Here is a 57671-nt window from a genome sequence, read left to right on the forward strand (position 1 = left end):
AACCGTGAAAAATCTCCGATTGACTTGCCTATCATCCGCTATGCAACAGTCGTATTAGGATTGGCAGAAGCGCTGAACGAACAAGGCAAGACTGCTGAAGCCATCGAACAAGTAAATCTTGTACGTGAACGTGCCGGTGTAGCCCTTTTGAACAGCAATGCTGCAACACAGGTTAGCGGGCAAGACAATATGCGCACTCGTATCCAGAACGAATATCGTTGGGAAACTGCCGGTGAAGGTGTTTCCTTCTATGAAGAAATTCGTTGGAAAACCTGGAAAGAAAGCAAGTTCAATAACGCTGACGGTACTGCCGGTATGAAAGACGTTTGGGGTGTTATAACTTACAACTGGACATGGGGTGGAGACCAATACTATGTATGGCCGATACCTAAACATGAAACAGATATGAACACAAGCCTGACACAGAATCAGGGCTGGTAATAGTCCAGTCTTTTCAAGGTAAAAAGTATTGTTGAATAATAAGCCGTTTCAAAGTCATATTTGAGACGGCTTTTTTATACATATCCGAAAATAGGCTGTTTTTCAGCCTTTATGGAAAATATATACATGTTTTAAGGACAAAAATAGAGTATTGCCACTATTCTTTTTTCGCACTTTTGCAGTGTGATAAATATCTTAATCTATATACCGATGAAGAAACTAACTCTATTACTACTTGCATTATTATGTGTTACACTCACATACGCATACACGGAACGCGACCTGCTCCAAAAGCAAGCCGACATCAACCGGTTAAAAGAAATACTGGTATTAGACCGCCAATGGGTGACTTATCCCGATTACAATGACCGTGACGGTTGGGACCGTTTTTTGGGAACATTCAAAGACGAATATATCCGCCGTGGAGAAAAACGACTAAATTATCAGTGGCAAGTAGTAAAAGCCACCGATTACCTTGCTTTCGAACGCACTGGTAACCGTCAAGTGATGGAAAACCCCTTCGGTGCCAACAACAGCGCCATTGCCGACCTTCTTATGGCTGAGTTGGCAGAAGGTAAAGGACGATTTATCGACCAACTCATCAACGGAGTATTCAATGCTTGCGAGATGACTTCATGGGCATTGGCCGCACACATCATCTTACAGCCCACTCATCGTGCATTGCCCGCATACGACTATCCTGTCATCGACCTTACTGCCGGTGACTTGGGAGGGCTCCTCGCATGGACTTACCATTTTATGCGCCCATCATTTGACAAGGTAGACCCTGAAATCTCACGCCGCCTGCGTCATGAGCTTCAAACCCGCATTCTCGACCCATATATGAACAATGATTCTTTCTGGTGGATGGGCCGCAACTACAACGGACGTATGCTCAACAACTGGAATCCATGGTGCAACAGCAATGCCTTGATGTGCTTCATGCTTCTTGAAGACGACCGTGACACACTGGCCAAGGGCGTCTATCTGACAATGGAATCAGTAGATAAATTCCTCAATTATATCAAAGCGGACGGAGCTTGCGAAGAAGGACCTTCCTACTGGGGACACGCAGCCGGAAAGACGCTGGATTATCTCGAACTTCTTTCGGATATTACAGGCGGGAAGGTAAATATCTTCAATGAACCGATGATTAAAAACATGGGTGAGTATATCTCACGTTCTTATATAGGTAACGGATGGGTAGTGAACTTTGCCGATGCATCGGCACGCGGAGAAGGCAACTCATACCTTATCTACCGTTTCGGCAAGGCTGTAAACAGTGATGAACTGAAAGGTTTCGCTGCCTTGATGCATCAACTGAAATCTTCGCCCAACAACGGACGCGATATCTTCCGCACCCTTGCTTCCATCGCTATCGACAAAGAGCTGCAGCAAACAGAGCCCCGCCATGAGAACCGTCCTTTTACCTGGTATCCCGAAACGGAGTTCTGCTACCTCTCTACCAAAGAAGGATTGTTCCTGGCAGCAAAAGGAGGATATAATGACGAAAGCCATAATCACAACGATGCCGGAACCTGCTCGGTATGGATGAACCAAACACCGATTTTGATAGATGCCGGTGTCGGCACTTACACCCGCCAGACATTCAGCAGCGAGCGTTATACCATCTGGACCATGCAGAGCAACTATCACAACCTCCCGATGATAAACGGTGTGCCCGAAAAATATGGGAAACAATACAAAGCCACCGAAGTAAAAGCCGGGAAGAACAGCTTCGAAGCCAATATAGCCACTGCTTATCCCGAAGAAGCCAAAGTGAAGAGATGGATACGCTCATACCATGTAAAAGGCAAACAAGCCCGTATCAACGACTCCTTCGAACTGGAAGAAGCGACAGCTCCCAATATAGTCAACTTTATGACTTGGGGCGAAATAGACCATTCGGAAAAAGGGAAAGTAATCATTCACGTCAACAATGTAAAAGCAGCATTGCTCTATGATGCCGCCTTGTTTGAACTGACCGTAGAACCCAAAAAGCTGGATGACATCAGACTGTCCAAGATATGGGGAAACACCATCTACCGTCTGTCATTCAAAGCCAAACAACAAATCAATAAAGGGAACTATTCATTTACTATAAAAAAACTATAATATGAAATTAAGAACCTCAATTCTTTTGGGATGTGCAGCTCTGTTCACTGCAACCTCATGTACTACAGCACCCGCCAAAAAATCTTGGTCGGAACAAGTTATCGAAAACGCACGCGCTCAGATTGGTCTGGAGATAGATACAATCGAAGCCAGTGGGAAATGCCTCAACCCTGTTACCCTTAACAGCAAGGGAGGAGTATATTATTGCGGTCCGGCAGACTGGCGCAGCGGATTCTTCCCCGGCAGTGTATGGTATCTGTATGAACTGACTGGCGACCAGACTTTGCTTCCTTTGGCACAGAAATATACGGAAGCCATCAGCGAAGCACAACACCTCACTTGGCACCACGATATAGGTTTCATTATCAATTGCAGCTTCGGTAACGGTCTGCGCATCAATCAGAACCCTGAATACAAAGATGTAATGATACAGGCAGCCAAATCACTTTGCACTCGTTTCCGCGAGAAACCGCAAGTCATCCAGAGCTGGGACGTGAAAGGCAACAGCTGGCAGTCACAACGCGGATGGGAATGTCCGGTGATTATCGACAATATGATGAACCTTGAATTATTGTTTGAAGCCACCAAACTTTCAGGCGACTCTACTTTCTACAATGTAGCCGTGGCACACGCTGACCGCACTCTTCAAGAACACTTCCGTCCCGACGGCAGTTGCTACCATGTCATCGATTACAGCATAGAAGACGGAACAGTGCGTCACCGCCAAACTGCACAAGGTTATGCCGACGAATCAGCATGGGCAAGAGGACAAGCATGGGCCATCTATGGTTACACAGTATGTTTCCGCGAAACCAAAGACCGCAAATATCTGGATCAGGCACTTAAGACTTTCGAATTTATGAAGAATCACAAGAATATGCCCGCCGACCTTGTTCCTTATTGGGACTTGGATGCTCCCAACATCCCGAACGAACCGCGTGACGCTTCTTCTGCTTCCGTTATTGCCTCTGCCTTGTACGAAATCTGTACATATCCCGTAGAGAACCCGCAATCTTATAAAGAATATGCCGACAAGATAATGGAATCACTTGCTACAGCAGACTATACCGCACCTCTGGGCGAAAACGGACGCTTCCTGTTGATGCACAGTGTGGGAAGTATTCCTCACAACAGCGAAATCGATGTACCGTTGAACTATGCCGACTACTATTATCTGGAAGCATTGAAACGTAAAGTTGACCTTGAGAAATAAGAACCATAAAAAATAAATATAATGAAGAAATTCTTAATTCTAGCTTTCTTACTGTTGGGATGCTTTTCAATGGCAAGCTATGCTGCAAAACCCAAAGCAAAACATGTAGTCTACATCGGTCTTGACGGTTGGGGAGCATACAGTATGCCCAAAGCCAATATGCCAACCGTTAAATCACTGATGGAATCGGGATGCTATACCATGCAGAAAAGAACGGTACTCCCTTCATCGAGCGCAGTAAACTGGGCATCTATGTTCATGGGAGCCGGTCCCGAAGTTCACGGATATACAGAATGGGGGTCACGTACACCCGAACTGCCTTCACGCGTTATCGTGAAGAATAACATCTTCCCCACTATCTTCCAAATCTACCGTGACGCCAATCCAAAGGCCGAAATAGGAGTATTGAGCGAGTGGGCAGGTATCCAATTCCTGGTTGACACACTTTCTACCAACTATCATGCCGTAGCGCCGGACTATAACAAATTCCCGACCGCATTGTGCGAAATGGCCGAGAAATACATCAAAGAGAGCAAACCGTCATTGGTAGCCATCTGCTTTGACAATCCCGACCACGTAGGACACAAGGAAGGTCATGACACCCCGGCTTATTACAGCAAACTAGAAGAACTGGACGGTTACATTGCCCGTATCGTGACAGCCGTAAAAGAAGCAGGTATGTATGACGACACTATCTTTATCGTTACTTCAGACCACGGAGGCATCAAGAAAGGTCATGGCGGAAAAACAATGGCCGAGATGCAGACTCCTTTTATTATCACAGGAAAGAACATAAAAAAAACAGGAGAATTCCAAGAAAGCATGGTGCAATATGACGTCGCTGCTACCATGGCATACATTTTCGGATTAGAACAGCCACAAGTATGGACAGGACGCGCCATGAAACAAGTATTTAAATAAGACTCCACATGAAACTACGATTAATTACTTTAGCATTAATATCTGTTTTCTTCCTGACAGCAACGTCTGCCAAAAAGAAAACTCCGGCACCGACCAACGATCGCCAGCAATGGGTGGAATTATGCTACCGCATAGCCGCTCCAGTACTTGAAAACATGAGTAAGGGTGAACTTCAGAAAAATATGCAACTCGAGCTCAGCCCCACTTGGGACGGACGCGACAAGCGTGTGGCCTATATGGAAACTTTCGGCCGACTGATGGCCGGCATTTCACCTTGGCTGGCACTGCCGGACGATGATACCGAAGAAGGAAAGATGCGTAAGCAGATACGCGAATGGGCAGTACTCTCATACAAGAATGCCGTAGACCCCGACAGCCCCGACTTCTTATTGTGGGAAACCAAGTCAACACAACGATTGGTAGACGCTGCCTATATAGCAGAAAGTTTCCTGCGTGCACCCGAAGCCACTTGGCAATTGTTGGACGAAACAACTCAAAAACGCTATATCGAACGTTTCCAGCGTTTGAAAATCGTACGTCCGGCATATAACAACTGGTTATTGTTCCGTGGCTTGATTGAAGCATTCCTGATGTCGGTAGGCGAAGATGCCGACCAATATGTATTGACAGTTGCTTCCAACAAGATTAACGAATGGTATTTAAGCGACGGCTGGTACTCAGACGGTGCCGAGTTCTCGCTCGACTATTACAATGCCTACGTTATTCACCCCATGTATATTGAGATGCTGGAAGTACTGAACAAACATCGTTTCTGGACTCCTATCAGCACCAAACTGGCCATCAAACGTATGCAACGTTTCAATGTGTTTATGGAGCGTCTTATTTCTCCCGAAGGCACTTATCCCGCATTCGGCCGTTCAGTGGTTTACCGTATGGGAGCTTTCCAAACACTTGCCATGGCAGCATGGAAATACGGACTGCCCGAAGGATTGAGTAACGGCCAGGTGCGCAGTGCATTGACTGCCGTAATGAACAACATGTTCAAAGTGGAAGGTAATTTCAACGAAAAAGGATTCCTGCAATTGGGATTTGCCGGTCATCAGCCTGACCTTTCCAATTATTACACTAACAATGGCAGCTTGTATATGACCTCTCTGGTATTCATGCCACTAGGTCTGCCAGCCGACCATCCGTTCTGGAAAGATGCTGCCGAACCTTGGACTTCACAAAAGGCATGGAGTGGACAACCCTTCCCCATCGATGGACATCATTCACTCAGAACCGAATAAAGATTGACTTTAACATAATATTGTTTTAACATAGCGCTCCTCATTGTTTGTGAAAATAGTGAGGAGTTTTTTTATGTCCCTCAGCCACGGATAGAATAAAGGTTCTCCGTTGTAGAACCTTTTAGGCGAACCTTAGCTGAGATTTACAATTGTTCAATCTCTTCTATCGACAGTTCTGTATATTTGGCTATCGTAGAAAAGGGGATTCCGTCACTCTTCATTTTGCGGGCCGTTTCCGTCTGGGTCTTTTTCATCCCTTCTTCCAATCCTTTTTCTAGTCCTTCTTTCATTCCTTTTTCCATCCCTTCTTTCATTCCTTCTTCTGTAGCTTCCCTACGAATGTCTTCTTCCACTATCCGGCTTACCCGATAGCGGTCCACCGCCTTGTCATAAGCTATTCTGTTTTCTTCCGATAAATTGGCAACAGCGGCCAATTGGTCCAAGTACTTAAACACTTGTTCCTTCAGTGCATCCGGCATTCTGTTCCAGTCATTCATATTCTTCAATGCATACATTAGTTTATCATACAATGTCTCACATTCAGCAAGTTCCTTATTGAAATAAGGGAATTGCAGATAAATTTGTCGTAGATGGGGGTTGACCACCCGTCCCGTATCCCTGTCGGCGAGCACTATATCCGTACGGAATTTCTTATCCAGTCCGTCCTCCTTGAAATTCATCAGGAAGATGCCGTATACGGTACTCAGTCTATAACGGGAGCCATACGGGACACTACCTTCACATACCATGCCGTCCGTATCCTTCTCAATGGGTATCTTTATTGTATCGGGAGGCGGAAGCTCGGTCAGCCTGCCCACGGCACGGCATACATAATACAATGTACGGTCCAAAAAATGGCTGTGCCAGCGATTCTGCATCTCCACAATGATATACTCGCCACTGTCCGTGCGACAATAGAGGTCGTAAATGATACCTTTGTCATGCACATTGTCCGCATGGTCTTCCTTGTCAAGGAAACAAAGGTCCTCTATATGATGTTCGCCCGCAAGCAACTCATTCAGCAGGGTGATGAGCAGCCCTTTACTGGCAGGTTGCCCGAAGATGACCTTGAACCCTAGGTCAGTAAAGGGATTGACGAATCGTGACATACTCATTTTTTATTTGAAATCAAAAGTACGCATACTTTCGGGAACACCCAAAAGAATACATACTTTATTTTTCCAATATTGAGATTCCGGCAGCTCCGACAAGCGGTTCTTAGAATAATGACAAAGATTGCTCCCTTTTGGCTAAAAAGTCTTGGTCTTATTGAAAAAGCCTTAGTTCTTTTTCGGAAACTCTTTGGTCTTTTCCAAATACCTCAAGATCTCTCCATTATGATACGTTGACATCCGTTAAGATTGATGCTACTGAAGTAAAAGCTGGATACAGCAACACTGATGCTTCCAAAGGAACTGTTGTTGCTCCGACAGGAACAGTAACCACCAAAGATGCAAAAGGCGTAAGTGTTACCGACATGAAGAGCGGTGAGAAGGGTACATTGGTAGTAACCTTCACTGATAAGAATGGCGTAGTAACAACATCCACTATCGACTATCAGTATAACTAATAACAATCGCATCTGACTAACCCTCAGAACGGTTTAGACTAAATAAAGGGGTTGTCAAAACGTGGATAATGCTGTCGTTTCGTTCGTAGGGGCGAGGTTCGCTCGCCCGAAAACAGTTTACTTTGTGTCTTCGGGCAGGCAAACCCTGCCCCTACAGCTGACGATTGGATAGGCTGGTTTAGTTTTGACACTCCCTTTTTTTTTGGGGGGGCACACATTGTTCTCTTGGGGATTAAATATCATATCACAAACAAAGGGAAGCATAAGCCGTTTCTTAGGGTCAGCCAAGGCCTTTTGAACGGAAGATTATTACAGTCTCCGTCAATGGACTGTACAATCCACTGTAGCAGACTGTACGGTCCACTGCAACGGACTATACAGTCCACTGCCGGAGTCTGTAGTAATCCGACGGACAGATGGGCATAACCGAAAGGACGAAAACGCTTAGTCCGACTAATGAAACGGCTTAGGGAATTCTAAACGCACGCAGGGTTTGAAAACCGGAGGAGACAACATCCGGTGACAGGTGTTTGATGGAGATGTTAAGTCTTCAAGAATAATGCCTAGCTCCCTTTTTTACTCGAACAGAACTGCCGAAAGAGAAATGCAAACCCCTACCGGCTGAACAATGGGAAGACAACGTTGGACAAATCCAAGGCATGTCAGAGGGAACAAAGCTCAGCAACACTGTATAGAGGCTCACCTCCATGAGGGTGTATCGAAACTCTCATAAACTAACAGTCGAGGATGTGTCAAAATAAAAATGACCCTTCCGAAAGAAGATGTGTCAAAACGCCCTTTTTATTGAAATCACCCTCGCTACAACTACCTGTGGCGAGGGTGACTAGAGCCGTATCGAACTCTGTTTCGAGTAATGATACGGCTCTTTCTCTTGCTTTTTTAGGATGCTCAAGTGTCAGATTAAAAGTTCTTCTTTGGTTTAATCCTGTTTTGACACCCTCAATTTCGATAAAAGGGAAGTTTTGATACATCCCCATTCTGCGGATGGTAACAGAAAAGCATGGAGGAAAGCTGAAAAGAATGTATTATTGCGGCTGATACACCTGCAAAGGCAGTTCTCCTTTCAATGCCCCTAAAGCATTGAATGCCAACGAACCCATTTCATCCTCTCCCGGAATCAATACAACAGGTGCCAGATAATCTATCTGTTCACGAAGGACACCTACACAATAATCGCTATGGGCTATTCCGCCTGTCAGAATAATGGCATCCACTTTCCCGCGAAGAGAAACGTACATCGCCCCTACTTGCTTGGCAACCGTATAAAGCATGGCATCCAGCACTCCTTTATAGGGCTCCTCGCCTGTTTCGGCTTTATGGGCAATAGAAGCGACATCATTTGTTCCGAGATGGGCTATCAGGCCGCCCTTGCCGTTCAGCATCTTCTTCACCTGACGCAACGTATATTTCCCGCTGAAACACAGTTCGGCAAACTGGTCGGCAGGAATAGTGCCTGCACGTTCCGGGCTGAAAGGACCTTCACCGTTCAAGGCATTGTTTACATCAATCACTCTGCCTTTACAGTGAGCACCTACCGAGATGCCGCCTCCCAAATGAACTACAATCAGATTCAATTCTTCATAATGCTTTCCGATGGAAGCGGCATATTTGCGGGAAACTGCCTTACTGTTTAATGCATGGAAAATAGAGATGTGTTCTATCTCGGGGATACCGGTATAGCGTGCCGCCGGCTGCAGTTCATCCACCACTTCCGGGTCGGCAATATAAGCGGGACAACCACATTTCTTCGCCATTTCATCGGCAATTAAAGCCCCCAAATTACAAGCATGCTCCATGCGTGCATGAAGCAAATCGTATTTCATCTGTTCGTTAATGGCATACACTCCGCCCGGAGTCGGTTTCAGCAAGCCGCCTCTGGCAATCACTGCATCAAACTCAATAGGGATGCCGGCCTCAGCCAACAATCGGAATATAAAATCCCTGCGATACTCATATTGCTCATTCACATGATGAAAATGCTGCAAGTCTTCTGAGGAATGGTGGGCACCTGCCGCCCATATCACTTTCTCATCTTCAAAGAGAGCCAACTTCGTGGAAGTAGAGCCCGGGTTAATGACAAATATCTTCATATAACTTTAAGGTTTTATCCGGCCACGCAAGCCAATGCTAAACTGTAATATTTCGAGTTACCTGAGTCGGCGCGTGAAGGGACAACTACCGGAGCAATGGTTCCGCGCAGCATACCGGCCATATTAGCATCACCGAACAGGGAGACTGTTTTATAGAATGTATTGCCTGATTCGATATTGGGGAATATCAACAGGTCAGCATGTCCCACTACCGGCGAACTGATGCCTTTTACCTCACCGCTATGAGCATCACAAGCTGTCTTTACATCCATCGGGCCATCCAAAAACATGGAACCGTAAGCACCGGATGCCGCACGTTCCTTTAAAGTAGCATAGTCAAGGGTATGGGGAAACTTTTCATTTATCTTTTCTGTGCAATGAATCAGCGCCACACGCGGTTCGGCAATTCCCAGACGACGGCAAACTTCCAAATCGTATTTCAGCATGGCCTCAAACTGGGCCAATGTAGGGCGGGGGATTACTGCCGCATCCGAGAAGAACAATAATTTATTGTAAGTAGGTATCTGAGCCACTGTAATATGACTCAAGACATTTCCTTGGGGAAGCAAGCCATGCTCCTTATTAAGAACCGCACGCAACAGATTGTCGGTATTGATTATTCCTTTCATCAGCACATCGGCATGTCCTTCTCTGACCAATGCCACGCCTTCCTGGGCTGCCTTGTCGGGACTTGTCGCCTCATAGACTTTTACATGCTCCGGATACTGCAACCGGATATATTCGGCATTCAATAAATGGGGAGTATCAGCCACCAACAGGAAATCGGCGAACCCTTCGTGCAAACTGCGGATGATAACATACTCCGTATGCGGGTCGTTAGGGCAAACCACTGCAACTCGTTTACGCTCTTTCTGCGCACGTAAACGGCTGATTAATCGGGCAAAGTCCTGTATAGGTTCCATAATCATCAGATTTTTAGCAAATATGAAAAATAAATCTGGATTTATCCCTATCTTTGCTTAGTTTCTATGAATAATTTAACTTATGAAAACTTTTCAAACATTTGACATTTCAGCAGAGTACGATGATATACACCGCACATTCCCCTGCTACAAGAAAGCACCTGTTATCGGCTTGACCGGAAACTTTCGGGATGGGGAGTGCACTTTGGCAGAAGGATATTTTACTTCCATTCTGAAAGCAGGAGGAGTCCCCTTTATCATTCCTTCATTCGATGACACTAACAGTTTGATTAATGCGCTTGAGTCATTGGACGGAATCCTGCTGACAGGAGGCGCGGACATCAATCCACTCTTCATGGGCGAAGAGCCGGTAAAGGAACTCCACAGTATTAACCCGCACCGCGACAGACAGGAACTCTTATTGACAAAGTTGGCGGCCGACAGGCAAATCCCGATATTAGGTATTTGCCGTGGCATACAGATAATGAATGCCGCCCTCGGAGGAAGCCTGTATCAAGATATCCACTCACAAATGGAAGGAACGCGCATAAAACACGACCAGGATTTAGAAAGAAGTTATGCATCACATTCGGTTCAGATAGAAAAAGACTCATTACTGCATCATTTATTTAAAAAGGATGCCTTGCCGGTGAACTCTTTCCATCATCAGGCCGTAAAAGAGGTCGCACCGGGTTTCCGTGTGTGCGCCCGGGCTGCCGACGGAGTTATAGAAGCAATGGAGTCTGCTGAATATAAATCAATGTTGGGCGTGCAATGGCATCCCGAGTGTTTCATCTTACGAGGTGACGAATGCATGATGCCACTCTTTAACTGGCTGATAAAGGAAGCCGCTTCTTTTCAGGAAGCCAAACGTCTGCACAGCCGTATGATTACACTCGATTCGCATTGCGACACTCCGATGTTCTTTGACCGGGGTATTGATTTTGCTTCCCGTGACAAGAAGATATTAGTAGACTTGCACAAAATGACGGAAGGAAGACTGGATGCCACAATCATGGTAGCCTATCTGAAGCAGTTGGAACGTACCGACGAGGCTTTGCTGGCAGCTACCGCCAAAGCCGACCGTATTCTGAACGAAATAGAAGAGATGGTTGCCAAAAACTGTACAGCTGTTGATTTGGCTTATACGCCGAACGATTTATTGCGGTTGAAAATGGCAGGAAAGAAAGCCATCATGCTGGGAATAGAGAATGGTTATGCCGTTGGCAAGGATATAAGTAATGTGGAGCGTTTCCGAAACCGCGGAGTGGTGTATATGACGCTCTGCCACAATGGAAATAATGACATCTGCGGTTCGGCGCGCGATAATGCCGAAGGACTGGGAGTCAGTGCTTTCGGAGAAGACGTAATTAAAGAGATGAACCGTGTAGGCATGATGGTAGATATCTCGCATGCCGGAGAAAAAAGTTTTTATGATGCGTTGGAAATCAGCACACAGCCGATTGTCGCCTCCCATTCTTCTGCACGTGCATTGTGCGACCATCCGCGTGACTTGACAGATGCCCAACTGAAAGCTCTCGCTGCCAAAGGAGGGGTAGCCCAAGTGACACTATACGACGGTTTTCTGCGGAAAGAAGGCCATGCAACCATTAAAGACGCCATCAATCATCTGAACCACATGGTGAACATTATGGGAATAGAATATGTGGGTATCGGTACCGACTTTGACGGTGACGGAGGCATCATCGGTTGTGCTTCTGCATCGGAGCTCATCAACTTCACCCGCCAATTATTGTTAGAAAGATATAGCGAAGAAAGTATCCGGCTCATCTGGGGAGGAAACTTCCTGCGGGTAATGGAAGAAGTACAAAGAAAATAATGTAACTTTGCAGCCGGACAAAGTGGAAGATTTAAAAGAGAAATATATGAAGAATAAGAACATTTTAACCATCCTGTTCCTGATGCTCATACTGACCGTCGTTTCTTGCGGAAACAGCAATAAGAAAAGTGACCGGATAGATGCCGTGGAGAAAGAAGTAATCAAAGCACCCGATTTTAATGCAGACAGTGCTTATGCATACGTTCAGACACAAGCGGACTTCGGTCCGAGAGTACCGAATACAAAGGCACACGAAGAATGTGGAGAGTTTTTGGCTCAACAGCTGGAGAAGTTTGGAGCCAAGGTTTACAATCAGCGCGCAGACCTTATTGCCTGGGACGGAACCATACTGAAAGCACGGAATATCATCGGAGCCTATAAACCCGAAAGCAAAAAACGCATCATGCTTTGCGCACATTGGGACAGCCGGCCGTATGCCGACAATGACCCCGACCCAAAGAATCATCACACGCATATCCTCGGAGTAAATGACGGCGCAAGCGGTGTAGGTGTATTGCTGGAAATCGCCCGTCAAATTCAACAGAAAGAACCGACACTGGGTGTCGATATCATATTCTTTGATGCGGAAGACTACGGAACGCCGGAGTTTTATACAGGACAGCCCAAACAGGACACATGGTGTCTGGGCTCACAATTCTGGGCACGTACCCCCCACGTACAGAATTACAACGCCCGTTACGGCATTTTGCTCGATATGGTAGGCGGCAAAGATGCAACCTTCTATTATGAAGGCTATTCCTCGGAAACGGCACGTTCCGAAATGAAAAAAATTTGGAAAAAGGCACATGAACTGGGCTATGGCAAGTATTTCGTGAAAGCAGACGGCATTCCTGTAACCGACGATCACTTGTATGTAAACAAATTGGCACGCATCCCATGTGTAGACATCATCAATTATGATGCCAATAACGAGCGTTCTTCTTTCGGCTCTACCTGGCACACAATAAACGATACAATGGATAATATAGACCGCAATACGCTGAAGGCTGTCGGTCAAACTGTGATGGATGTAGTTTATAACGAGAAATAAAATTCAAGACAATGAAAACAATAAATGAACTTCAAGATGAGGTTATAGAGGAATTCAGTGATTTTGACGACTGGATGGACAAATACCAATTATTGATTGATTTGGGAAACGAGCAAGAACCACTCGACCCTCAATATAAAACGGAACAAAACCTGATTGACGGTTGCCAAAGCCGTGTATGGTTACAGGCTGACCTGACAGACGGCAAGGTGATTTTTCAAGCAGAAAGCGATGCATTAATCGTAAAAGGCATCATCGCATTGCTCATAAAAGTCGTATCAGGACACACCCCCGACGAAATATTAAACAGCGATTTCTACTTTATAGAGAAAATCGGTCTGAAAGAACATTTGTCACCCACACGTAGCAATGGCTTGCTGGCTATGGTAAAGCAGATGCGTATGTATGCCCTGGCATTCAAAACAAAGATGGAAGGCTAAAACCGTTTGAACGGTAAACTACCAACGGATTCACTCCATTTATTTCAGGTACAGACTTCACGGACAAACGCGGATTTCTTTTACCCTATAGATTCCGTGTTGTTCGTGCCTGAAATCAACTCTCGCGGCCTGCACGTATTTAATTCACTTTTCTACCCCTTATCAAGACCTTTTGTCCATCCGACAAGGTAGTGGCAAAGATATAATCTTCCCCACCCTCTTTCAGCTTCAACCTTTTCCGCAGTTCGGCTACCGAAGAAGGAAAATTGCGGACAGTAAGATTGGCCTTTTCAAGATTCTGCAAAAAGCCTTTCAGTTCCTTCTTGCCAAAGCCTGTCACCGACTCTACCTTGAACTTTCTTCCGGGAAAGTCAGCCACAAAAGAGGAAGAGGTATATAAATGACTATTCACATGCAACTTCTTTACAGGATATGCCTGAGTCAAAGAACGGAAAGCTCCGGCTTTCAGGATAGACGCATTCGGTTCATATAAATATGTTTCCACTTGCCCGGCCAAAGGACACGACGATAACTTCTCCTGTTCTTGAGTAAACACATAATGCTGGCTCTCCCCTGCTTGTGTACTCAGTTCACAATGAATAAGAAGATTCGATGAAATGGGGCTTTTTTGCAATAGAAGAAGCAGTTCCTTACACTCATTGTTCACAGATACAATATGTACCTCACTAACTGTTTTCAACTCTTTCAGAGCTAAAGACAAGTCCAGCATCGGTGACAGTTTTACCATTACCTTATCGGCTTTCTCAACCAGCAATGACTCCAATGCGCTAATATCCGGCTCACAATCCGAAATAGCAACCGTCTTACCTCCATGCCCGTCCCGACGGGCAGGATCCAGAAATAGACAGTCTACATGAGACATATTACGCAGGTAGTCCACCCCATCCATATGATGAATACGGATATGTTCCAGACCCAATAAAGGGAAGTTATGTGCAGCCAGCGCACATAATTCATCCTGACGCTCCACATAATCGGCATGTGTAAAGCGGCGGGAAATAAAAGCACAGTCAATTCCAAAACCACCGGTCAAATCAGCAAAAGACTCCCCTTCCACCAGATTGGCCTTATACTTTGCCGTCAACTCGGACGAGCACTGTTCCATTGACAAATGTCGGGGATAAAGCAATCCGGACAATGCATACCACGAAGGCACCTTCTGCTCCGCTATTTGTCGTCCGGATATCTGTGTCACAGCCCATGCCATATCCACACCCGGATATTTCTTCCCCTGCAAGGCAAGAGCCCGGACATCATCATGACTATGTTCCTCGATGAAACGGAGGGTTTCTACCGATAAATTCATGTTATATCTTGTTTGTTATAATACGGATTTCAACAAGCCGGGAATTTCAATCTTGCAACATTCCATTTCGGCCAGTACCTTCCGTCCTTCGGCCGTCAATGAAAAATACATCTGCCGTCTGTCATTACTCCCCAAATTACGTTCTATATAGCCCTTGTCTTCCACTGTCCTGATTACTTTGGAAGTATTCGAATGAGTCAGGTTCAGTTGCTCTGCTATCTCTCCCGAGGACAATCGCTCATACCGCGAAAGACAACACAGCAACATTCCCTCATTCAGACAAAGGTGATGCGTCTTTTCAAATCGTGCTTCAAACAATGCAATAGCCCGATAGAGGTCTCTGATTTTACATAATGTATCCATATCTTATTCTTTTGAACAGCTATTGCACAAAAATACTTATTTTTTCAATAGAAACTCATCAATAGCCTTCTTAAAAGCTTCTTTGGGAAGAGCTCCCTGTGCCATTTCCGGCTTTCCGCTCATCGGTATAAACAGGATGGAAGGGATGCTGCGAATACCGAAAGCACTCGCCAATTCAGCTTCTTTATCCGTATCTACCTTATAAATGACAATCTGTCCGTCATACTCTTTTGCAAGCTCGTCCAAAATAGGAGCTACCATTTTACATGGACCGCACCAAGTAGCATAAAAGTCGACAATCGCTGGTTTGTCACCTTCATATTTCCATTCATCGGGATTTTTCTCAAAGTTATATACCTTTTCCAAAAATTCCGCTTTCGTCAAGTGAATGACTTTAGCTTTAGATTCTTCTGTAGCAGTCACCCGATCTGAATTAGCATTACTATTTGTTCTTCCGCATGCCGCTGTCGACATCAGTACAATTCCCAATAAAAACAATGTGATTCTTCTCATAATTATTTCTCCTTCTTTACTTGTTTATCCGCTTTAAATGAACTTAATACCAATCCTCCCATAGCGGCTCCCCAAATGGAGCTATTAATGGGAGAAGACGTTATAGGGCAACTTCCTGTGGAGCATCCCACAAAATGCCAGTACAAGAAGCCGCCCAAGGCTCCCGATACAATGCCGGCAATCGTCCACCCATACCCCTTAAAAAACTCTTTCATCATAATCTTTACTTTTAATATTAAACTAAGTACCTATACCATAGATTATTTCCAATGGAAACTTTTCCAAAAGTATTTCTTGGTTTCCTATAAAACAAATTTCCTTGGGAAAATATTAAAATAATAACTTTCCTTCACTATTCCGGTCATTGTTTCGCCCATTCCAGCACCGTCGGGCTTTGCACATCTACTCCGAATGCAGCTGCCTTTTTCAGAATATTACGGGCTAACTCAGGCTTCTTCTCTTCAGGGGCATAACGAAAATAAGCCTCGGCAGCTCTGACATGAGCCGCATCGGGCATGGGGTAAGCTCTTTCTTCGGGCAAGCCAAAGTCAGAATCACTTAATTCTTTGCGTTCTTCGGTATCCAATCTATCGGACCCTGCCATTTCTCTTCTTTCCATATTGATAATAAATGAATGGTTTAAACAGATAACAGATGACAAAGCCCGAAAGATGGATAGAAAGAAGTTAATCTTACTCAATATTTCATCCGACAGAGACTCAACCTACTATATATTTAGAACTCCTGCCTGTCAATTTACGAATCAAGTTGACCAGTAGCCACGATACGCCAAATGCCACCATAGCTGCTGCCGGAATCTGAATACAAATAGGCACCCCGATGGTACGCATCAAAAGGACACCGGGACCGGTGAAGAAAAAATGAACCATATATACCCCGAATCCGCAGATTGTTAAATTAGCCAACAACTTCTGAACAAATTCCGAGCGCACATTTACTTTCTTAGCCAATAAAAAGAAAGGTATCGTCATCATAACTACATTCAAAGAGTTGTAAGTAAAGAACAGTTCAAGCAGTTCATCGCTATATTCAGGCAAAGAAGTCACATGGCGGAAACCGAAGAAAGTCACCGCAAATCCGACCAAGAACATGGGAATTCCGAAAGCCAGGATTCTGCCCAACGACCAGTCTTTATTGCGCAAATAGTGCCCCAACAATAAATATCCGTTGAAACCGGCAAAATAATAAAGCATGCCGAATGAGTTCCATGAACAGCTACCCCATAGATAAGGCGAAACATATTCATAATAATAAGGTAACAAAGTGGTAATCCCCCAAGCGGCCAAAAACCATAATTGAGCTTTCTCTGATGCTTTCTCCACCCATGCAGAAAAAATGGGTAAGTAAAGATACAGCCCTATCAACAAATAGATATACCACATGTGTACATCTAAAAGAGAAAAGTTCAACGGAATCTCTGCAATATTCTTCAATGAGACGCTCAAAGCCTGACGAGTAGCCTCTTCGCCCGAATAAGGAAAGAAATTGAGAATCACTTCCGGTTTGAATCCCAACAAACCGGTAATCCAGGGAAACAGATTATAAAGTACAGACCAAATGAGAAACGGCCAAAATACACGACTAATCCTTTTCTTATAAAAAACTGACGCTTCCCCCCGCACCGGCAACAGTAAAGCCCCTGTTATCATGACGAACAAAGGAACACAAGGACGGAGAAAGGCTCCGTAAGCCGCTCCCCAAAACTTTATTTGTTCAAGCTCGGCAGAAGGTTCGCCCGAATAAAAATTAAATGGGTCTGCACAATGACAGCAAACCACTGTAAACATTGCCACGAAACGGACAACATCCAACCAAACTACACGATTCTTAGCAGTAGATAATGTACTAGTGTTATTCATAGATGAAAATTTTATTGAAGCCGTAAAGGTATATCTTTTTTAAAGATGTTCCATGACTTTACAACAAAAAAGAAGAGGATGTTCTCACGAACACCCCCCTCGATAATCTAAATCACTATCTTAATGTGTGAAGAGAGCCTCTTATTCTTCAGCAGCTTCGGGATCCATCACAGAAACCGAATAAAATTTAAATTCGGACATTGTCCAGAAAATGCTGCCCGTGTTAGTAGCATTAACGACCAGTCGGATTTGACTGAACGGCTGTGGCGCTTCATAAATCTCGGAAGTAAATGTACCCGTAGAAGTAACCGGAAGTCCGTCTGCCTCTTTGGTAAATTTACGGATAAGAAACCAGTTGGTACCATCCGTGCTACCCATCAAGTCAAAGTCCGTCGGCTTGTTATTACCGTTATTACGAGGTGCATAATAAAACTTATAGGAGCCTGTTATTTCTTCTTTCAAATTAACCTGCAGCCAGTGGGGAGCCGGTATACTGACACTCCATGCTGTATGGAAGAAAGTACCGGTATTGCCATCCAGCAAATTAGCAATAGGTCCTTCACTCGGTTCCTGTGCATTCGTGCTCAGGTCAGCGGCAGTCAAAGCTATCGGTGTGCTCACAAAAGTAGGCAATGCCGGTTCCGAAACCTTGGAAATAGTTTGAACCGCACTTTTATCACCTGTAGGGCTAACCGTTTGTACCGAGAACTGATACTCACCATATTTCTCGCGAGTATCCGGTATTTCAATACTGTCTGCATAAATGCTGGCAGTGCGTACAGCATCTTTTTTCAGCAAGTGGTCATAATAGCTCACTTCAATATAACGGATACTTGCATCTTCAGGAGTATCCCAGCGAAGCACAATGCGTCCGGAAGTACTTTCTGCTGTCAAGTTCGTAATTTCGGCCGGTGTAATCCCATCTTCATCACTGCTGCAGCTGATGTTCACCAAGGCAACTCCAACCAGGAGCAATCCGGCATAATATTTGAATGTATTCTTCATCTTTATTCTATTTTGATTAATAACCAGGATTTTGAACCAGATTCATGTTACGGTTGATATCTGTTAAAGGAATAGGCATCAAGTATTGGGTCGGACTTTCAAACTTACGCTCAAAGGTCACTTCAGTTTCTTGTGCAAACTCGTCTATGGTCTTGCCTGCAATATTCATCCCCTTAGCCTTTACACCAAAATATTCTTCGGCCTGCTTCCAACGGCGCAAGTCCCAAAAAGTCTGGTTTTCCAGATAGAACTCAATGGTGCGTTCCTGACGGACAATCTCACGCAGCTTGGCCTGGTCTAATGTAGCAATGCCATTCCATGATGTTTCTACCGTGGGGATACCGGCGCGGGTACGCACTTTGTCCAAGTAAGTCTTTGCAGTATTTAAATCATTACACTCCACACAAGCCTCGGCATATCCCAAATACAGTTCTGCCAAACGAATGACAGGCCATGGATAGAACGGCGGATAATATAAAGAGGTACGCACGTTGTAACCGGGAACCACTCCCTTTTTGTTCAGATAGCCGGTAGGTGAATAGTTATTAGTACGCAGACTGCTTCCTGCCGGCTGACGAGAAGTATTGCCGCCTATCACAAAGTCGCATACTAATTTTCCTTGAGAGTCATCACTGTATTTATTATAGCTCTCATCATTCTGATAAGCCCCATTACCATCTGACGCACTCATGATTTCAAAGAATCCTCCTTGGAAAGCAACCCATGAATAAAAACGAGGTTCACGATTCAAGTTAAAGCGGATGGTCTTTGCATCCGGCTCACCGATAGCCGCATTTTCTTCACCCAAAGCAGTCACTTCATACATACCGTTGCCTTTCGGGAACTCGGGGTCCTGGTCAATAGGAAGTCCGTTCTTGGTATAGAAACGCTTCAACATGGCAAGAGTCGGAGACACACCATTGTAAGCAGATCCGTTACAGAATGGAAGAGACTTGTTTTGGACACTATAGGCACCTTCCGAACGGCAATCAGCCCAGATTACTTCTTTATTGGCAGGTTCAATAATAGTATAGCGCAATCTGTGTTGCACAGGGTCGACAGGTTCTGCATTGTCATATCCGTCCAACATATAATCTGTACTGGTATAAAGACTGTGTCCAGCTCCTTCTGCCGCACGAATCGCTTCTTCATAAGCCACCTTAGCCTTCTGCCATTTCTCTGCACTATATGCTTGAGGCATCAATGCCGCTCCGTCTTTATTGACAAAGTTGGAATAGAATTCGCTGTTTCCGTTAAACAAGGGGGAAGCGGCATAAAGCAGCATTCGTGCCTTTAGTGCCTTGGCAGCCACACTTGTAGCCAATCCGTAGTTCTCATTGATACGGGTTGCAGGCAGTTCGGCAGCAGCCTCATCAAACATCTGGCAAACATAATCCACACATTCATCATAAGGCGAACGTGCTGCATATTGGTCTGCAGGAGTAGTAAGTGACGGTTCTTCCTTCACCAGAATAACCGGTCCATAGTTACGTACCAGCAAGAAATGATAATAAGCTATCAAGAACTTAGCCTGGGCAATATAGTCCGCCTTAATAGAAGGCTCCAATGCAGGAACCATATCAATATTGTTCAGCAAGATATAGCATTGCTTGATACCTTGGAACAAAGAGTTCCAGTACGAGATAACCGGATTAGAGGCTGAATAGTTACCTTTAGGAAAGGCAGCAAATGTTTCATGCTCAAAAGCCGTTACCACTTCATCAGAAGTAAAGAGGTCCAATGAGCCCGTACCGCTTCTCGGATTAGGAATATATGCATAGCACGAATAAACAAAACGTTTTGCAGCATCTTTGTCTTCAAATGCATCTTTTTCCGTCGCCTTTTCGTCAGGAACAACATCCAAGTAATTGCAAGAAGACAATATGCCCAAAAGCAGACAAACCGCTACAATAAATATTTGATTAAACTTTTTCATATCTGTTCGTTTTTGGATTATTTAAATGACAACTGTAAACCAAGATTAAAGGTACGCTGAGTCGGGTAGCTCAAACCTTTACCGCCACCCATTTCAGGGTCCCAAAGATCGAAAGGAGAGAAAGTGAGCAAGTTAGCTCCACTTACATAGAAACGAACTTTCTTCCAAGTATAACCTATTTCTGCATTTTTCAGTTTCAGGAAAGCACCATTGCGCAACCAATAATCTGATGATTGAGTATTGTGATTGTTATCATTCTTAGTCAAACGCGGATAAGCGGCATTAGGATTCTGATTAGTTGGTGACCAATAGTCATCAGAAATCCATGACAATACATTACGGTTATACTGAGTACCGAACGGGGCAAAACCAGACATCATCAACGAAGTATTGGCTACGCCTTGGAAGAAGAAAGAGAAATCCCAGTTTTTATAAGAAATGGACGGACCAAAACCATACACAATTTCAGGCACAGTAGGATAACCCATGGCTACACGGTCGTCGCTCGTGATTTTTCCATCATAGTTACCGTCTCTGTCGGGCTGGTCTACATATTTAATATCACCCGGAGCGATAGCGATATTACCCAATGTAGAAGTTGCACTATTAGCGATATCAGCCTGGTCAATATAAAGGCCGTCGGTTACATAACCGTAGATGGTATTCAGCTTCTTGCCGATATTAGACAGAGAGGGACGCACACCGGGAGCCTCGTCATATTCCAAAATCTCATTGCGTGCAAAAGTAAATGTTCCTTTAAACTGAATAGCAAGGTCTTTATTGATTTGCTTTCCATAATCAAGCGAGAGGTCGAAACCATAGTTCTTCACTTTAGCCAAGTTACCATAAACGGCTGTGCTGGCTGTACCAAGGTAGTTAGGAATAGAATAGCGCTGCTGGAATATATCACGACGGATTTCGCGGAAAGCATCCACAGTAACATTAACGGAATTGAACAACTGCATATCAAGACCCACGTTCAACTTCTCACCCACTTCCCATGTCAAGTCGTTGTTCTGATAACGGGTATATACAGGACCCTTTAAAGAAACCTGCTGCTTGTCACCTGTAGTAAATCCTGCATTATCACTTTGAAGCGTGATATCGGACATATATATGAAACGGATAAGGCCACCAGAAGAATCGAGCAATTGGTCATTACCTACCAAACCGTAAGAAGCACGCAGTTTCAAGCTGGAAACAACATCTTTCAGAGGTTCGAAGAAACTTTCCTGACTTACATTCCAACCTACAGCCACAGAGGGGAAGAAGCCCCATTTATGTCCTTTGGCAAAGTTTTCGGAACCATTATAACCGGCATTTACTTCCAACATATAACGATTGGCATAATCATAAGAAAGACGACCTGCAAAGCCCATCTTACGTCGGGGAAGTGAGGCCACCAAACCGCTAGGAGCATTATTATCGTATTGGTCAATATTCCAAAGAAGCATACCGCTCACATTGTGGTCACCAAATTTATTCATATAATCCACATAAGACTGGAAATAAATACGGCGGTCACCCGAAACGCTCGAAGTTGTACTCAATACCGGCTTGCTTGGGTTGGAAGAACCAAACGGAGATATGTTCAGATTATAAGTACCGTCAGCATTCTGAGTATAGCCGGTCAATGTATAACGGTTAATGCCTTGCGAACGGCTGGTAGTGGTTTTATTATAGTTCTTATAAGAGAACAAAGCCTTAAAGCGAAGCCCCTTCAACAGAAAATCCAACTTTTGTTCAAAGTCAATATTAGCCATTACCGTACTTTCAAAAATATCAGTATAGCCGTTGGTCAAGCTGGCCATCGGGTTGACTGCACCCTGGTCGTTACCGCCGGCATACGCTCCCCAATAAATCCAGTTGTTCACACCGTCTGCCGGATAAGCGATAGGGAAGTCGACCGGATTAGAGTTCATTACAGCCCCATACAAATCGCCTACAGAAGTGTTAGGTTGTGTCAAGTCATTCAACTGCACATTCAGGTGCAAAGAAATGGTTGAAGTCTTAGACATGTGGAAATCAATATTGTTCTGGAAAGTGTACTTCATCAAATCAATATTATTCTTGTAGGAGAAATACTTGGATGCTTCATTTTTAAGCATACCGGTTTCATGATTGGCTCCCACATTCATGAAGTAAGTAATCTTCTTCGTACCTCCACGGATATTGAAGTTGGCTTTTTGGTTGAATGCCAAATCCTTGAACAAAGCACCATACCAATCCACATTAGGCCAAATATAAGGATTCACCCCATTGCGGGTATTCTCTATTTGCTCGTTAGTGTAGAGAATATTACCTGTCCCTTCATTGGTCACAGCTTCATTATACAGTTCCATGTAGCGGTATCCGTCTACAAAGCTAGGCACTTTTGTAGGTTGCGTAATATTTGTTTCCACACGCACACCGATGATGGGTTTCTCAAGGTCGGCACCGCTTTTGGTTGTAACAATCATTACACCGTTAGCTCCACGTGTACCATACATGGCAGTGGCAGTAGCATCTTTCAAAATAGAGAACCCTTCTATAATTTCAGGATCCAACGCATCCAAGTCCGACGAACTTACTTCCACTCCATCCAAAATAATAAGCGGAGAAGTCATACCACTCAAAGTAGAAATACCACGAATGTAGAAATCAGAGCCATTGCTGCCTGGCTGTCCGCTGCGCTGATAGGCGATAACCCCCGAAAGACGTCCGGCGAAAGAGTTAGAAAGATTAGCCGACGGCACTTTCAAGTCATTGGGACGTACTGTCTGGATAGAACCCACAATAGACTCTTTCTTCTGTCCGGTTCCGAAAGCCGTAACCACAACCTCTCCCAAGGTCTCGCTATCCTCCTTCATTTTAATCCTCAAGCTCTTTTGGTTTCCCACTTTTACTTCTTGAGTTTTATAACCGATATAAGACAAAATTAAAATGTCTTTCTCAGACGCATTTATGACAAACTTACCGTCATAATCGGTAATTGCCCCTAAAGTAGAATTTCCCTTAATTCGGACATTAACACCGATAATAGGCTCGCCTGTTTCATCTACTACAACTCCCTCCACCTTACGATTTTGCAGAACGATAGTTGATTCATCTGTAACAGGAATGCCGGATGCATCAATTCCCGAAAAAAAGGAGCATAGCAAAACTGTCAATAGAAACGTTTTTTTCATAATACTCTCTAATTTTATGTTAATAAATAAGCAATGTCATTTATTTCCCATAAAAACGGCTAACACATCATTTGTCGAATCAGTTTATGCTCATATTTTAACTCTACCTTAAGTTAATTTTTTAACTTAAACTTGATGTTATAACCTATATTCTTAGTTCCTGTAGAACTAAGAAACGTAGATATACGATATTATAAATTGACTGATTTATGATATATTGAAATAATACATATTGATTCATTCTACCTCTATTCTACCTATATATAGTATGACAATGAGCGATAAAAGAAGAAAAGAACGTTTCATTTGCATAAAAACAACCTGTTTGGCATTCTACTTTTTATATAATTAGTTCTTTTTTTATAAAAAAATTCCTCCCACTCCTTTTATATCTTAAAAAAATTATATATTTGCACCCATTATATAAAGCCATAAGATATTCTTAGTTCTACAGGAACTTTATATGACTGCATAAACTCCCCTACCCAGCGTAGTTTCAAGCTAACCCTTAATGTATAAAATAGAAAAAGAGTAGAAACACTGATACATAACATGAGGGAATAATAGCTGTCATCTCTAAGCATATCAACCTGAGTGCCGTTTATCGCCGGTTCCATGGTAAAAGCATCTTTAGGCCATCCCATTATACGAATGCTATCATTTACCGCAGCAAACGAGTCTACTACAAAAAGAAATATAAATATATTCAGAGCCTGTTTAAAAATGATTGAAATCTTTTTATTATAAAGTTTCCATATCAGCCGAATCATTTCTTTTTTGAAGTGACCAAACTAAAAAATGTATCGGGCTGATTTAATGGAAACAGAGTGGCAATATATAACAAAAACATTTCTTCCCTCCTCCTTTCATTGACCACTGAAACGCCCTGTTGATGAAGGTTCCGGTAGTGAAGGGACATCCCATCACTGCCCTTTCAGCCTCCTTTCATTCGTAAAACTTCTTTCAGCTTTAATTTTTTCTATAACGCTTTCATTTACGGTAGGGGCGGACCCATGTGTCCGCCCAATGGCTTAAAGCAGACTGTTCTCGGGCAGACACACGGGTCTGCCCCTACAGAAAACGGTAGTCTAAAAAGATGTGTAGAAAGTACACAAGGGAATTGCTGAAGGCAAATTGTGAAGGGACTCGGAAAGCGCAGCTGAAGGGAGGATGAGGGGATGTGCTGTCATTCTTAACCGACTGATTGTCAGTATGCATTAACTCAAATGTAAGGATGAAGGGAGAAGAAGGAATGACCAACTTAATGAGGGGATGACCAGCTTAGCGAGGAAATGATGCTATCTGCCCCTACGTGAAAAAGATACCGAGGTTTATTAAAAAGATACCGAGCTTTCTTAAAAACATCAAGGTCTTTTTGCGCCATCGGTCACACGTAGGCACGCATCGGTCTACACATACGGTGGCATAAGCCCACACGTACGTACGCATAAGCCTGCACGTATATATGCAAATATACTGGGATAAATATACTTAATAGTACCAAATCCGCAATTCTCGCTATCGGAAAGAAAATAGCATACAAATTATAGTTGCTAATTTCGTAACTAACGATATAAAAGTTTGCCTTATCGCTTCAATGATAGAGCAGATATGAAAACAAATACCAAGCCACCGAGAAACGAAAATTAATATAAATTACTATTTGTACGTGCTTGGTAGAAAAAAAGTAGCACTCAATTCCATTTCTTTTCTGATAAAGTAGCCCTGTTTTATACACAGAGTTTATTGACAGGATAAATCAGGTAGAAAATATATTATCAAGAAAAATACTAAATTCTAATAATCAGTTCAAAAAGGAATATTCCTATCTTATAAGATACACTTCACAGGTTCTAAAACGCATCGCAAAGTATCAAAAGAACTTAGCTATGAATAAAGACATTAAATATTGCATTAAAGATTTGTTTTCCTACATAAAGGTAAGTCTTTATTGGTGGTTTATATCCACCACAATCTTATCATTTCTTCTATACTACAATGATTTATATCATGGGTTTATTCATGCGGGAAAGATTTTGTTTATAGGATATTTACTTTTCCATCTAATCCTTGTAGTGCTTGTACCTATGTGTCTTATTGCTTTAGACAAAATTATAAGCTCTTTTATTGATAATTGATTTATACCTCCTTTTACGAGCACATTGTTCCATATATTTATCGAGACAATTATTAAAAATAAAGGTAAAGAAATATAATATGAAAAAGAGTAAAAAAATTCTTTTTGAATTACCAATAAAGCCAAGAATTCTGATAAATACAAATGCAAAAAATCCCAGTGGAATACTTTCAAATGACATAATAGTGATTATTCTTTTAAAAATAGTTCTATTCATCGTGTCGACTCCCTTTTCGTTTTCCAAATTAAATTTTCTTCTTTTTACTTTTGAAAAATGGCTAAGAATGCAAAGATACATCCAACCTACTTTGGCAAATGCCATAGCATAACATTCCGCAATAAGCATTGTGTAAGGTAAGTTATCTAAGTATAGACATATATTGTTTTGAACCCAATAAAATAAAACTGCACTTATAATTGTTGTAGGAATAAAATATTTTATAGGTTGTCCCAACTCTGTTGCACTTAAAATATTATCAAATAGTTCCATAGCTAAGTTCTTTTGATACTTTTAAATTGTTAATTAATATTACGCAAAGGTAAGTAATATCAGACAATAATGAAAGGAAAAATCGAATTTATTAGGATTTTAGTTCTTGTTTATAATTTAATATATCTATATTTGCAATAAATATAATCTGTTTGAATTGGATTATTAAATTAATGGGAGTGACACGATATTATATCTGTCGAAATTTGGAGAATTAAAACATGAAACCAGTTTTATCATTTCGGTTATTTCATGAATTAATTTTCTAAAGTCCAACAGTAAAAAATCGCAGTTCCCGCGCTCCTTATATACAAACCGGCTTTTGGGGAACAAAGCCGCCAAAACTTAACACTATGGAACTAACATTACCCGGTTCACTGTCGAGAACCCTCTTTCTTGGAGCAATCTGCTCTTGTCTGTTATTCACTTCTTGTTCGGAAGATGATCCTGTGAAATCTTACTCTAATTACCGGATTACGGTCGATGCTGTTTCGCCTGTATCATTTACCGCATTGGGAGAAATCAAAACCATCGCTGTTTCTGCCAGCAAAGAAATCTATTGGGACGGTAAACCATCCGGAGAAAAGGAGCCCGCAAAGGTTACGGCAAGCGTGGAAGGAGAGCAGTTTATTGTTGAATCATTAGAAACTGAGGCGGGTTTGCAGTTGAAAATTACCGCTAGGGAAAATAAAACTGAGCAAATGCAAAAGGGCAAGGTTATACTGGCTATAGAAGATGATTCCGTTACCGAAATTCAGACTTTGGAACTTAACCAGGATGCTGCCACCATGGAATACGGGGCATACGAGATTACTTTTGATTACGAACAGGCATCATTGGATTACAATGGCGGGGCCGGTAGGGTAGCTTTCACATGCCAACGCGAGATGATAGTGAACGGCAACCCGAAGGGAAAGGTACCTTATTCACTGAATGGTGTAAAGTATGAAGCCTGCCAGTTTAATGACATTACCTATCAGATAATTAAAGATGGAAAGGAAACTGGGAAATATATGCTGGAATACAATCAACCGCAAGCTGTATCCTTGCATGAAGTGAATAATATTTTTACACTGATTGAAGGATCCGGAAAGGAGGAAAAAGAATTGGCTTCATTCAGCATTCTATTAGCCGCCAACCCTAACGGTGAAGATCTATGGTTCGTGACCGAGAAATTGACGGGTATCTATCAGGGAGAATAATGGGATGAAAAAGCTAATGATACTGCTGTGTGCCGTTTTGGGCATACAAGTCATCCATGCCGGTGACATAGTGGATCCGGAAGGTTTGGCAAAGGTGAAAATCATCAATTATGTGAATGACCCATATTGGGAGAACTGGGGAGGGAAAGCCACTTTTATGCTATCAGGAGATGTCATGGTTTCGGGACATGGATTTGTTTATGAGGGACAAATAAATACCCCGGAAATCAACGGGACCAATGTACAGATTCGTATAGGCCTTTATCAGAACCGAATACTCAAGCAATTGTCTTCAATTAAGAATATGAAAGTAGCCCGAAATAAATTCAATTCATTCGTGTTGCCTTTTATGGTAAAAGTTCCCGGTGGTGATTATGATTTGAGGACTTTGATCAAGTTCCCGGAAGAGGACACCTGGAAAGTAATTATGTCGGAGGACCATGGAATAAATGTCACTTACCAACGTTTCACAGTTTATGACCGGCCTAGAGCGCCCTTCTGTAAATATTTTGCAGCTGATTGGGAATTGCCTGGCGATGTGGGCAATGACGCAGGTTCAATACCTGAAGTTATACCGGGTGAGTTGTTTACGATGACTGCCAAATTCAATAATCCGTCCGGTTATAAATTAAAGGGGAAAATAAAAGTGGTATTCGAAAGAAATTACAAATGCTTCTTGAGGTATGAAAACAGCAGCGTAATCCCGGAAGACAAGGACATGCGTATTGACATATCTGAACCAATTCCCCTTGAAATGGAACCCGGTACCAAGGCACAGTTTGAGATTCCCTGTATGTTTAAGGAATACATAAATGTGGGCGATACCTGGACGCCGTCCTGCTATCTTTATTTCCAAAGTGAAGGGAGTACCAGTTGGGAACTGATACCGCCTGATACAAGTAGCTATTTTGAAGAAAACTCGCACATGAGCACTACTTGCCTTGGCATCAATCGTAGGAAAGTTTTCTTGGGAAAAGGAGAACTGTCTGACACAGACTTGTCCCATGACATTAAAATAATCTACCACGCCAATGGAGACCAATCAGTCTTTGAATATCGCGATGGCTACCTGGAGATTGAAGGGGTAGACTCGGATACTTATGTTTTTACCAGTAGTTCGTGCCCGGATATAGATCCTACGGACATAACCGGAATCCGGGGCGGTAAAACTATCCGGATAAGCATTTCAAAAAGTAAAGGCGGTTACTTTGTATGCTTCAGGGGAAAAATAAACCGCAATGTAAAACTATATTTCTAAATAAGCCATGAAACAAACAACAATATTATTGGCACTCGTATTGTGCCTTTACGGTTGTAGCGAAAAGGAAGACGCGCAATCGGAAATAAGCTATCTGAAAATCAAGACCAAAGTGGAATCGAGGAGCGTATCCGATTTTGTAGGGAATGAAGTCATGAAACTATGGATAACCAAAGGAAGCCTTACTGACGCACCTTATGGTGGAGATACCGAAACGACCGCTTCTTACGGGGAAAACGAGTGGCAGCTAAAAGACCAAATTCAATTGACTGAAGATCCTGCATACGTCTATGCCTGCTATCCTTCTTACGGAGAAATGGAAAACGGGAAATACAGAATAGACAATCGCGGGCATGACTATTTGTACGCAGGAGGCGGTAACATCGCCACACAGACCAAGCCCAATGTTGTCCTGACCATGAAACATGCGATGACATGTATTGGTGTCAATGTAAAGAAAGGCAATTATCAAGGGAGCGGTAATTTTACGGCATTGAGAGTCAGAAAGGCCGCATGGAGCTATGATGAATGGGAAGGATACCATGGCTATGGCTACTTGGATCCGGCTACGGGAGATTTGGAATACAACAATGAAGACCGGTGGGATACTTGGTTTAATTGTGAGAAGCAATTCGAGATGAAAGTCAATACTGACGGCTGGGACGATGGCAGCGTGCCAAGTGTTGCGCCTTTCCCATTCCTTGCTTATGAGAACGCAGTTCAAGTGCATTATACAATAGACAACCGCGATTACGAATTTGATTTGCCGGCAAATATGCGGTTTGAGAAGGGAAAGAAGTATATATTCGATATTACCATGAACCAGGTGGATGTTATTTCGGTCCGTTGCGTCGACTGGGAAACAAGCCACATTGAGACGGGGGAAATAAAAATCTACCCGGGAGGTTTGAAATATCAGGAAAAGGTATCGGCCGGGAATTTGACGGTAACCATCCCCGACCTTGGCAATATTGATGGCACCGTGGACTGGGGAGACGGTAATAAGGAGACATATCAATCCGGATTGGCTCATACCTATGCTACTGCGGGGACCTATAACATCACCATCACTACATGGTCTGAATATCCAGTCGCAAGTTTATCCATAGCCAACAGGAACTTCATCAATTTCAGAGGCATGAATTAGACAGGTAAGCTTTAATATGATGAAAGTTGTCTTATAAGAATTAATTGTATAATAAGAAGAGGGGAGGTTTTAGCAATACAAAATCATCCCTCTTTTTGTATTCAACCTTTTGATAAAGTGACAAAATCATGGCGTTTTTTCAAGAAGGTGATGTGTATTTCTACTACACGATTGACGGGCACAGGTGTGTGTTTGACCTTTCTGTAATGAAATTTAAGAAGGAGAAAATATATATTCGATGCCAACTAAATGTCGTTGATCCATAACTGTTCGTTGTGTGGATTGGGAGACAAACTATGTGGACATGGGGAAACTCAAGTCCGAGCTGGGGGACTGAAATACCAGGAAAGCGTTTCAAACAAAAATCTGACGGTAGCCATACCTGATATGGGTATAGTCTGGAGTCATTGAATATGGTGACGGAAATCAGGATAAATATCAATCAGAAATTATCCTTACCTATGCGGTTGCAGGTGTTTATATCATTTTTATTCGCACAAATAATTCCACAAAAAAATTCCCTATCTTTGGCCAACCGAAAAGAGATTGATTTTAGAGAATTTTGCCGGAAATCTAACTTTGTGATAATATTCATAAAGGCATAAGTAAAGAGGGTATTATTTGTATAAAGACAATTAGTAAGAATCTGATTAACATATTTAATTAATATAGTTAAGATGAAAGGTGCTAAAAAAAGCTGATTTTGCATACTCATGTAAAATCAGCTTTTTGTATTGATAATCAATCTATTGATAAAAGGCGGTACTATTAAGTATATTTATCCCAATATACTAAAAATCTTATTCACAATGAAACATTCTCCATTGTGATTTGCTTTGAACAAGAATAATCACTAATTTTGTGTTATTCTAAAACAGGGAGTTATGTCAAGAGATGTGGTAAAACAAGAACTATTGGCGAAACTGAAACAAGAACACTGCTTTTAGTCGTACAATGAAAACTCAATCAAGGATATTCCAGATGATATGCTGATTGAGAAAACCTTGTTACATCTTGACTTGGAAGAAATAAACCAACTGTTTCTAATTTATCCTTTCAAGAAAATCAAGCAGGTGTGGCTGAATTATCTTGTTCCCCAAGCGGAATATCTCTACACGTTGAATCGTTTCTTCGCATGGTATTATTTCAAGGCAAAGAAGCCAGATGCTTATATAAAGTCTATGGCTACCCGCCACCTTAATAAAATGTTTGCATGAAAGGTTTAGCTCCACACACGCTGCAAGTTTTTTTGAAGCTGTCTCTAAATTGGACTGTATCAAACCCTATCTTTTGGTAGGTGGCACAGCTTTGTCATTGCAAATGGGAACTCGACAAAGTGAGGACTTGGACTTTATTTCAAAAATCCAAAGAGAAGAAGTCCTAATAAAAAAACCTCATAAACACTTGTTTATGAGGCAATTTTTTGTGGACCAGCCTGGGCTTGAACCAGGGATCTCCAGATTATGAGAACGATAAAATGATATTTTGTGACAGCCAACAATTTTAGCCTTTATTGAATATCAAATAATTATATAGGTTGCTACTCTCTATGAAACTCACTAAATCTCCCTAACTGAAACCGTTTGTTTACGCATTGTTTACGCAGAATTGCATGAAAAGGATACCGATATTAAGCCTATTTGGAGTAATACCAAGTACCTTCTTTTGTTTTGCATAAGGTATAATGCTGTCGCAAATTATTTGTGTTTTGCGACAAAATGAGCCACAGTTTAAAACAACCTCAACCAGTGCATGTTTATACCAAACCTATACACTCTGAGTCTATTTAAGACCAAGTTGTAGTTCTAATCTTTTTATATGTTCGTTTACTCTGTGTTTTCTCGTTTCTTCCGGAACAAATTTTTTGCAATAAACTTTCATGTTACCACAGACAGAAAAACAAACAAATGAAATAAAGAGAGTTATTGGTTTTACCAACTCTTGATTTTCTTCATAAACAGCTCTTTTCGTTGCATGTGACAACTCTCCGCGATAGCAATATATTATATCAATAAGAGAATCAAAGTTTAGTTCTTTGTGCTTATCTGTACATATCTGTTGTATCTTTAAATACAAATTATAGTTTTGTTCCTTAATCATATTTATTGTTGATAATACGGCATATTTAAGCATGTCTGATTTTCTGAAATTCTTTTTTTGCTCTGCTGAAAATTTACCCTCTGCAAAGCAATATTCTAAAATCATATAAAAATGAATATAGGCAGAGATATAATCAAGTTTGTCTAAATAACTATTAGCTTCTCTAAAGAAATTATATGGCACTTTAGCTTCTGGTATAAATGTTTTGTCAAGCATTAGTCTTGAGAAATTGTCACTAGTAATTAATGCCTTTCTCTGTTTGCTTAATGATTTCCTCATAGAAAACAATACCTCATTTTTAGCCTTGTCTATCCATAATAAATCTAAGTATTCATTATAATAGACTTTCATTACGCCATGCTGAAATCCACCATAAACTTCTATATTACGAAATATATCAAGCATCCTACTGTCAAGGTATTTGTCAATATTCATAGTAAATGATGCTTTTTCTCCATTTCTAGACAATTCGACTAAATCAGAGTGCTCAATGCTAATCTTTTTGGAAACAGATAACATGTACGTTCCATTTTCGATGTACATTTTTATTTTATATAAACAATATAATATCTGTACCGGCTCTTTCAGTACAAAGTTTCCATCAATAACCGTTTTGGCTGTAAATATAATATTCATATAATCTGTCTGATTCAAATAATCACGCGTAAAGTTAGCAACTTTATTGTCATATAATAACAAAAATGAAAATTAATCATTATTTTTGTAGTCAAAAGGTGTAATAATGGAAGATGTAAATCGAATAAAACTCGTTTTAGTTGAGAAAAAACGTACTAGTAAATGGCTCTCAGAACAAATGGGAGTTAACCCATCTACTGTGTCAAAATGGTGCACAAATACATCACAGCCAGATATAACTAGTTTGCTAAAGATAGCAGACTTATTGGAAGTAGACATTAAGGAACTGATAGTTCGTGAGTATAAAGCCTATTTACTATCGCAAACATGACACCAAACAGCGCGTACATTGTGTTCGTGAACTGCATTTACCTTTGCAAAAATATTAAGATATGCCGACAAATAAGAATGCTTTGACAAGATACAAGTATCTTGATGAAATGCTGTCAGATAGACATCATTTCTATGATATTCACGACCTCACAAAAAAATGCAATGAGAAACTTATTGATGCAGGATTCCCTGAAGTATCTCAGCGTTGCATTGAAAAGGATATAAACTATTTGGAGTATGATCCATTTTATGCTGAAATAGAACGCTATAGGGTTAATGGTCATCGGTGTATAAGGTATAAGAACCCTTCTTTTACTATCTTCAGAAAGGAACTGAGTGAGGAAGAAAGCAACCTGATATTGGAGGTGCTTAACACAATAGGACAATTTGATGGTTTGGCTCATTTTGAATGGCTTGACCGTTTCAAAATCGGACTTGGTCTGAAAAAACGTCCTCGGATCATTAGCTTTAGTAATAACCCTTACCTGCAAAATTCCAACTTGTTAGGTGTATTGTTCGACAATATTTCAAACCAAGTTGTCATTAAATTGGGGTATCACACTTTTACAGATAAAGAAACTAGAGAAATCATTTTCCATCCTTATTTGCTTAAACAATATAATAATAGGTGGTACTTGATTGGCGCGGCTGATGATGATGGCAAAATCCTCAATTTCGCCCTCGACAGAATTGATGCTGTGACTGCTCTTCCTGAAGTGAAATACAAACCATGTAACGAAGACCTGGCTGACCGTTTCGAAGATATTATTGGAGTAACCCTATATGAAGACCGGGATGTTGAACATATCCTTTTCTGGGTGAGTAATCGTTCTAAGGACTATGTTGGAACCAAGCCGATTCACGGGTCACAATGCCAATATAAAAGTGAAAAAGATGACGAATTCCGTAAGCAATATCCATCTCTTAATGAGGGTGCATTCTTCTCTATAGATTGCATTCCGAACTATGAGTTAATACGTGAACTTTGTTCCTTTGGTAAAGAACTTATCGTGTTGTTGCCTTCATCCATCCAAGACGATATTTTTAATCATATTAAATCAATGCTTGATAGTTATTCTGGTGTACGAACATAGGGTTCGTTATGCCAATTTACCTTTGCAGCAGAAATAATAAAAACAAGCGTTATGAACACTCAGAATCCCAACAGCATTTTTGTTTTCGACATGGACAATACATTAATCAAAACGGATAAAGCTAACAACCTCGCCTATTCCGAGGCAATAAGTTCAGTACTGGGTGTAAATTATAATATTGAAAATGAGAAGAGATTTACGAGGAACGAACTAAAGGAGTTATTTCCCCAATTGACACAAACTCAAATTAATGAAATAATTGATTATAAAGAAAAGTGCTTTGAATCGTACCTCACTGAGACAGAGCTGAACAGTAATCTACTCAGCATCTTGAAAAGTCTCCATCAAGAAGGACATCATACAATTCTATTAACTAATTGTCGTTCTAGCAGGGCAATTAGCCTATGTAACTTCTACAATCTCACGAAGTATTTTGTTCAGCGTTTTTTTTACGAAGATTGTATTGACAACAAATACACTCTTCTTAAATCTCTGGGGTACGACTTGCAGAACGTCGTTTTATATGAAAACGACGAGGCTTCTTCCTCAGAGGCAGTTACTAACGGAATTAATTTAGATAAAATCATCAAAGTAGAATTTTGAAAAGTATGGAACAGTTTGTAATTCAGTCAAGAGCCAGTTTTTGTCGTAAAAGAGAAGGTGGTCTCGAGAAAGCCCTCAAGCAAGATATAATCGCTTTTTATCACAATGATTATCAAGGTGGTGGTAACTGGCGCGTGTCTGGCACCATTGAAAATCTTATCTGCACTTTTAAGAATGATGTCACGACATATTCACAGCAAACTCTGAATAATGCGATAAACAAACTTACTCAAATTTTGAAAGTCGACTTGCCTGAGATTCTGCGTCTTAGTGGAAAACAAAATCTTCGTGTTTGTGTCATTCCTAGATCAAAACGAGAAAATTCGTATCGCTGTAATCAACTATACTTAAGAGCCACAATCCAATTTGTGACACAACAATTGAATGGTTTTATAGATGGTACACATGATATTATTAGACACACTGATACCGCCACAACGCATTTGGCTCGTAGTGGTCATGGAGGTTCAGGCGAATTGCCTTATGTTGGTATAACAAAAGATACGTGTAATATTTCGGATGATGTAATCGGGCAAGATATATTGCTAATTGACGATCTTTACACTAAGACCGTTAACATTGACGAGGATTGTATTCAAGCCCTATTGGACAAAGGTGCAAAAAGTGTCATTTTCTATTCTATTGGCAAAACGTTATCAAGATATTAAACAAAGCTCTGTATATGAAATACTCGGAAAATGCATTAAACATTCTAACTGTTCGTACCTTTCCTCAAAAGGGGCCTGCGTGGATAGATAAAAAAATACGTGGAAACGAAGACTTATCTATTTTATATCACCTTTTAGAGACTCATGAATACGAGTTTATGAAAAAGCGGGAAAGAATAGAATCTGTCATCAACCAACTTGAAAATTGTACAGATGGTCTTGTCGCAATCGGTGATGCTAATTTCCCTTCTTTGCGCGGAAGCGTGAAACCAGCAGACAAGCCTTTTGCACTTTTCTATAAAGGTGATATAAGCTTGCTAAGCAAAGATAATTTGAACATTGCTGTTATAGGAGTCCTCAATCCTGATGAAAAGATTGAACTGACTGAGAGAATGGTTACGTCAGAAATTATAAAACACAACGCAACAATAGTGAGTGGCCTCGCTCTTGGTTGTGACTCTATTGCTCATAAAACAGCTTTGGAGAAAGGTGCCAAAACTATCGCCATTCTACCTAGCACTCTTGACAGTATCTTACCTAAGGAGAATGTAGAACTTGCTGAAAAAATTGTCGAAGCAGGAGGATTGCTTATCAGTGAATACTACGAAGCTCCCAAAAGTAGAAATGACATGGTGAGCAGATTTGTTGTTCGAGACAGGCTACAAGCTTTATTCTCTGATGCCGTACTCTTATCTGCAAGCTATGCTCCCAATAACTTAGGAAATGATTGTGGTTCGAGACATGCCATGGAAAAGGCTAAATCCTATGGTATCAAACGTGGCGTTATCTATAATGACAGCAAGCATCACAATATTGCAATGTATGATTTGAATCGTCAAATACTTGCTGAAGACAGAAGTGTAATACGCATTGACTCTGCTAATATGAGTGAGGCTGTTCTTCGGCTAGTTACTAAAACGAACAAACATATTTTATTTTAAGACCAAAATGGGATTTAATTTAAGTGCGGATTTCTATGCGTGTCGGATTGTTATTTGCTATTCCGAATTTGTGATTCAAAATGATAAAGGATTAGATTTCTTAGGATATTTTGTAAATAACGAGTAATATGAACATAGGCTTCGTGAATATTTAGTACTTTTGTAAACCAAAAAATAAGCGATCTTTGATAGGTTTGGTGAGCCAAAATGTTATTTGACTTTTTGTCCGGCGTGGTGCAAACCCTATTTTCGCAAGAGAATAGATTCGCTGGATATCTCTTCGCTTGACGGGGAGACGATAATGTTAGTACGTTAACGTGATAACACTTTATACGATGTACTTTCTATTTTTTTTGTTTTTATGTTTTATGACTTTATATATTTATATTGTCTATTATTTTTTTTACATAAAGAAAAGACGTTTTGGTAAATCATTCCTCAGAGATCGCTTTTATATAAATTGAGAACAAGAATGGATAAGAAACAAATAGTAAAACAGGTATCTCAAATCAAATCAAAAGAAGATTTGTTGAATCTCCTCAATTGTATCAAAAGAGACGAGCTTGAGGAGATGGGATTTGATGCTTCTAAGTTTCATCCATTCACAATTAGGCACCTTAACTATTATTGCAATCCAAATAATGTTTTCCATCGATACCGTCAGTTTCATATCAAAAAAAAATCTGGTGGAACCAGAGTAATTACGGCCCCGAGAAACCGCAGCTTTATGATGATGTTGCAAGCTGTAAATGAAATTCTGAAAGCCCTATACTCTCCTTCCGATTATGCTATGGGATTTACTGAAGGCAGATCAGTAGTTACTAATGCCACCATTCATAAAGGTCAAAACTATGTTTTCAATATTGACCTGAAAGATTTTTTCCCTAGTGTTGAACAATTTCGTGTATGGAAAAGGATCCAATTAAAACCATTTAATTTCCCCAAGCAAATAGCTAATATTGTTGCGGGGCTTTGTTTTATGCGTCAAGTAAGAAACGTTATTGACGAAACTAAGGAGCATGATAATGACAAAAAATTCAAATATGTTTTGCCACAAGGTTCTCCTGTCTCTCCAATTATTACTAATATGGTATGTGATACATTGGATCGCCGTTTAGCGGGATTGGCGCGTAGGTTTGGGCTTCACTATTCACGATATGCCGATGACATTACTTTTAGCTCAATGCATTATGTATATGCCCCTAATGGTAAATTTCATACAGAACTGTACCGCCTGATTACAGAACAAGGATTTATCATAAATAAAGACAAAACACGCCTTCAAAAACTTGGATCACGCCAAGAGGTAACAGGCATTATTATCAGTCAAAAGCTTAATGTTACTAAAAAGTATGTAAGAGATATTCGTAATATTCTTTATATTTGGGACAGATATGGATATACGACAGCAATATCCAAGTTTCTTCCTAAATATAAGGCTGCCAAAGGACATGTCAAAAAGGGAAACCCGGATTTGCAGAATGTTATTGATGGAAAACTCATGTATCTGAAAATGGTGAAAGGTGATGAAGATTCTGTATATGTGAAACTTTATACGAAATTTCAGGAGTTAGTCAATAGAGATTCTAGTTCGGATAAAACCAATTCTTATGGTATTACCTACATTGAGTCTTTACCTTTTCTGAAATTTGAGAAAGATAAAAATACAATTATCACTATCCATCACAAGGATTGTAATAAGCGATATGCTACGTTCAAAATAGGAGAAACAACCCAGATAGTATCAATAAATAAAAGTGTAACACCTGATGATGAACAGCAAAAAGAGAAGCTGGCTATCTCTTATTGTAGGGATTCTAAAGGAGAACGATTTTGGCTCATACATTTAGTTGATAAAATGACTGAATTCAAGCCAAAACCTGTTGATATTGATGAATTGAATAATGATTTAGACTTACTATTAAGCATTTGATATGGATGATAAGTTGATGTCCACGATTGACAAAATAGCAAGATTGACTCAGCAAAATACTGAGTTTGATATGGAATTGCGAAAGCGACTGAATGTTGCTTCCGCAAATTCTGTTTTGTCAGACGATGAACGTATAAACGATATTTACGAGTACTGCATTGAGGACATCATAAAGAAGCAAGCTACAGAATTTTATGCAGACTTCCCTTTACAGACTATAAAAGATCGTTTGATTGGAGATTATACCCGTATGGAGTCATTCAGAAGAAAAGATAATTTCGAAGACTTTTGTTTGTCACTGTATCAACAGATAGAGTGTATGACTAATAAATTGTGCGAGAATAAAGATCTGTCTGATATTACAGAAATAATGTGGGGGCATCCTGCATATCTGAAGATAGAAAAAGGCAAAGATACATCCATTTATAACAGAGGTGGTGACTATACAATTGCAAGCTTATTGTTCCCAGGTAATAACAAACAATCAGGAAATACTAATGCTTTTGTGAAATCAAGAATATCATTGCAAACTCAATATGCAATGGACAAGATACGTACTATTGTATATTTCTTGGGTTATAAAGCAATGATGAAGAGCGGTGATTATGACTCGTTTGTTGAAATCACGTCGCTGCTAAATGATATTTATCAATGTCGCAACATGAATCACCGCGGAAACTCTCAAAACCAATGGGAAAAAGAAACCTTTGACAGAATATTCCCTTTGAAATCACTCTATTATTTTAAATTTCTAGGGGTGTTGGCGCAATATGTTGAATATATAAAAGAGGGGTGGGGGGTATATCCCAGAATTAAAAAAATATAGCAAAAGCATTGAGAAACAGAATATTTCTGCTCCCCAACCCAAAGTGTTAGGTAAAATAGAATTGAAAGATGATGGGAGAAAGCATTTTAAATAATCTTTAATTTGAGCCTTATCTGTATGAAAAAAATATCGTAATTTCAATCTTCTAATGGTAGGGATTTTTTATAATGTTTTTGGCAGTAATGAAGAATTTCACCAGGAAGTTTTTGAGTATCTTATTATATTCCTATGTAGAAATATTTTTAAATTATGTTGTCATAGTATAGACTATAAGGTTGATAAAAAAAAAGATATTTTTATTTCCCCTTTTTGTTGTAATATTATTTCAATGCATTGTTTTTCTACTATATTTCCTATCATCCACAATAGGAGGTTTATTCATATTTAGAGAGAATTTAACTTGCTAGCAAATTGCTAAGAAGTCATTTAGCACACATAACCTATTGAAAGTTAAATAATATCATTTTGTATTTAACTTGCTGGTAATTTGCTGGTTAGTTAAACAGAGACAGAAAGCCGTCCGCATTGTATGGTATCGCATATGAACTTCATATGGAGCAATATGCTATCAGCCCTAATACCACCGTATAAACAAACAAAAATATCACCAATACTTTCATCCAGAAATCAGAGAACCAAACGCCTTCATTTCGCCTAAGGATTTTGCGCATACTAGATTCATGGTTCGTTAACATTTTCGTTTGTTCGGAACGATGATTTTCCAATACGGTTTTCCATGTCCCGATAGCTTGGTTTAAGAGTTGTTGAAGTTGGGCAAGATGTTCGGAGCTTATGGTTGCCTTGAACTGTGTATCTCGTTCTGTTTTTACAATCGCATTGCAAATGCCGTTGATGATATTGCCAGAACTATCAATAGCAGTTTTCAATATCATTGCAGCATCACGCTCTGCTTTAATAGCGTCTTGAAGGTCTTGGTGAATCTTCAACAATGCCTCTTTTGCTTCACGCACTTCCGCAAGTCGCTTGTCGGCATCCTGCTTTTCGGCCTCTATCTCATGGTTGATTTCAGCCTTCTTAAACATGTCATCAACGTCTATTGATGGAGCGATTTTTGATTTTCCAATTCCCATGATTCTTGTCTTTAATGATAGTATTTATCTGTGGAGTCCTCTTCTGCGTTTGCACATGCTGTTTGCCATTCTTGCACAGCGGCGTGCCCATTCTAGTTCATCCTCGTCTTTGTCTCTTCCCCAGCCGTTTGTGTCAGAACCGCCTCCGCCACTTGAAGCAGCCATACTTGTGGCAGCATCCAAATACCCTGCAAAGAGTAAAAGAGCCGTGTGCTGTATCTCTTCGATTTTAGCCAATGGATGGGCTTCCTCCAAAGAACAATCTTGTCGGATGATATTATCTGCGACTTCGGGTATCTCCACATGATATCTGTGATATTCATCTGTCGCTATATCGTAGTGCTTTATAACTAGCTGTGAAATAGGAATAAAATCTGCTGTCCGTGTTTGGCAAGAATTAGTTTTTGCCGGTTCGGATTTCCTTTCCTGTGGATGTAGTTTTGCCCAAGTAGCCTCAATCTTTGATGGAGTAAGGTTTCGTCCGATACCCAACACGGATGACTTATAAGTGGAGTTACCCCGTTTGATGGAATAGCCGTAAACGCCGCCATCGTCTTTTTCTTGCAGGTGTACCTTATAGCCTCGCTTAACCAGTTCTGTTTCATACTTCTGCCAACTGAACTCCTTTATTGCGCGAAGTATTTCCATGCAACAGTCAGATATTTCCTGTTTGTGACGTATGCTGATTTCTTCCGACTGTACCCATCCCCGTCTCTCGTTAATGATGTTCGCAGCCATGACAGCCCTTTCGCCAATCTTATGACTGTCGTTAATTTTGCCATCCATGTCCACACGGTTGGCATCAATATGCAGATGGAGAATACCACTTTTGGAATCACGATGTAGGGCTGCTATGTGTTGTGAACCTTTGAGATTGGTCTGCTTTGAGAATGCCTGTTTGGTCTTTTTGGAAAGGTCTATAGAGTCAAACACACGAATGAACTCATCTGCCAAACGTGTCCAGTCGTCCATCGCCCAGTCACAACTTTCTTCCTCAGATGGGGAAATCTCGATTCTTATCACATTTCTGCCAAGAGGCCTGCCCTTATTGATTTTTTCAGCAAACAGTTTCTGCACAAGCATCATCCGTCCGTACATTGCTTCCGGTGAAATATCATCGGGTAACAGATTGAACTTGACAATATCCGCTTTCTCCTTGTTGATGGAGTATCTTATGGCATTTGCGCCATGCGATATGGTACTGGCTTTTGCTATCATAGCGAGTAAGGAACTTTATTCGGTAAGATAATTCTCTATTTGGCTCCAGCGGTTGATGAGTTGTGTGGCGGCTCTCATCCATTGCTCCACAAACCGGGTATCGCTAAAATAGATTGCCCGCCTATCTGCTTGGATGGACTTCACAGCTGCCGCAATACGGATAAGGTCGCCCCTCGCATCTGTCAGACTGCACAGAGCTTCCACTTCACGCTCAGTCAACCGTTGCCGTGGGTGTTGCCCCAAGGCAGTACGACGCACATAGTCGCTCATGGACAGGCCGCAGGTTTTGGCAAGTTCAGTCGCTTGGATATATTCTTGTTCGGTCACTCTGGCTTCAAGCCGTAGGGTACGCCTTGTAACTTTCTTGTCGTTTTCTTCATCGACTTCTTTATCACTATTCTTTTTCTTCTTCATGCTCTGTTATGCTATGGGTGAAACATCAATTCAAAAAGGGTCAGCACGGTGGGAGCTTGCGACTGCCGGAATACGCCTATGTAGTACGAATAAGCGAAGCGAATTTGTGCGACATAGGAACTTCTTGTAATACTACATACAACAACTTCGGACACACCGTCTCTCTGATAATGGTTATTTGGGACAATTCTCTGAAATATCTTTGTCAGATTCTTCCTCTGCCGCAGACTGTGAACAAACTGAAACAGAAGGGAAAGAAGAAGGGGAAAACAGTTCACTTTCTTCTGATATAACAGGCATATTCTCTCTTTCACTTTGTCGGTCTTTTAGCCGGACATGAAATGGGTTATCAATACGGTTACTGTCCAACATCCATGCCGATATGCATTTCAGCGTGTGAACGCTTGTTCGGTTGTTCTGCGCGGATGAGATAATTCTCAACTGGTTCATCTTGTCAAGTACACGGGATATGGTCTTTTTGTCATAATCCAACTTGCTGGACAATTCCACTTCCGATAGAATGGATTGCCCGACTTGTAAGGTTGTGGAGAAACCTTTCATGGTATAATCTTTTTCTTCCAACACAGCCGCTTCAATAAGTCGGTGAAATATCTTCATACGGTCAATGCCATATTTGCTTCCTGCCAGATATGCAAGTTGATCTGACGAAAGCACTATGCAATAATTCAAGTCTGCTTTCATTGTCTGTATAATTTGAGATAGTTTATAACTGGTGCAGCCAAAAGAGAAAATCAGCGGTGTATGCAGTATCCTCTCTCCGGCATATAATACACCTTGTCGTATGCGATGTGGTCAAGTACGTTTTGCAACCTGTCCAGTTGTTGACTGTCCAACACACGAATAGCGGCAATGGTGATGTTCTGTGAAGCGATACGGCGGTGTTCGCAATTCCTTTCTGACATATTGCCGTCCCCATCAGCATGAACGCTCTGCAAGTAATCGTTCACGGCTTCGGTCTGTTCTTTACTCGGATATGCGGCCGGGTAACGGTCTTGAACATACGCAACCATGTGGCTGACCGCATTTGCCAGCAGTGGTTCACGTTCTTGTAGTTGTTCGATAAGTTCTTCCTTGTTCATGTTTTCAATTATTTTGTCCCATGTCCCAAGCATATTCTGTAACATTCTCTTTTCTCTGTTTTTTGTTTTTATTCTTTTTCAAAGGAAAGAGGGACAAAGGGACATGATATTTTTTTTCCCATATTTTGATATTTAAAATGGTAAATCCGGCTCATTGGGTAATGCAGTATAAACTTCTTCGCTCGGTGTGCCCACCCTCACCCAAGGATGCTTTGTCCGTCCTGTCTTGTCACAATAGGCAGGATGCAGACCTTTTACTCTCTCCTGCTCACTCCGTTTCCAATTAGGAATCATGTACATCAAGCGGTTGATATATTGTGAGGTATATTTGGACGGATTACGTCTGACTAAATCATTAGGCATTTCCTCAATAATTTGCCGGGCACAAACCATGTTGAGTGAGGTCATTGTTGAGTTTGGCTCTGAATATGCCTCTTTTTGATAAGCCAATCGGGTAGGAATAGCCCAACTTACATACTGTATGGGTATCTCACGTTCCAAATACATTTCCAAATCTTCCATGATGGGGTCAACAAGGATACTGGAATGTTGTACCTGTACTTCGTTGGCTTTAATCTCCATGTCTGGTGACAAGTAGAGTTTCATTCCTTGCCGGTAATAGGCGTATGCTTCTGCCCAAAGTTGAGGAACAGCACGTTGTAAAATATCCAACCATTCAGATACATGACCATTGCCTTTGACCGGGATTATCCACCAACGGCGATTCCCATTGTCCCCTTGCAGGAAATTTGTCTCATTGGTCGTAGCCGCAAAGACATTGTGCCGCATAAATTCCACTACTTTATGCCCGTATGCAGGACGCATATAGTCGCTGCAACGGCTCAGAAAAGCCTTGGCCGCCTCTGCGTCATTCGCTCGTTTCAAACCATTCAACTCGCTGATTTCAATAATCCACCCATTGGTGATGGTTTCTACTTTCTCCTTATCGCCACTGGCGAAAGAGAATGAATCATTGAACCATTTCCCGCTAATGGCCTTGAAAAAGGAACTTTTCCCGATACCCTGTGAGCCAGGCAAAGTCAGTACGTTGTCAAACTTGCAACCGGGACAGAACACTCTGGCTACAGCCGCTACGAACCATAGCGTTGTCTGCTCCTTGACAAGCGGCGTGTCCTCTGCTCCCAAATAATCAATGAGGGTTGTGGATATGCGAGGCTGTCCGTCCCATGTTTCTTGTGTGATGAATTCCTGCACAGGATTGAAACTTCGTTCGGAAGAAGTGGTCTTCAGTATCTCAAATACCTTATTCTGTGTAAGACGCAACCTATATGTCCTTTCCAAATAGTCTTGTATCTTTCCTGCTGATTCCTCATCAATTTTGTTGCCATTGACATACGAGACAAAGGGCAAAAGCATATGTCATCTTGACAGAAGGTATCGTACCTTATCTGACTAAGATTCTCATCCAATGTGAAAATAAGTCGGAGGTTTGCGATAGAACGAACTGGATTCCCGTAGCTATCTGTTGCCAAGTCTTTTTTCCAATTATCATCCATACCATCATTCTTTAATGTGGATTCCACCTGATTCCTTTGCCAAAGACAGCGCAAGGTCTGCGTCCACCACAATCTTTCGCCCTATCTGTGTGATAGCCTTGTCTATGATACCGCTCTTCTTAATACGGTTGGCCGTAGGTACACTGCACCCGAACACGCGGGCGATACCCTCTATACCATAGTAATTACCTTTGGGTGCCACTTGGGAAGTGACCACTTCTGTACTCTCCATACTTTTGGTGATGAGAAAGCAAAGCTCCTCACCCGTCATCATGGCGATGGGCTTTTGAAGTAGTTGGGTAAAATTAAGTTTTTCTTCCATACCTTTACTTGTTTGGTTATTAAATACTTTAAGCCTCGGTGCAACTCTGTGAAACCGATTTCACAAGCAAAGGTAGTGTATGAAGTTCTGTGTGTTGGTCGGTTTATTTATACCTTAATTTAACCGACCATATTACAACAGTTGTTCGCAGAAAAAACGGATAGCTGGATTTCCCGACTACCCGTTATTGATAAAATAATCCGTCCATCGGTCTATTATTCGTTTCGCCTTAGTGTAACTGCTTCCCCTTTGGCGCGAGTTTAATGACATATCCTTGATTTCACCATACCGCTTCTGTGGTATGTCGTGTCCGTAATGCCGTTGTGAGAACTGTTCTATGGCACGATGGAACGTCATGTATCTTGTAGATGCTTTCATCCTGCCTGCCTTTACCAAAGATTTCAACAGGTAGGCAAGGCTTATGTCTTCTGTGTTCTCTTCAATAAACAAGCGGATGCCTTGCGTGATGCGTTCCTTGTCGCCCACAAGAATATCATCCAATGATTGTATCATCTTTCTATTCCCCCGTTTGCCTTTTACTTTCCGCAAGACAAACATCACTTCTTTCCAAATCTCTGGATTACAGCCTTCTGCCGTATCTTCCCATCCGGCTTTATTTTCTGTCCCTATTTCGATACTTTGAGTTACAAGAGTTGCAACACATGATTTTATTAGGACCATGTCGCCATGATTAACTTCTTCGCTACTCAATAGACGGTCAAGTAACTTAGCCATACGTGAAAGACCATGGTCAAATATCACGAAATAGTACATGCAATAAGCCAATGCCTCCTTTTTCTCTATCACATAATCATACAGGTTAGCCATAAATTCACCAACAAACACGGCATGGGACAGGAAAATGATTTGGGAAATGTACATCAGGAACTGGTATACCATCTTTCTTTCCAACTTGCTCAACAGATAGCATCCTTTGCTGTTTTTCATAAGTGCATCCAACTGCCCAGTCAAATAGACTCTTGTTTCCTGTGGCAGATGATTCCAAATTTCAATCGGTGTTTCGGAACGAACCATCAATAAATCCGATTTCGCGGATGCAAGTAACTCTACTGCGCCTGTTTTTATATTGATACCTATCCACAGTCGTTTGTTAGTGATACATTGTGCTATAATGTCTGTGTATTTGCCAGCCCATTGTTGATTGACCATGTTCTGTACATCTTTACCATTTATGAAATCAGAGAGCCAGTTATACAGCATCAAGGCTTCAGGTGGTGTACAATTCCGCATCATCTGGTACATATCCATCAAAACGGATAAGTTCCCTTTGCTTACATCTTCCATACGTTTACAAAAATAGACATACAACTCTTCATTGGCTGATTTCCAAGCACGAATAGCCATATCAGCGCAATCCTTTTTTTGCAAATAGTCTTTTATTTTCTCTATGAAATTTATCATATTCAAGGTCGTGTTATGTTCGTGTAAACAACTTGGTTAATTCCTCAGTGGACATATTCGTCAGTTTCTCCAATAACAAATCTCTTTCAGAGGTCTTTGTCAAATTCAGCAGTTTCGAGTTATTCTCCATTTGGATTTCAAGAGGGTAATGCTCAATATAGATTTGAGTAATGGCATGATCAGAAGTTGAATGTCCCATGCTTTCAGAGATATAATCCATATCTACTCCGGCATTATGCAGATTAGTAGCAAACGAGTGTCGGCACCATGTGCCGGACGGACAGATGGACTTATCCCAGTGCAGTACTTCATGGCATATTTTGATGATGCGGTCTTTTACATTTGAGTTTTCCTGCATAGTATATTTGCGGCGTAACGCTTCTGTTTCCGCACCTTTTAATATGTTGGGGAATACCATACCGCCACGAGTCGGAGGAGCTGCCACTTCATCTAAAACATATTGTAAAGGAGGGGTGATGGGAACTATTACCTCAGAACCGTCAGCACTTCTTCGGGAAGTTTTCTTTCGATTGAAGCGGAAGGCCTTACCATCTGTCTGATAATAATAACTATTATAGATCAAGCGGCCAGCATCAGCCATATTGAAACCGTTGCAAAGGTATTGGGCAAGAAATAATCCCAATGAATAATGCGCACGTTGCACATATTCTTCCGACCAATGTTCGGGATATTTCTTTGAGACAAAAAGATTGTAAAGTTCCGTCATTTGACTGACATTCAGGAAACTCTGTTTGCGCTTCGCACTCTTGGGAATACTCACAAGCCCTTTCTCTTTCTTGTTAGAGAAAGGATAAGGGACATCTTTGAGGTAGCCTTCATGCACACACCTATTCCATACTGCACGGCAACAGCGCAAATAGATACCAGCCGTAGTATCGCTGATTTTACCTACAATTGCGCCATTCTCATCTTTTACTCCATTGTGCATCCCCTCTTTCCATTTCTGAATTTCTGCGGCACTGATACAAAATCCTTTGATTGCATTTGTCCCAAGTATCTTCTTGAATGATTTGAGCGCACATTCGTAGCTTTCAGCCGTGGTAAAACGTGCTCCGCCATCATCAGTTTTGAAACCTTTGATGACTTGTTCCCATATACTGATAAACGATTGTGACTTGGTTATTTCCTTTTCAGATAGTGCCACATCCTCACCCATAATACGTTGGCGCACCATCTCAAATGTTAGGATACCTCCTTTGTTCAGGTTACTCAAAACTTCTTTGTATTTGGGAACAAAGGTGTCTTTCCATTCTTTTTGAAGTTTGTAGTTCTCACTCTTGCATTTAGTCGCATTGCAGATGTCTGAGAACTTTTTCTCAGTAAAAGAACTTCCGGCAGTAAGATAAAAAAACTTGCGGTCTATCGTGAAACGGAGAGATAATGGAAACTCATACGCATTCTTTCTGCGAGTACGTGAGTCCAATACGATAGAAACAGAGCAATTCCGCTCTTTGAAAAGAGGCAGGGACTTTGTCAATTTTTCCATTGCATTCATTGTTTATGTTCAACATAACCTCTGAATACAGCCGCTTTGCAATGTGAGGCGTACATATACAAAACGCTGCATATAACTACTGAGTCCCTATCCTTTGACGGATAAAAACATTGTCGTTATATGCAGCGGTGCAATCTCGTTGTCTTCTGTCGCTGACTGGTAACCGGGCTTATGCTAATCGGTCTCAACCCCTGAAGCAACTCTCGCGTTTCGTTTGTCGTAGAGTACCCTCCGACTGGTACTCCCTCTACGCTTCGATTCATCGGAATAGAATGACCCTCCCACGATAGTTAGGCAAACTCACTTTTCCCTTTTGAGAAAGAGCACCTTTAGGTCATGGCTTACCATAAATGCATTGCACTTGCAAAGTTACAACATTATTCTGTAAATCAATATATAAATGGAATATATTTGAGTTTATTTGACTGTAAGGTGTAGCCGCACCAACACAATCTCTCAGCAAAGATGTTACAGGATAGCATGGAGTTTCATAGAAGCCCTATGCGTAAACACAACCAACTCAAACCGTTTGTTTACGCATTGTTTACGCAGACAAAGAAAAAAGCACCTACGATTTCTCGTAAGTGCTTGACTTTTAAAGTGGACCAGCTTGGGCTTGAACCAATGACCTCCAGAACGTGATTCGCAAATATTTGATTTTCAAGCCTAAAGGTAGTATTTCTTTTTCAAATAACCTCTTTTGTTTCCTTCTATTTTCTTAAGATGTGTGCAATTAGATTTGCACGGTACATGTATATTGGATTATTTTATCTCTCTTGATATTGAACTCTTAATAGAATACAAATTAATATCATGTTGATAAAATCCTAAAACAATAGCTTCATTGATATTATGTTGATGAGCAAATTGTTTTATTTTCATTTGCATCGCATGCGGAGAAATCATAGAATGTTGTTTTAAGAATGTGTTCCATAAGTCTTTGGTAATCAAAGAATACTTAGCGAATTTATTAGCATCTTCCTCACATTTATTTATTTCAGCTCCTTCTATAGAAATGTATTTTTGTTCTCTATTGTTGAAAAGGTGCATATAAACATGATATATCTCATGTAATAAAGCAAAGGCATAATTGTCAATCCTGTTTAATCGCAATGTTAATACAATCGTTGGATTTTCTCCTTTCCAAAAAGAGAATCCATCAATGGGAGTCTTGTCAAATTTGGGCACTATGATAAATTTGATTCCATATCGTAATAGAATTTCTTTTGTTATATCTATAGTATTTTTATTTATCAGAAATAAATGATTTAACTCATCAACAAGATTATTTAAACCGTCTTTATCAAACTTCGTATCACATTGAATTTTTGAACTTTCATAGAAAGCAAAGTGTTTCCATGAAAAAATATTTATAGGGTCACTTTTCAACCGCTCAGATTTCTTAAAATAAGAAACTTCTTTTTCCTGAGAGTATGATGTTACTAATTCTTCAACAGAGGCTACACCAAAAATTGAGTATATAGTTTTTATATTCTCTGATATTTTGCTCCCTATAATATTAAATTTCTCAAAACATTTGATAGAACAATATTGAGAAATGATTTTCCAAATCTCAATATTTTTTTTCCGCTCTATTATTTTTATATTGATATTTGCTTTGTCTATATCATATTGATTTTGTAATGATAACCAATAAGAAGCATCTATTCCTAAAATTTCCTGTAACAAAACAGCAACTTCAGGAGTTATAGCACGACGTCCCTTTATTATATCATTGAGTACGGAAGTAGGCATGCCCATAAATGAAGCTAATTCTTTTTGCTTCATCTCTCTTGCATCTAATTCGTCTTTAATGACTTCTCCCGGATGAATTGCTATACAAGGTACACAATCGTTTAATTTAAATTTAGTCGCCATAATGGTTGGATATTTCTATTAATTCTATTTCTGTAATTATCAATGAGCCGTCTATGGTAGAGCTTTTAAATATTAGCCTCCAGCGTCCAGTACATCTGACCGATTCAAAGTTCTTTAAATCTCCTTTTAACCGTTCATAATGCAAACTTCCAATTCTGAATAAATCTTCTATTCGCTTGGCTGTCCTTAAATGATTATATGCTTTTATATAACCTTTAACAACATCCTTAGGAAGTCTTTTGTATCTTTTGTCATTGGTGCAACCCACTTCCAATAACTCTATTAATGCTTCATCTTCTGTATAGATATTCATGTAATTTCATTATCTTTCTGCAAAGATAAGAATTTTATTCTTTATGATAACAAAATTCATTATAAAAATTATCAAATCTGATAATCATACAATATTATATAACACATTAAGTAAACAATAGAAAAAACATATTGTTTACTTATAAGCACTTTTTCAACTCATTAATGCACTAATAATTGAGAGGAAGAATCTGTTTCTTTTAGCAAAAATGCAGTATTATACCATATAATCTAACGTGAGTTCGATATAAATCAAAACAAATTTAGCTGCCTGTCATTGATGAAACTTACATCAATGACAGGCAACTGTAAGGTGTAGCCGCACCAATACAATCTCTCAGCAAAGATGCTACAGGATAGCACGGAGTTTCACAGAAGTTCTATGCGTAAACACTACCAACTCAAACAGTTTGTTTACGCATTGTTTACGCAGACAAAGAAAAAAGCACCTACGATTTCTCGTAAGTGCTTGATTGTTAAAGTGGACCAGCCTGGGCTTGAACCAGGGACCTCCAGATTATGAGGCTCTAAATTTCATCCTATTAAATTGCAATATGTCAACGTATTAATAATCTCATTGGAAGTTTATCAGTCAACAATTAGTCAACAGCTAAACCTACGGTACAAAGTTAAATATTAGTTTTCTATATTCCAAAGAATTGGGTTGTTAGTATGTAACATTCGTAGTGCTTATATAAAAAAGAAAACAGCATAAGAGTTTCCTCAAATGCTGCTTCCTTTAGATTGTTATTCGTTCATGTAATCCACTATCTGCCTAAACACATCACCTGCCATTAATCCACCACTTGCAGGTAGTCCATTTTTATGAATGGAAACAATGATAGAATATTGGGGAGCATTGGTAGGGAAGTAACCACAGAACTCTACAATATAGCTTCCATCTTCAAGCTGTACTGTTCCTGTTTCACCTGCTACCTGTACGTTATCAGACTTGGCTGATTGCGCTAAGCCATCAGTTACCACATATTCCAATGCCTGTTTCAGACTGTCAATGTTGGCTTGACTTGCTATCTGTGGATTGATAACTGTTGTACTGTCTTTGTAAAGTTGAGGTTGTACCATCTTTCCACTATTAGCAATAGCATTATAAAAGGTTAGCATTTGTATAGGGGTAATAGTTTGATTATATCCAATGCAGAACCATGCAAAAGCCGTATTACTCCAACCACTATCTTTAGGAGTAACAAAGTATGCAGGTTTCAAATTAGCTATTCCTGCGATGCTGTCTGGTTTACCATAATTCACCTTATTCAACAGATTGAAGTATGCTTGTGCATCATCTCCAAATGCTTTCTCCGTTGTTTTATAAACAGCAATGTTTGAACTTGAAGCTAAACCTTGCTTGATAGAGATTTCACCATATCCACCTCTATGCCAATTATGGTCTTTAAGTTCTCTGCCATGAACAGAGTAGATTCCACTTCCAACATCGACCTTATCAGATAGGTTTACTTTCCCTGTTTCTAATGCTGCCAATAGTGATATTGGGTGCATAAGACTTGTTGGTCGTTGTACAGAGAAGTTCTCGCAGGGTTGATAGTTGGCACTATCTTTCCTTGTAAGTCCAATCAGAGCCTTGATTTGCCCTGTTTGAACTTCCATAATGATAACTTGCCCAGATAAGGCATTGAGTTCAGATAGTTTACTTTCTAAGATAGAGGTCGCTTTCACTTGTAAAGTGCTGTCTATGGTGGATGTTAGTTCTACTTTATGCTGCTTGGTTTGGCATGAAGTAAAGCATATTGTCGCAAGAATAATTATATAGGTTCTCATAGTTGCCTTATTTGTAAACATCAACAAAGTTGTCACATGGTTATATATTATGCTCCTTGTTCTTTAAGTCCCACATCTAAATCATCCAATATGGACTTTATGAATGAAAATAACTCCATTGTGGTAGCCTGTCTTCCTTTGAACCTGTAAGATGCTATGGATGCGGCACTGCTACTTGATATGGTTTCTTGTAACTCCATGAATTGTTTCTTTAGGATGCGCCATTCCACTCGTATCTGTTGAAGTGGAGAACCACATTCCATACTATAGTAAATGATGTCAAATTGAACTTCCATTTCCTTTAGAAGCTGATTAGCTCGATTCACTGTCTTGTAAGCATTGAATAATCCCATGTCATTATAGTTTTAATATTTCTAAAATTGCTATAGCCTTGTTTCTCAATTCAAGAGAAAAATTCAAGTGATAAAGTCTATTAACCTTTTCATCCCATAGCTTAATGGCAAACAACGCTCCTAATGCACAAGTGTATTGGGAGCTAAAGATAAAGTATGGAATTGTATTAAGAGTAGTCAGAAAGTCATGTGCAGTAGGTGCTAATTCTAACTGTAATGATTTACCATATAGTTCTGCTAACTTGTTTGAGCTACAGACTTTATCATAGACCTTCTTAAACTTCTCCACTCCATTGTGGCGTATGTATTCATTAGAGAAACCATCTATAACTTCTTCTAATGTGTTTGCTAAGAATTCCATATATGTTTAATTCTGTTCTTGATAGTAATTGTATTAGGAATCTTAAACCAAAGGAGGTAGATTGTACATCTTAACCATATAATGTAGTGCTTTAAGTTCCATTTCATTAATTACTTCATCTACTGTTGCCATTTCAACAAGTAATTTGTGTATCATAAGTTTCTTCTGAAAATCCAAGTTACTAATCAATGTCTGAACCTCTTCTTCTTTCATTAGGGCGGCTTCTTCGATTATTCCACCTAAGAAATCCTCCAAACTAAAGCAAAGAGCTTTACTTGCTATTTCACTGAGTAGGCGATTCTCAAGAGAACCTCTACGTCCATCTGCATTTGCGATTATTATCAATGTATGTAATATCGCTAATCTTTCTTTTGTGCTAAGTGACATATTGTTAAATATTAATCCATCCCTATTCTTTTGGGGAAATTGTTATAATTAAAGCGTAAGGAATAGTAATATTTGGGTATTACTACGCTTATAAGTCTAATATCTTCTTTACGTTTTGAGCTAACTTATATCTAAAACTACCAACAGCGTCACAAGTAGCGATTTTATTAATCCATTCAAAGACTACCTTGCGCTTTGAGTAATCCATATTGTGTAAAACTATGAAAGCCTCTCTGGGAGATAACTGTGCGGATTGATTTGACATCTCTGGTGAAATTGAAAACTTATCATTTGCATCTAATAAGATACTGAGTGGCTTTCCTGTAGGATAAGACTGCTCTCCATATGCAGCTGCTCTAAGGATTGCACTAAATGCGATTAATTCTTTACTTGTAAACATAGATTCGAAATTGTGCCCACTTGTTCCCTTAGTAAGCGATTAAACACAAAGAGGACGTGGAAACTACTGAATATTATCTTATTGAGGCTCTCGACTGCCCAGCACAAATAATAAACAATAGTCCACGTCCCTATGCAGTTAATCCATTCAAAAGTATGAATGATATGTAACAACAATCAAGACGTGGACGTTCTTGCCTACTACCCTTGTGCTTTGAAACTGTCGAGATTTCAATAAGGGATAATATTTAAAACGTCCTTCGTTAGCTAATATGTCCTTCCAGTCTTTAACGCATTAGGTGTCTGGAATTGGCACAAAGTTACGAAATTCGTTTGAATGGCAAGAACTTATTGTTTATAAAATGTTGAGACAAGCCTAAAGTTAAGTAGTTTAGGTAGGTAGTAAATCCACTTCTGCCCTTATAAGTGTAAAATTCTCCACTTCTGCACCTGCCTTGAATTTTCATCTTTAAGTCAACATATTGTTGGTGATTTACAATTGGCTATCTTCGACATAAGTTTTAAGACTTTAGATGTATATGGATTCTTGTAATTAGTGTAATTGACCTTATTATATAAGGGATAAAAACCAAACTTTTAAATAATGAACTTTAGATGCTTCTTAACTTAATATTTGAGATGTACCTTATATATAAGGTGTAGGTGATTATTTCTCCGTTTGAAATTTTAGGGTAGGACAAAGTCAGATTGGGGTATATAAAGCTAACCTTGCTCTGGTTTTGTCCTACCTATGATTAGAAACCCAAACATTCATAAGTCTGCAAGATTTCTTCCTGCCTTAGCCCCAAGTATCTCTTAGTAATAGCTACTGAACTATGATTAAACAGTTCCATCAGCTTTACCAAAGCAAGCTCTGCATTATCACTGTTCATATTATAGACCTGCCTGCCAAATGTCTTTCTAAGGGAATGGCAGCTAAAGTTCTTAATCTTTAACCTGTACTTCTTCTTCACCTCTTTAAGAATTATGTTAATTCTCTGAACTGTGAAGATTGTACCTTTCTGACTTACTAAGATAGGTGCATTGATGCCAATAGGATTTATATGCTCGTAGCACTCTTTGATATGTTGTTGTAATTGGGGATTCAGTCTGATAGTTCTTACCTTGCCTGTCTTTTTCTCAATTACTGTAAACTCGTCAGCACCTAATATCTGCTTCCATCTTAGAGATAGAATATCAGATATTCTTAAACCTGTGAAGCATCCCAAAGCTATAAGGAGCGAGATTTTATAATTCTCGTCTTTGGTTAACTTCCTTATGAGGTTCATTGCATCAGACCATATAAGATAGTCTGCCGTTGTGCTTGAATATTTAAGTGACATAATGTTCTGTTTTATATGTTAATGAATAGAAGTGAATATTAATTCTGAGTTGGATTTACTAACTCATTGATTACTAAAGGGAAATTCACTAATAGTAGAAGTGAATATTATTAAGCAAGGACACCCAACTTGGAAATTGAATGTCCTTTACCTTGTTATATATGAGAACAGCTTACAATTGTCCTTCATCAGAGAAGCTGTAATATCCTGTATCTGTAAGAATGAGGTGGTCTATTACTGTAATTCTCATAAGTTGGGCTGCATCTTTGACCTGCTTCGTTGTCTCCATATCTTGCCTGCTTGGTTTCAGATTACCGCTTGGGTGGTTATGTGCAAGAATGATAGCTACTGAATTGGTAAGCAATGCTGCCTGTAAAATAACTCTGACATCAACATCTGTTGTAGTCAATCCTCCTTCTGATATAAGAGTGTAACCCAAGACTTGATTGACTTGGTTAAGAAATAAGACTTTAAAGTATTCCTTGTAACAGATAGTTCCCTCTCTATATGTAGGGAGCAAATATTTATAAGCATCTTCTGAACTTATAATCTTATGCAGATTCTTGAATTTGGGTTTGTAGTATAGCTCCACTTCACCCACTTTATAATCTATATCCATAATGTCAAGTATTAGAATGGTCTATCTCCATATTCGTAAACGATGATAGAATGGCAAACTCTATCATAGAATGAGAACCCACAGCAAGTGTGGAAGTAGCTTTCATAAACTGCCGCATATTCACCATGCTGCCTGCTGTTCCTATCTAAGAATGAATCAAACTTATGTAGCCAATATTTGATGGCTTGCAAGCGTTTGATGTATTGTAGATTGTTCTCACAGTAACACAACTTCTCCTGTAAAGAGATTATGTGATTAATTGCGTTTTCAATATCATTAGTATTCATAATGTATAATCTTTTAATAGGTTAGTAGATATAAAGAAAGGACACCAACTTAATGATGCCCTTTCCTCTCTCAATCAACAATCCACTCAGCCCAAGAACCAAGCGTATTCACTATCTCCTAATTTGGCACGTTGTATGCCTTGTACAAACTCTGTGCAGTTAAGATTCCTCTCCAAGAAGTTATCTATGTAACTTGACTTTACAGAACCATTGAGCAAGTTAAGCAACTGCCAACCTGTAATGCTGTCCCCTGTACTTTTGAAGTTTGCATCTGAAACGAATGCTCTACAAGCCGCATTAATCTGACTGTCTCCCAACAATAGACGAGGTAAGCGTTTCTGTTGGTTGGGTGTAAGAGCTTGGTATAGTCTCATCCTGCCTATTATTTGGCAGAACTCGCTTGTAGAGATTGACATCTGCCCAAGTGTTCTTAATAGGTGCAGGTCTTTGGATGGGTTGTAGGCATGGAACAAATTCAAAGCTGCTGCATATAGTTCCTGTACGCTTAGAACTTCTATCTTATCCTGCAAGCCGTCAGTGGTGAGCATTAAATTTGAGCACACACGATTCCTAAAACCTATGAAGATTTTAAATCTCTCAACAGACTTCTTGCTGTACAGGTTAATCTCGTTATATGCCCTTACTCCACCAATGGATAATGCCAAACGATTACCGTATTCATCATGTACAATGGATGGGATTTCAAAGCAAAAGCACATTCTCTGGTAGAACAATGTTTTCTCTGCATCAGTCAGTTCAGAAGCCTTCTTGCCTAATGCACTTGGTATTCTTCCATTGATAGGGTGTGATATTCTAATCTCTGGCATATCAAACTGCTCTCCATTGAAGTAGTCTTTGGCAGCATCCACCACTGCACCTATAAAGGATTGGTGGCTAATGGTTTCCTCCATTGACGCAAAACTGGGAATGATGCAGTCTTGTTGTAGGTGCTGCAAGGTTACTTCCTGTGTGTTGGCTTCAATGAAATGATTCACTCTCTTGGGTGTTGCAACTTCTTCCATAATGATTGCTTCTTCTGCAAACTCACCCATGTTTAATGATTCTCTACGCTGTGCCATAGCTGGCATAATTACTAAATCTCTCATAATGAAATTGAATTAAATGGTTATTGATTGATGAATAGCGGTAAGCGACAATCTTGCTGTAGTTATCATGCAGTTTCCTACATTTAAGATGATACCACATACCGCTAAATAGCTATAAGTGTTATATCATTAGGATATTTTACATATATGGCTATTTTGTGTTATTCCCTAAGTATCATTAAATGGAGGTTGGGAGTAATAGTAAATTATAGCTTGGCTATGGTAATAGTGCATCGTGCCATCCTTCTGATTAATAAGAATGCTTACTATTATTGATGATTTGGAACTAATCTCTAAAGCATTCTTTTTATTTAAGAGCTATGAGGGGGTGTTTATGTGGGTAGGGGTGTCTCGTGCATAACTCTGATGGTTTTAAATTGGCATTATAAAATAGCGTTCATAAGGTCTGCTTACCCCTAATCTTAGAAATTTCACTTTAGATGCTTCTAAAGCCAGAATAAGGCAGATTGGGGATTATTCGTACTATCTCTTAATATATTAATAAACAGTATGAAAAATCCCCATGTCCTGTTATTTGGACTTGAAACCTATCTTAATCACGTTTTTTGAGTTGGTGGGATTCCACTCCTTACATTGCTTGGCAATATCATTGCCTAATAATAGTTCTTTAAGAGTAAGCTCTATCCCTTTGGGCAAGTATTTTAAGAGACCTGCACTATATAAATCCAGATTGTAACTCTCCACATTCTTCTTGCCCATTTCCAACTTATCAGCCAACTTATTGGGAGTAAGCAGTACCTTATTATCCTCTGCAATTAATAAGAGTTTGATATAATA

At 40.4% G+C, this 57671-nt stretch carries 56 protein-coding genes and 2 pseudogenes (2 of these 58 running past the window's edge); 21 read left to right on the plus strand and 37 right to left on the minus strand.

The window, feature by feature from the left end; translation table 11 throughout:
- The 5 genes from IR173_RS05975 to IR173_RS05995 form a co-directional block, all read left to right on the plus strand.
- A protein-coding gene (locus IR173_RS05975; RefSeq protein WP_237038761.1) for a RagB/SusD family nutrient uptake outer membrane protein crosses the window boundary here: on the plus strand, positions 1 to 441 show its 3' portion. It extends 1395 nt beyond the left edge of the window; 441 of the gene's 1836 nt are visible here — the last part of the coding sequence; its start codon lies off the left edge, out of view; its stop codon occupies positions 439 to 441.
- A 210-nt stretch (positions 442 to 651) separates the two neighbouring features.
- Positions 652 to 2556 (plus strand): heparinase II/III domain-containing protein, encoded by a 1905-nt coding sequence (locus IR173_RS05980; protein ID WP_237038762.1) that lies wholly within the window; start codon positions 652 to 654, stop codon positions 2554 to 2556.
- 1 nt (position 2557) lies between these two features.
- Positions 2558 to 3769, plus strand: a complete 1212-nt coding sequence (locus tag IR173_RS05985; RefSeq protein WP_237038763.1) for a glycoside hydrolase family 88 protein — start codon at positions 2558 to 2560, stop codon at positions 3767 to 3769.
- A 21-nt stretch (positions 3770 to 3790) separates the two neighbouring features.
- On the plus strand, positions 3791 to 4690 hold the full coding sequence (locus IR173_RS05990) for an alkaline phosphatase (RefSeq protein ID WP_237038764.1): 900 nt from the start codon (positions 3791 to 3793) through the stop codon (positions 4688 to 4690).
- Between the two features lie 8 nt (positions 4691 to 4698).
- Complete coding sequence (locus IR173_RS05995) at positions 4699 to 5940, plus strand: DUF2264 domain-containing protein (protein ID WP_237038765.1); 1242 nt, start codon at positions 4699 to 4701, stop codon at positions 5938 to 5940.
- Positions 5941 to 6083: 143 nt separating this feature from the next.
- Here IR173_RS05995 and IR173_RS06000 read toward each other — a convergent pair whose 3' ends face one another.
- Complete coding sequence (locus IR173_RS06000; protein ID WP_237038766.1) at positions 6084 to 7049, minus strand: PD-(D/E)XK nuclease family transposase; 966 nt, start codon at positions 7047 to 7049, stop codon at positions 6084 to 6086.
- Between the two features lie 236 nt (positions 7050 to 7285).
- Here IR173_RS06000 and IR173_RS06005 point away from each other — a divergent pair, with 236 nt between their 5' ends.
- Positions 7286 to 7510, plus strand: a complete 225-nt coding sequence (locus IR173_RS06005; protein WP_237038767.1) for a hypothetical protein — start codon at positions 7286 to 7288, stop codon at positions 7508 to 7510.
- Between the two features lie 752 nt (positions 7511 to 8262).
- Here the strand turns inward: IR173_RS06005 and IR173_RS06010 are convergent.
- From IR173_RS06010 to IR173_RS06020, 3 genes are read right to left on the minus strand one after another with little or no spacing between them, the layout of a single operon-like run.
- Positions 8263 to 8508: a hypothetical protein gene (locus IR173_RS06010; RefSeq protein WP_237038768.1), complete on the minus strand. Its 246-nt coding sequence runs from the start codon at positions 8506 to 8508 to the stop codon at positions 8263 to 8265.
- Between the two features lie 48 nt (positions 8509 to 8556).
- Positions 8557 to 9621 carry a butyrate kinase gene (gene buk / locus IR173_RS06015; protein ID WP_237038769.1) on the minus strand — a complete coding sequence of 355 codons (1065 nt, stop codon included), beginning with the start codon at positions 9619 to 9621 and terminating at the stop codon, positions 8557 to 8559.
- A gap of 14 nt (positions 9622 to 9635) precedes the next feature.
- The gene (locus tag IR173_RS06020; protein WP_237038770.1) at positions 9636 to 10544 is read right to left on the minus strand and encodes a phosphate acyltransferase; all 909 of its coding nucleotides are present in this window, start codon (positions 10542 to 10544) and stop codon (positions 9636 to 9638) included.
- An 82-nt stretch (positions 10545 to 10626) separates the two neighbouring features.
- Between IR173_RS06020 and IR173_RS06025 the strand changes: the two genes are divergently transcribed.
- Genes IR173_RS06025 through IR173_RS06035 form a run of 3 tightly spaced genes read left to right on the plus strand, consistent with a single transcriptional unit; the run spans position 10627 to position 13875 of the window.
- Positions 10627 to 12384, plus strand: coding sequence for a membrane dipeptidase (locus IR173_RS06025; protein ID WP_237038771.1), 1758 nt, complete (start codon positions 10627 to 10629; stop codon positions 12382 to 12384).
- A 46-nt stretch (positions 12385 to 12430) separates the two neighbouring features.
- Positions 12431 to 13435: a M20 family metallopeptidase gene (locus IR173_RS06030; RefSeq protein ID WP_237038772.1), complete on the plus strand. Its 1005-nt coding sequence runs from the start codon at positions 12431 to 12433 to the stop codon at positions 13433 to 13435.
- Positions 13436 to 13446: 11 nt separating this feature from the next.
- Positions 13447 to 13875: a SufE family protein gene (locus IR173_RS06035; protein ID WP_237038773.1), complete on the plus strand. Its 429-nt coding sequence runs from the start codon at positions 13447 to 13449 to the stop codon at positions 13873 to 13875.
- Between the two features lie 139 nt (positions 13876 to 14014).
- On the opposite strand, the gene IR173_RS06040 is transcribed toward IR173_RS06035, so the two are convergent.
- From IR173_RS06040 to IR173_RS06090, 11 genes are all read right to left on the minus strand, one after another.
- Positions 14015 to 15202 (minus strand): class I SAM-dependent methyltransferase, encoded by a 1188-nt coding sequence (locus IR173_RS06040; RefSeq protein WP_237038774.1) that lies wholly within the window; start codon positions 15200 to 15202, stop codon positions 14015 to 14017.
- Between the two features lie 15 nt (positions 15203 to 15217).
- Positions 15218 to 15565 carry a MarR family transcriptional regulator gene (locus IR173_RS06045; RefSeq protein ID WP_237038775.1) on the minus strand — a complete coding sequence of 116 codons (348 nt, stop codon included), beginning with the start codon at positions 15563 to 15565 and terminating at the stop codon, positions 15218 to 15220.
- Positions 15566 to 15601: 36 nt separating this feature from the next.
- Positions 15602 to 16078, minus strand: a complete 477-nt coding sequence (gene trxA, locus IR173_RS06050; RefSeq protein WP_237038776.1) for a thioredoxin — start codon at positions 16076 to 16078, stop codon at positions 15602 to 15604.
- A gap of 2 nt (positions 16079 to 16080) precedes the next feature.
- Complete coding sequence (locus IR173_RS06055) at positions 16081 to 16296, minus strand: hypothetical protein (RefSeq protein ID WP_237038777.1); 216 nt, start codon at positions 16294 to 16296, stop codon at positions 16081 to 16083.
- Positions 16297 to 16439: 143 nt separating this feature from the next.
- Positions 16440 to 16697 carry a DUF6582 domain-containing protein gene (locus tag IR173_RS06060; protein ID WP_237038778.1) on the minus strand — a complete coding sequence of 86 codons (258 nt, stop codon included), beginning with the start codon at positions 16695 to 16697 and terminating at the stop codon, positions 16440 to 16442.
- A gap of 100 nt (positions 16698 to 16797) precedes the next feature.
- Complete coding sequence (locus IR173_RS06065) at positions 16798 to 17958, minus strand: acyltransferase (RefSeq protein ID WP_237038779.1); 1161 nt, start codon at positions 17956 to 17958, stop codon at positions 16798 to 16800.
- 141 nt (positions 17959 to 18099) lie between these two features.
- Positions 18100 to 18963 carry a discoidin domain-containing protein gene (locus IR173_RS06070; protein ID WP_237038780.1) on the minus strand — a complete coding sequence of 288 codons (864 nt, stop codon included), beginning with the start codon at positions 18961 to 18963 and terminating at the stop codon, positions 18100 to 18102.
- 16 nt (positions 18964 to 18979) lie between these two features.
- Positions 18980 to 20899: a RagB/SusD family nutrient uptake outer membrane protein gene (locus tag IR173_RS06075; RefSeq protein WP_237038781.1), complete on the minus strand. Its 1920-nt coding sequence runs from the start codon at positions 20897 to 20899 to the stop codon at positions 18980 to 18982.
- 17 nt (positions 20900 to 20916) lie between these two features.
- On the minus strand, positions 20917 to 24066 hold the full coding sequence (locus tag IR173_RS06080; protein WP_237038782.1) for a SusC/RagA family TonB-linked outer membrane protein: 3150 nt from the start codon (positions 24064 to 24066) through the stop codon (positions 20917 to 20919).
- A 419-nt stretch (positions 24067 to 24485) separates the two neighbouring features.
- Complete coding sequence (locus IR173_RS06085; protein ID WP_237038783.1) at positions 24486 to 24836, minus strand: hypothetical protein; 351 nt, start codon at positions 24834 to 24836, stop codon at positions 24486 to 24488.
- 1332 nt (positions 24837 to 26168) lie between these two features.
- A complete protein-coding gene (locus tag IR173_RS06090) occupies positions 26169 to 26693 on the minus strand; it encodes a hypothetical protein (protein WP_237038784.1) in 525 nt (174 codons plus the stop codon).
- A gap of 353 nt (positions 26694 to 27046) precedes the next feature.
- Here IR173_RS06090 and IR173_RS06095 point away from each other — a divergent pair, with 353 nt between their 5' ends.
- From IR173_RS06095 to IR173_RS06115, 5 genes and pseudogenes are all read left to right on the plus strand, one after another.
- Positions 27047 to 27895, plus strand: a complete 849-nt coding sequence (locus tag IR173_RS06095) for a hypothetical protein (RefSeq protein WP_237038785.1) — start codon at positions 27047 to 27049, stop codon at positions 27893 to 27895.
- A gap of 4 nt (positions 27896 to 27899) precedes the next feature.
- A complete protein-coding gene (locus IR173_RS06100; RefSeq protein WP_237038786.1) occupies positions 27900 to 29153 on the plus strand; it encodes a hypothetical protein in 1254 nt (417 codons plus the stop codon).
- Between the two features lie 7 nt (positions 29154 to 29160).
- Positions 29161 to 30300: a fimbrillin family protein gene (locus IR173_RS06105; RefSeq protein WP_237038787.1), complete on the plus strand. Its 1140-nt coding sequence runs from the start codon at positions 29161 to 29163 to the stop codon at positions 30298 to 30300.
- 986 nt (positions 30301 to 31286) lie between these two features.
- Positions 31287 to 31517 (plus strand): hypothetical protein, encoded by a 231-nt coding sequence (locus IR173_RS06110; protein ID WP_237038788.1) that lies wholly within the window; start codon positions 31287 to 31289, stop codon positions 31515 to 31517.
- A pseudogene (locus IR173_RS06115) lies at positions 31514 to 31707 on the plus strand (nucleotidyl transferase AbiEii/AbiGii toxin family protein); the annotation flags it as partial. The gene IR173_RS06110 and the pseudogene IR173_RS06115, both read left to right, overlap by 4 nt.
- A gap of 375 nt (positions 31708 to 32082) precedes the next feature.
- Here IR173_RS06115 and IR173_RS06120 read toward each other — a convergent pair.
- Entirely contained in the window at positions 32083 to 33036 is a 954-nt protein-coding gene (locus IR173_RS06120; protein ID WP_237038789.1) for a hypothetical protein, read from the minus strand.
- Between the two features lie 106 nt (positions 33037 to 33142).
- Between IR173_RS06120 and IR173_RS06125 the strand changes: the two genes are divergently transcribed.
- The 7 genes from IR173_RS06125 (at position 33143) to IR173_RS06150 (ending at position 39434) form a co-directional block, all read left to right on the plus strand.
- Positions 33143 to 33367, plus strand: coding sequence for a helix-turn-helix transcriptional regulator (locus IR173_RS06125; protein ID WP_195646667.1), 225 nt, complete (start codon positions 33143 to 33145; stop codon positions 33365 to 33367).
- 61 nt (positions 33368 to 33428) lie between these two features.
- On the plus strand, positions 33429 to 34463 hold the full coding sequence (locus IR173_RS06130) for a helix-turn-helix transcriptional regulator (protein ID WP_195646666.1): 1035 nt from the start codon (positions 33429 to 33431) through the stop codon (positions 34461 to 34463).
- A 90-nt stretch (positions 34464 to 34553) separates the two neighbouring features.
- On the plus strand, positions 34554 to 35066 hold the full coding sequence (locus tag IR173_RS18210) for an HAD family hydrolase (RefSeq protein ID WP_394800644.1): 513 nt from the start codon (positions 34554 to 34556) through the stop codon (positions 35064 to 35066).
- Positions 35067 to 35071: 5 nt separating this feature from the next.
- Positions 35072 to 35734, plus strand: coding sequence for an amidophosphoribosyltransferase (locus IR173_RS06135; RefSeq protein WP_237038790.1), 663 nt, complete (start codon positions 35072 to 35074; stop codon positions 35732 to 35734).
- A gap of 14 nt (positions 35735 to 35748) precedes the next feature.
- The gene (locus IR173_RS06140; protein WP_195646663.1) at positions 35749 to 36675 is read left to right on the plus strand and encodes a DNA-processing protein DprA; all 927 of its coding nucleotides are present in this window, start codon (positions 35749 to 35751) and stop codon (positions 36673 to 36675) included.
- Positions 36676 to 37147: 472 nt separating this feature from the next.
- Entirely contained in the window at positions 37148 to 38608 is a 1461-nt protein-coding gene (locus tag IR173_RS06145; protein ID WP_237038791.1) for a reverse transcriptase family protein, read from the plus strand.
- 1 nt (position 38609) lies between these two features.
- The gene (locus IR173_RS06150) at positions 38610 to 39434 is read left to right on the plus strand and encodes a hypothetical protein (protein ID WP_237038792.1); all 825 of its coding nucleotides are present in this window, start codon (positions 38610 to 38612) and stop codon (positions 39432 to 39434) included.
- Between the two features lie 548 nt (positions 39435 to 39982).
- On the opposite strand, the gene IR173_RS06155 is transcribed toward IR173_RS06150, so the two are convergent.
- The 21 genes and pseudogenes from IR173_RS06155 to IR173_RS06255 all read right to left on the minus strand — a co-directional run.
- A complete protein-coding gene (locus tag IR173_RS06155) occupies positions 39983 to 40525 on the minus strand; it encodes a hypothetical protein (RefSeq protein ID WP_237038793.1) in 543 nt (180 codons plus the stop codon).
- A gap of 24 nt (positions 40526 to 40549) precedes the next feature.
- Entirely contained in the window at positions 40550 to 41743 is a 1194-nt protein-coding gene (locus IR173_RS06160) for a relaxase/mobilization nuclease domain-containing protein (protein ID WP_237038794.1), read from the minus strand.
- A 15-nt stretch (positions 41744 to 41758) separates the two neighbouring features.
- The gene (locus tag IR173_RS06165) at positions 41759 to 42157 is read right to left on the minus strand and encodes a plasmid mobilization protein (RefSeq protein WP_237038795.1); all 399 of its coding nucleotides are present in this window, start codon (positions 42155 to 42157) and stop codon (positions 41759 to 41761) included.
- A gap of 174 nt (positions 42158 to 42331) precedes the next feature.
- Positions 42332 to 42859, minus strand: coding sequence for a hypothetical protein (locus IR173_RS06170; RefSeq protein ID WP_237038796.1), 528 nt, complete (start codon positions 42857 to 42859; stop codon positions 42332 to 42334).
- Positions 42860 to 42909: 50 nt separating this feature from the next.
- Positions 42910 to 43257 carry a hypothetical protein gene (locus IR173_RS06175; protein ID WP_237038836.1) on the minus strand — a complete coding sequence of 116 codons (348 nt, stop codon included), beginning with the start codon at positions 43255 to 43257 and terminating at the stop codon, positions 42910 to 42912.
- A 132-nt stretch (positions 43258 to 43389) separates the two neighbouring features.
- Positions 43390 to 44774, minus strand: a pseudogene (locus IR173_RS06180) (VapE domain-containing protein).
- Between the two features lie 4 nt (positions 44775 to 44778).
- Positions 44779 to 45096 carry a DUF3853 family protein gene (locus IR173_RS06185; protein WP_237038797.1) on the minus strand — a complete coding sequence of 106 codons (318 nt, stop codon included), beginning with the start codon at positions 45094 to 45096 and terminating at the stop codon, positions 44779 to 44781.
- Between the two features lie 177 nt (positions 45097 to 45273).
- Positions 45274 to 46518: a DUF6043 family protein gene (locus IR173_RS06190; RefSeq protein ID WP_237038798.1), complete on the minus strand. Its 1245-nt coding sequence runs from the start codon at positions 46516 to 46518 to the stop codon at positions 45274 to 45276.
- Between the two features lie 13 nt (positions 46519 to 46531).
- On the minus strand, positions 46532 to 48025 hold the full coding sequence (locus IR173_RS06195; RefSeq protein ID WP_237038799.1) for a tyrosine-type recombinase/integrase: 1494 nt from the start codon (positions 48023 to 48025) through the stop codon (positions 46532 to 46534).
- A gap of 771 nt (positions 48026 to 48796) precedes the next feature.
- Positions 48797 to 49912, minus strand: a complete 1116-nt coding sequence (locus tag IR173_RS06200; RefSeq protein ID WP_237038800.1) for a HigA family addiction module antitoxin — start codon at positions 49910 to 49912, stop codon at positions 48797 to 48799.
- The gene (locus IR173_RS06205) at positions 49902 to 50225 is read right to left on the minus strand and encodes a type II toxin-antitoxin system RelE/ParE family toxin (RefSeq protein WP_237038801.1); all 324 of its coding nucleotides are present in this window, start codon (positions 50223 to 50225) and stop codon (positions 49902 to 49904) included. The genes IR173_RS06200 and IR173_RS06205 overlap by 11 nt, the downstream gene beginning before the upstream one ends.
- 746 nt (positions 50226 to 50971) lie before the next feature.
- Positions 50972 to 52018, minus strand: a complete 1047-nt coding sequence (locus IR173_RS06210) for a penicillin-binding transpeptidase domain-containing protein (protein WP_237038802.1) — start codon at positions 52016 to 52018, stop codon at positions 50972 to 50974.
- Positions 52019 to 52065: 47 nt separating this feature from the next.
- Positions 52066 to 52314: a hypothetical protein gene (locus IR173_RS06215; protein WP_237038803.1), complete on the minus strand. Its 249-nt coding sequence runs from the start codon at positions 52312 to 52314 to the stop codon at positions 52066 to 52068.
- A gap of 61 nt (positions 52315 to 52375) precedes the next feature.
- The gene (locus tag IR173_RS06220) at positions 52376 to 52732 is read right to left on the minus strand and encodes a hypothetical protein (RefSeq protein ID WP_237038804.1); all 357 of its coding nucleotides are present in this window, start codon (positions 52730 to 52732) and stop codon (positions 52376 to 52378) included.
- 42 nt (positions 52733 to 52774) lie between these two features.
- Positions 52775 to 53119: a hypothetical protein gene (locus IR173_RS06225; protein ID WP_237038805.1), complete on the minus strand. Its 345-nt coding sequence runs from the start codon at positions 53117 to 53119 to the stop codon at positions 52775 to 52777.
- 88 nt (positions 53120 to 53207) lie between these two features.
- On the minus strand, positions 53208 to 53519 hold the full coding sequence (locus IR173_RS06230) for a hypothetical protein (protein WP_237038806.1): 312 nt from the start codon (positions 53517 to 53519) through the stop codon (positions 53208 to 53210).
- A 754-nt stretch (positions 53520 to 54273) separates the two neighbouring features.
- On the minus strand, positions 54274 to 54861 hold the full coding sequence (locus IR173_RS06235; RefSeq protein WP_237038807.1) for a tyrosine-type recombinase/integrase: 588 nt from the start codon (positions 54859 to 54861) through the stop codon (positions 54274 to 54276).
- A gap of 172 nt (positions 54862 to 55033) precedes the next feature.
- Positions 55034 to 55480 (minus strand): JAB domain-containing protein, encoded by a 447-nt coding sequence (locus IR173_RS06240; RefSeq protein WP_237038808.1) that lies wholly within the window; start codon positions 55478 to 55480, stop codon positions 55034 to 55036.
- 11 nt (positions 55481 to 55491) lie between these two features.
- Complete coding sequence (locus IR173_RS06245; RefSeq protein WP_237038809.1) at positions 55492 to 55767, minus strand: hypothetical protein; 276 nt, start codon at positions 55765 to 55767, stop codon at positions 55492 to 55494.
- An 86-nt stretch (positions 55768 to 55853) separates the two neighbouring features.
- Positions 55854 to 56873, minus strand: coding sequence for a DUF3871 family protein (locus IR173_RS06250; protein ID WP_237038810.1), 1020 nt, complete (start codon positions 56871 to 56873; stop codon positions 55854 to 55856).
- 531 nt (positions 56874 to 57404) lie between these two features.
- Positions 57405 to 57671 carry the 3' portion of a hypothetical protein gene (locus IR173_RS06255; RefSeq protein ID WP_237038811.1) on the minus strand. Its footprint extends 390 nt past the window's final position, so the window shows 267 of its 657 coding nt (coding positions 391-657); the start codon falls outside the window, past its right edge; the stop codon is at positions 57405 to 57407.

It is taken from the genome of Phocaeicola faecalis (genome assembly GCF_021730445.1).
Lineage (GTDB): Bacteria > Bacteroidota > Bacteroidia > Bacteroidales > Bacteroidaceae > Phocaeicola > Phocaeicola faecalis.

Excerpts from the sequence above, each read along its gene's own strand:
- IR173_RS05980 (WP_237038762.1), top strand. The coding sequence starts at position 652 with ATGAAGAAACTAACTCTATTACTACTTGCATTATTATGTGTTACACTC.
- IR173_RS05985 (WP_237038763.1), top strand. The coding sequence starts at position 2,558 with ATGAAATTAAGAACCTCAATTCTTTTGGGATGTGCAGCTCTGTTCACT.
- IR173_RS05990 (WP_237038764.1), top strand. The coding sequence starts at position 3,791 with ATGAAGAAATTCTTAATTCTAGCTTTCTTACTGTTGGGATGCTTTTCA.
- IR173_RS05995 (WP_237038765.1), top strand. The coding sequence starts at position 4,699 with ATGAAACTACGATTAATTACTTTAGCATTAATATCTGTTTTCTTCCTG.
- IR173_RS06000 (WP_237038766.1), bottom strand. The coding sequence starts at position 7,049 with ATGTCACGATTCGTCAATCCCTTTACTGACCTAGGGTTCAAGGTCATC.
- IR173_RS06010 (WP_237038768.1), bottom strand. The coding sequence starts at position 8,508 with ATGGGGATGTATCAAAACTTCCCTTTTATCGAAATTGAGGGTGTCAAA.
- buk (WP_237038769.1), bottom strand. The coding sequence starts at position 9,621 with ATGAAGATATTTGTCATTAACCCGGGCTCTACTTCCACGAAGTTGGCT.
- IR173_RS06020 (WP_237038770.1), bottom strand. The coding sequence starts at position 10,544 with ATGGAACCTATACAGGACTTTGCCCGATTAATCAGCCGTTTACGTGCG.
- IR173_RS06025 (WP_237038771.1), top strand. The coding sequence starts at position 10,627 with ATGAAAACTTTTCAAACATTTGACATTTCAGCAGAGTACGATGATATA.
- IR173_RS06030 (WP_237038772.1), top strand. The coding sequence starts at position 12,431 with ATGAAGAATAAGAACATTTTAACCATCCTGTTCCTGATGCTCATACTG.
- IR173_RS06035 (WP_237038773.1), top strand. The coding sequence starts at position 13,447 with ATGAAAACAATAAATGAACTTCAAGATGAGGTTATAGAGGAATTCAGT.
- IR173_RS06040 (WP_237038774.1), bottom strand. The coding sequence starts at position 15,202 with ATGAATTTATCGGTAGAAACCCTCCGTTTCATCGAGGAACATAGTCAT.
- IR173_RS06045 (WP_237038775.1), bottom strand. The coding sequence starts at position 15,565 with ATGGATACATTATGTAAAATCAGAGACCTCTATCGGGCTATTGCATTG.
- trxA (WP_237038776.1), bottom strand. The coding sequence starts at position 16,078 with ATGAGAAGAATCACATTGTTTTTATTGGGAATTGTACTGATGTCGACA.
- IR173_RS06055 (WP_237038777.1), bottom strand. The coding sequence starts at position 16,296 with ATGATGAAAGAGTTTTTTAAGGGGTATGGGTGGACGATTGCCGGCATT.
- IR173_RS06060 (WP_237038778.1), bottom strand. The coding sequence starts at position 16,697 with ATGGAAAGAAGAGAAATGGCAGGGTCCGATAGATTGGATACCGAAGAA.
- IR173_RS06065 (WP_237038779.1), bottom strand. The coding sequence starts at position 17,958 with ATGAATAACACTAGTACATTATCTACTGCTAAGAATCGTGTAGTTTGG.
- IR173_RS06070 (WP_237038780.1), bottom strand. The coding sequence starts at position 18,963 with ATGAAGAATACATTCAAATATTATGCCGGATTGCTCCTGGTTGGAGTT.
- IR173_RS06075 (WP_237038781.1), bottom strand. The coding sequence starts at position 20,899 with ATGAAAAAGTTTAATCAAATATTTATTGTAGCGGTTTGTCTGCTTTTG.
- IR173_RS06080 (WP_237038782.1), bottom strand. The coding sequence starts at position 24,066 with ATGAAAAAAACGTTTCTATTGACAGTTTTGCTATGCTCCTTTTTTTCG.
- IR173_RS06085 (WP_237038783.1), bottom strand. The coding sequence starts at position 24,836 with ATGATTCGGCTGATATGGAAACTTTATAATAAAAAGATTTCAATCATT.
- IR173_RS06090 (WP_237038784.1), bottom strand. The coding sequence starts at position 26,693 with ATGGAACTATTTGATAATATTTTAAGTGCAACAGAGTTGGGACAACCT.
- IR173_RS06095 (WP_237038785.1), top strand. The coding sequence starts at position 27,047 with ATGGAACTAACATTACCCGGTTCACTGTCGAGAACCCTCTTTCTTGGA.
- IR173_RS06100 (WP_237038786.1), top strand. The coding sequence starts at position 27,900 with ATGAAAAAGCTAATGATACTGCTGTGTGCCGTTTTGGGCATACAAGTC.
- IR173_RS06105 (WP_237038787.1), top strand. The coding sequence starts at position 29,161 with ATGAAACAAACAACAATATTATTGGCACTCGTATTGTGCCTTTACGGT.
- IR173_RS06110 (WP_237038788.1), top strand. The coding sequence starts at position 31,287 with ATGCTGATTGAGAAAACCTTGTTACATCTTGACTTGGAAGAAATAAAC.
- IR173_RS06120 (WP_237038789.1), bottom strand. The coding sequence starts at position 33,036 with ATGAATATTATATTTACAGCCAAAACGGTTATTGATGGAAACTTTGTA.
- IR173_RS06125 (WP_195646667.1), top strand. The coding sequence starts at position 33,143 with ATGGAAGATGTAAATCGAATAAAACTCGTTTTAGTTGAGAAAAAACGT.
- IR173_RS06130 (WP_195646666.1), top strand. The coding sequence starts at position 33,429 with ATGCCGACAAATAAGAATGCTTTGACAAGATACAAGTATCTTGATGAA.
- IR173_RS18210 (WP_394800644.1), top strand. The coding sequence starts at position 34,554 with ATGGACAATACATTAATCAAAACGGATAAAGCTAACAACCTCGCCTAT.
- IR173_RS06135 (WP_237038790.1), top strand. The coding sequence starts at position 35,072 with ATGGAACAGTTTGTAATTCAGTCAAGAGCCAGTTTTTGTCGTAAAAGA.
- IR173_RS06140 (WP_195646663.1), top strand. The coding sequence starts at position 35,749 with ATGAAATACTCGGAAAATGCATTAAACATTCTAACTGTTCGTACCTTT.
- IR173_RS06145 (WP_237038791.1), top strand. The coding sequence starts at position 37,148 with ATGGATAAGAAACAAATAGTAAAACAGGTATCTCAAATCAAATCAAAA.
- IR173_RS06150 (WP_237038792.1), top strand. The coding sequence starts at position 38,610 with ATGGATGATAAGTTGATGTCCACGATTGACAAAATAGCAAGATTGACT.
- IR173_RS06155 (WP_237038793.1), bottom strand. The coding sequence starts at position 40,525 with ATGGGAATTGGAAAATCAAAAATCGCTCCATCAATAGACGTTGATGAC.
- IR173_RS06160 (WP_237038794.1), bottom strand. The coding sequence starts at position 41,743 with ATGATAGCAAAAGCCAGTACCATATCGCATGGCGCAAATGCCATAAGA.
- IR173_RS06165 (WP_237038795.1), bottom strand. The coding sequence starts at position 42,157 with ATGAAGAAGAAAAAGAATAGTGATAAAGAAGTCGATGAAGAAAACGAC.
- IR173_RS06170 (WP_237038796.1), bottom strand. The coding sequence starts at position 42,859 with ATGAAAGCAGACTTGAATTATTGCATAGTGCTTTCGTCAGATCAACTT.
- IR173_RS06175 (WP_237038836.1), bottom strand. The coding sequence starts at position 43,257 with ATGAACAAGGAAGAACTTATCGAACAACTACAAGAACGTGAACCACTG.
- IR173_RS06185 (WP_237038797.1), bottom strand. The coding sequence starts at position 45,096 with ATGGAAGAAAAACTTAATTTTACCCAACTACTTCAAAAGCCCATCGCC.
- IR173_RS06190 (WP_237038798.1), bottom strand. The coding sequence starts at position 46,518 with ATGATAAATTTCATAGAGAAAATAAAAGACTATTTGCAAAAAAAGGAT.
- IR173_RS06195 (WP_237038799.1), bottom strand. The coding sequence starts at position 48,025 with ATGGAAAAATTGACAAAGTCCCTGCCTCTTTTCAAAGAGCGGAATTGC.
- IR173_RS06200 (WP_237038800.1), bottom strand. The coding sequence starts at position 49,912 with ATGGCGACTAAATTTAAATTAAACGATTGTGTACCTTGTATAGCAATT.
- IR173_RS06205 (WP_237038801.1), bottom strand. The coding sequence starts at position 50,225 with ATGAATATCTATACAGAAGATGAAGCATTAATAGAGTTATTGGAAGTG.
- IR173_RS06210 (WP_237038802.1), bottom strand. The coding sequence starts at position 52,018 with ATGAGAACCTATATAATTATTCTTGCGACAATATGCTTTACTTCATGC.
- IR173_RS06215 (WP_237038803.1), bottom strand. The coding sequence starts at position 52,314 with ATGGAAGTTCAATTTGACATCATTTACTATAGTATGGAATGTGGTTCT.
- IR173_RS06220 (WP_237038804.1), bottom strand. The coding sequence starts at position 52,732 with ATGGAATTCTTAGCAAACACATTAGAAGAAGTTATAGATGGTTTCTCT.
- IR173_RS06225 (WP_237038805.1), bottom strand. The coding sequence starts at position 53,119 with ATGTCACTTAGCACAAAAGAAAGATTAGCGATATTACATACATTGATA.
- IR173_RS06230 (WP_237038806.1), bottom strand. The coding sequence starts at position 53,519 with ATGTTTACAAGTAAAGAATTAATCGCATTTAGTGCAATCCTTAGAGCA.
- IR173_RS06235 (WP_237038807.1), bottom strand. The coding sequence starts at position 54,861 with ATGTCACTTAAATATTCAAGCACAACGGCAGACTATCTTATATGGTCT.
- IR173_RS06240 (WP_237038808.1), bottom strand. The coding sequence starts at position 55,480 with ATGGATATAGATTATAAAGTGGGTGAAGTGGAGCTATACTACAAACCC.
- IR173_RS06245 (WP_237038809.1), bottom strand. The coding sequence starts at position 55,767 with ATGAATACTAATGATATTGAAAACGCAATTAATCACATAATCTCTTTA.
- IR173_RS06250 (WP_237038810.1), bottom strand. The coding sequence starts at position 56,873 with ATGAGAGATTTAGTAATTATGCCAGCTATGGCACAGCGTAGAGAATCA.